The 54,256-nt window shown below is 68.0% G+C and carries 57 protein-coding genes (1 of these 57 running past the window's edge); 35 read left to right on the top strand and 22 right to left on the bottom strand.

Annotation, left to right across the window (positions count from 1 at the left end):
- From J2739_RS21265 to J2739_RS21200, 14 genes are all read left to right on the top strand, one after another.
- On the top strand, nucleotides 1-1,626 hold a 1,626-nt coding region (locus tag J2739_RS21265), incomplete at its 5' end, for an RHS repeat-associated core domain-containing protein (RefSeq protein WP_309905294.1).
- Nucleotide 1,627: 1 nt separating this feature from the next.
- A complete protein-coding gene (locus tag J2739_RS21260; RefSeq protein WP_309905292.1) occupies nucleotides 1,628-2,140 on the top strand; it encodes a hypothetical protein in 513 nt (170 codons plus the stop codon).
- Between the two features lie 199 nt (nucleotides 2,141-2,339).
- Nucleotides 2,340-4,763: a serine protease gene (locus J2739_RS21255; RefSeq protein ID WP_309905290.1), complete on the top strand. Its 2,424-nt coding sequence runs from the start codon at nucleotides 2,340-2,342 to the stop codon at nucleotides 4,761-4,763.
- A 30-nt stretch (nucleotides 4,764-4,793) separates the two neighbouring features.
- Nucleotides 4,794-5,225, top strand: coding sequence for a type II secretion system major pseudopilin GspG (gspG, locus tag J2739_RS21250; RefSeq protein WP_309905288.1), 432 nt, complete (start codon nucleotides 4,794-4,796; stop codon nucleotides 5,223-5,225).
- A gap of 12 nt (nucleotides 5,226-5,237) precedes the next feature.
- The gene (locus tag J2739_RS21245) at nucleotides 5,238-6,437 is read left to right on the top strand and encodes a type II secretion system F family protein (RefSeq protein ID WP_309905285.1); all 1,200 of its coding nucleotides are present in this window, start codon (nucleotides 5,238-5,240) and stop codon (nucleotides 6,435-6,437) included.
- Nucleotides 6,434-7,990, top strand: a complete 1,557-nt coding sequence (locus J2739_RS21240; protein WP_309905283.1) for a GspE/PulE family protein — start codon at nucleotides 6,434-6,436, stop codon at nucleotides 7,988-7,990. The genes J2739_RS21245 and J2739_RS21240 overlap by 4 nt, the downstream gene beginning before the upstream one ends.
- A 31-nt stretch (nucleotides 7,991-8,021) precedes the next feature.
- Nucleotides 8,022-8,750: a hypothetical protein gene (locus J2739_RS21235; RefSeq protein WP_309905281.1), complete on the top strand. Its 729-nt coding sequence runs from the start codon at nucleotides 8,022-8,024 to the stop codon at nucleotides 8,748-8,750.
- 44 nt (nucleotides 8,751-8,794) lie between these two features.
- Nucleotides 8,795-9,271 carry a PilN domain-containing protein gene (locus J2739_RS21230; protein WP_309905279.1) on the top strand — a complete coding sequence of 159 codons (477 nt, stop codon included), beginning with the start codon at nucleotides 8,795-8,797 and terminating at the stop codon, nucleotides 9,269-9,271.
- Nucleotides 9,256-9,867 carry a GspMb/PilO family protein gene (locus tag J2739_RS21225; protein WP_309905277.1) on the top strand — a complete coding sequence of 204 codons (612 nt, stop codon included), beginning with the start codon at nucleotides 9,256-9,258 and terminating at the stop codon, nucleotides 9,865-9,867. The genes J2739_RS21230 and J2739_RS21225 overlap by 16 nt, the downstream gene beginning before the upstream one ends.
- Nucleotides 9,864-10,355 (top strand): hypothetical protein, encoded by a 492-nt coding sequence (locus J2739_RS21220; RefSeq protein WP_309905275.1) that lies wholly within the window; start codon nucleotides 9,864-9,866, stop codon nucleotides 10,353-10,355. The genes J2739_RS21225 and J2739_RS21220 overlap by 4 nt, the downstream gene beginning before the upstream one ends.
- Complete coding sequence (locus J2739_RS21215; protein WP_309905273.1) at nucleotides 10,352-12,199, top strand: tetratricopeptide repeat protein; 1,848 nt, start codon at nucleotides 10,352-10,354, stop codon at nucleotides 12,197-12,199. The genes J2739_RS21220 and J2739_RS21215 overlap by 4 nt, the downstream gene beginning before the upstream one ends.
- Nucleotides 12,196-12,669 carry a prepilin-type N-terminal cleavage/methylation domain-containing protein gene (locus J2739_RS21210; RefSeq protein WP_309905270.1) on the top strand — a complete coding sequence of 158 codons (474 nt, stop codon included), beginning with the start codon at nucleotides 12,196-12,198 and terminating at the stop codon, nucleotides 12,667-12,669. The genes J2739_RS21215 and J2739_RS21210 overlap by 4 nt, the downstream gene beginning before the upstream one ends.
- A gap of 1 nt (nucleotide 12,670) precedes the next feature.
- Complete coding sequence (locus J2739_RS21205; RefSeq protein WP_309905268.1) at nucleotides 12,671-13,048, top strand: type II secretion system protein; 378 nt, start codon at nucleotides 12,671-12,673, stop codon at nucleotides 13,046-13,048.
- Entirely contained in the window at nucleotides 13,049-13,522 is a 474-nt protein-coding gene (locus J2739_RS21200) for a type II secretion system protein (protein WP_309905266.1), read from the top strand.
- Between the two features lie 21 nt (nucleotides 13,523-13,543).
- On the opposite strand, the gene J2739_RS21195 is transcribed toward J2739_RS21200, so the two are convergent.
- The 8 genes from J2739_RS21195 to J2739_RS21160 are packed head-to-tail and all read right to left on the bottom strand — an operon-like array spanning nucleotide 13,544 to nucleotide 22,737.
- Nucleotides 13,544-14,362, bottom strand: coding sequence for a M55 family metallopeptidase (locus tag J2739_RS21195; protein ID WP_309905264.1), 819 nt, complete (start codon nucleotides 14,360-14,362; stop codon nucleotides 13,544-13,546).
- Nucleotides 14,359-15,441, bottom strand: coding sequence for a DmpA family aminopeptidase (locus J2739_RS21190; protein WP_309905262.1), 1,083 nt, complete (start codon nucleotides 15,439-15,441; stop codon nucleotides 14,359-14,361). Before J2739_RS21190 ends, J2739_RS21195 begins: the two co-directional genes overlap by 4 nt.
- 59 nt (nucleotides 15,442-15,500) lie before the next feature.
- Nucleotides 15,501-16,418, bottom strand: coding sequence for a glutathione ABC transporter permease GsiD (gene gsiD / locus J2739_RS21185; RefSeq protein ID WP_309905260.1), 918 nt, complete (start codon nucleotides 16,416-16,418; stop codon nucleotides 15,501-15,503).
- Nucleotides 16,384-17,304: a glutathione ABC transporter permease GsiC gene (gsiC, locus tag J2739_RS21180; RefSeq protein WP_309905258.1), complete on the bottom strand. Its 921-nt coding sequence runs from the start codon at nucleotides 17,302-17,304 to the stop codon at nucleotides 16,384-16,386. The genes gsiD and gsiC overlap by 35 nt, the downstream gene beginning before the upstream one ends.
- 55 nt (nucleotides 17,305-17,359) lie before the next feature.
- Nucleotides 17,360-18,907, bottom strand: coding sequence for a glutathione ABC transporter substrate-binding protein GsiB (gene gsiB, locus J2739_RS21175; RefSeq protein ID WP_309905256.1), 1,548 nt, complete (start codon nucleotides 18,905-18,907; stop codon nucleotides 17,360-17,362).
- A gap of 22 nt (nucleotides 18,908-18,929) precedes the next feature.
- On the bottom strand, nucleotides 18,930-20,819 hold the full coding sequence (locus J2739_RS21170; RefSeq protein WP_309905255.1) for a dipeptide ABC transporter ATP-binding protein: 1,890 nt from the start codon (nucleotides 20,817-20,819) through the stop codon (nucleotides 18,930-18,932).
- On the bottom strand, nucleotides 20,816-21,784 hold the full coding sequence (locus J2739_RS21165; protein ID WP_309905252.1) for an isoaspartyl peptidase/L-asparaginase family protein: 969 nt from the start codon (nucleotides 21,782-21,784) through the stop codon (nucleotides 20,816-20,818). Before J2739_RS21165 ends, J2739_RS21170 begins: the two co-directional genes overlap by 4 nt.
- On the bottom strand, nucleotides 21,781-22,737 hold the full coding sequence (locus tag J2739_RS21160; protein WP_309905250.1) for a MurR/RpiR family transcriptional regulator: 957 nt from the start codon (nucleotides 22,735-22,737) through the stop codon (nucleotides 21,781-21,783). Before J2739_RS21160 ends, J2739_RS21165 begins: the two co-directional genes overlap by 4 nt.
- A 177-nt stretch (nucleotides 22,738-22,914) precedes the next feature.
- Here J2739_RS21160 and J2739_RS21155 point away from each other — a divergent pair, with 177 nt between their 5' ends.
- Complete coding sequence (locus J2739_RS21155; RefSeq protein WP_309905249.1) at nucleotides 22,915-23,814, top strand: DMT family transporter; 900 nt, start codon at nucleotides 22,915-22,917, stop codon at nucleotides 23,812-23,814.
- Between the two features lie 134 nt (nucleotides 23,815-23,948).
- Nucleotides 23,949-24,317 carry an HU family DNA-binding protein gene (locus J2739_RS21150; RefSeq protein WP_309905247.1) on the top strand — a complete coding sequence of 123 codons (369 nt, stop codon included), beginning with the start codon at nucleotides 23,949-23,951 and terminating at the stop codon, nucleotides 24,315-24,317.
- Nucleotides 24,318-24,419: 102 nt separating this feature from the next.
- Here the strand turns inward: J2739_RS21150 and J2739_RS21145 are convergent, their stop codons facing one another.
- Entirely contained in the window at nucleotides 24,420-25,202 is a 783-nt protein-coding gene (locus J2739_RS21145) for an IclR family transcriptional regulator domain-containing protein (RefSeq protein ID WP_309905246.1), read from the bottom strand.
- A gap of 124 nt (nucleotides 25,203-25,326) precedes the next feature.
- Between J2739_RS21145 and J2739_RS21140 the strand changes: the two genes are divergently transcribed.
- From J2739_RS21140 to pcaF, 3 genes are all read left to right on the top strand, one after another.
- The gene (locus tag J2739_RS21140; protein WP_309905244.1) at nucleotides 25,327-26,028 is read left to right on the top strand and encodes a 3-oxoacid CoA-transferase subunit A; all 702 of its coding nucleotides are present in this window, start codon (nucleotides 25,327-25,329) and stop codon (nucleotides 26,026-26,028) included.
- Complete coding sequence (locus J2739_RS21135; RefSeq protein WP_309905242.1) at nucleotides 26,025-26,681, top strand: 3-oxoacid CoA-transferase subunit B; 657 nt, start codon at nucleotides 26,025-26,027, stop codon at nucleotides 26,679-26,681. The genes J2739_RS21140 and J2739_RS21135 overlap by 4 nt, the downstream gene beginning before the upstream one ends.
- A 99-nt stretch (nucleotides 26,682-26,780) precedes the next feature.
- Nucleotides 26,781-27,986, top strand: coding sequence for a 3-oxoadipyl-CoA thiolase (pcaF, locus tag J2739_RS21130; protein ID WP_309905240.1), 1,206 nt, complete (start codon nucleotides 26,781-26,783; stop codon nucleotides 27,984-27,986).
- Nucleotides 27,987-28,045: 59 nt separating this feature from the next.
- Here pcaF and lhpI read toward each other — a convergent pair whose 3' ends face one another.
- The gene (gene lhpI, locus J2739_RS21125; protein WP_309905238.1) at nucleotides 28,046-29,014 is read right to left on the bottom strand and encodes a bifunctional Delta(1)-pyrroline-2-carboxylate/Delta(1)-piperideine-2-carboxylate reductase; all 969 of its coding nucleotides are present in this window, start codon (nucleotides 29,012-29,014) and stop codon (nucleotides 28,046-28,048) included.
- A 98-nt stretch (nucleotides 29,015-29,112) separates the two neighbouring features.
- Here lhpI and J2739_RS21120 point away from each other — a divergent pair, with 98 nt between their 5' ends.
- From J2739_RS21120 to J2739_RS21110, 3 genes are all read left to right on the top strand, one after another.
- Nucleotides 29,113-30,339, top strand: coding sequence for an RtcB family protein (locus J2739_RS21120; RefSeq protein ID WP_309905236.1), 1,227 nt, complete (start codon nucleotides 29,113-29,115; stop codon nucleotides 30,337-30,339).
- 2 nt (nucleotides 30,340-30,341) lie between these two features.
- Nucleotides 30,342-31,100 carry a sulfite exporter TauE/SafE family protein gene (locus J2739_RS21115; protein ID WP_309905235.1) on the top strand — a complete coding sequence of 253 codons (759 nt, stop codon included), beginning with the start codon at nucleotides 30,342-30,344 and terminating at the stop codon, nucleotides 31,098-31,100.
- A 102-nt stretch (nucleotides 31,101-31,202) separates the two neighbouring features.
- Nucleotides 31,203-31,409, top strand: a complete 207-nt coding sequence (locus J2739_RS21110) for a hypothetical protein (RefSeq protein WP_309905234.1) — start codon at nucleotides 31,203-31,205, stop codon at nucleotides 31,407-31,409.
- A 127-nt stretch (nucleotides 31,410-31,536) separates the two neighbouring features.
- Here the strand turns inward: J2739_RS21110 and J2739_RS21105 are convergent, their stop codons facing one another.
- The 7 genes from J2739_RS21105 to J2739_RS21075 all read right to left on the bottom strand — a co-directional run bounded on the left by J2739_RS21105 (nucleotide 31,537) and on the right by J2739_RS21075 (nucleotide 39,991).
- A complete protein-coding gene (locus J2739_RS21105; protein WP_309905232.1) occupies nucleotides 31,537-32,022 on the bottom strand; it encodes a MarR family winged helix-turn-helix transcriptional regulator in 486 nt (161 codons plus the stop codon).
- Between the two features lie 48 nt (nucleotides 32,023-32,070).
- Nucleotides 32,071-33,792: an acyl-CoA dehydrogenase family protein gene (locus tag J2739_RS21100; RefSeq protein WP_309905230.1), complete on the bottom strand. Its 1,722-nt coding sequence runs from the start codon at nucleotides 33,790-33,792 to the stop codon at nucleotides 32,071-32,073.
- Nucleotides 33,789-35,489 carry a tannase/feruloyl esterase family alpha/beta hydrolase gene (locus J2739_RS21095; protein ID WP_309905228.1) on the bottom strand — a complete coding sequence of 567 codons (1,701 nt, stop codon included), beginning with the start codon at nucleotides 35,487-35,489 and terminating at the stop codon, nucleotides 33,789-33,791. Before J2739_RS21095 ends, J2739_RS21100 begins: the two co-directional genes overlap by 4 nt.
- A gap of 2 nt (nucleotides 35,490-35,491) precedes the next feature.
- The gene (locus tag J2739_RS21090) at nucleotides 35,492-36,481 is read right to left on the bottom strand and encodes a Bug family tripartite tricarboxylate transporter substrate binding protein (RefSeq protein ID WP_309905226.1); all 990 of its coding nucleotides are present in this window, start codon (nucleotides 36,479-36,481) and stop codon (nucleotides 35,492-35,494) included.
- An 86-nt stretch (nucleotides 36,482-36,567) separates the two neighbouring features.
- Nucleotides 36,568-37,353, bottom strand: coding sequence for an SDR family NAD(P)-dependent oxidoreductase (locus J2739_RS21085; RefSeq protein WP_309905224.1), 786 nt, complete (start codon nucleotides 37,351-37,353; stop codon nucleotides 36,568-36,570).
- Nucleotides 37,350-39,218 carry a feruloyl-CoA synthase gene (locus J2739_RS21080; protein ID WP_309905222.1) on the bottom strand — a complete coding sequence of 623 codons (1,869 nt, stop codon included), beginning with the start codon at nucleotides 39,216-39,218 and terminating at the stop codon, nucleotides 37,350-37,352. The genes J2739_RS21085 and J2739_RS21080 overlap by 4 nt, the downstream gene beginning before the upstream one ends.
- Nucleotides 39,215-39,991, bottom strand: a complete 777-nt coding sequence (locus J2739_RS21075; RefSeq protein WP_309905220.1) for a crotonase/enoyl-CoA hydratase family protein — start codon at nucleotides 39,989-39,991, stop codon at nucleotides 39,215-39,217. Before J2739_RS21075 ends, J2739_RS21080 begins: the two co-directional genes overlap by 4 nt.
- A 113-nt stretch (nucleotides 39,992-40,104) precedes the next feature.
- On the opposite strand from J2739_RS21075, the gene J2739_RS21070 reads away from it, so the two are divergent.
- Nucleotides 40,105-40,971, top strand: a complete 867-nt coding sequence (locus J2739_RS21070; RefSeq protein ID WP_309905218.1) for an amidohydrolase family protein — start codon at nucleotides 40,105-40,107, stop codon at nucleotides 40,969-40,971.
- Between the two features lie 92 nt (nucleotides 40,972-41,063).
- Here J2739_RS21070 and kefC read toward each other — a convergent pair whose 3' ends face one another.
- Together kefC and kefF are read right to left on the bottom strand one after the other, a co-directional pair.
- Nucleotides 41,064-42,917 (bottom strand): glutathione-regulated potassium-efflux system protein KefC, encoded by a 1,854-nt coding sequence (gene kefC, locus J2739_RS21065; RefSeq protein WP_309905216.1) that lies wholly within the window; start codon nucleotides 42,915-42,917, stop codon nucleotides 41,064-41,066.
- A gap of 4 nt (nucleotides 42,918-42,921) precedes the next feature.
- Entirely contained in the window at nucleotides 42,922-43,563 is a 642-nt protein-coding gene (gene kefF, locus J2739_RS21060; RefSeq protein WP_309905214.1) for a glutathione-regulated potassium-efflux system oxidoreductase KefF, read from the bottom strand.
- 234 nt (nucleotides 43,564-43,797) lie between these two features.
- Between kefF and J2739_RS21055 the strand changes: the two genes are divergently transcribed.
- The gene (locus tag J2739_RS21055; RefSeq protein WP_309905212.1) at nucleotides 43,798-44,256 is read left to right on the top strand and encodes a MaoC family dehydratase; all 459 of its coding nucleotides are present in this window, start codon (nucleotides 43,798-43,800) and stop codon (nucleotides 44,254-44,256) included.
- A gap of 79 nt (nucleotides 44,257-44,335) precedes the next feature.
- On the opposite strand, the gene J2739_RS21050 is transcribed toward J2739_RS21055, so the two are convergent.
- Entirely contained in the window at nucleotides 44,336-44,797 is a 462-nt protein-coding gene (locus J2739_RS21050; RefSeq protein ID WP_309905210.1) for a tRNA (cytidine(34)-2'-O)-methyltransferase, read from the bottom strand.
- Between the two features lie 14 nt (nucleotides 44,798-44,811).
- The gene (locus tag J2739_RS21045) at nucleotides 44,812-45,534 is read right to left on the bottom strand and encodes a ComF family protein (RefSeq protein WP_309905208.1); all 723 of its coding nucleotides are present in this window, start codon (nucleotides 45,532-45,534) and stop codon (nucleotides 44,812-44,814) included.
- Nucleotides 45,535-45,556: 22 nt separating this feature from the next.
- On the opposite strand from J2739_RS21045, the gene J2739_RS21040 reads away from it, so the two are divergent.
- The 8 genes from J2739_RS21040 (at nucleotide 45,557) to J2739_RS21005 (ending at nucleotide 51,956) form a co-directional block, all read left to right on the top strand.
- Nucleotides 45,557-46,477: a methyltransferase domain-containing protein gene (locus J2739_RS21040; RefSeq protein ID WP_309905206.1), complete on the top strand. Its 921-nt coding sequence runs from the start codon at nucleotides 45,557-45,559 to the stop codon at nucleotides 46,475-46,477.
- Nucleotides 46,478-46,628: 151 nt separating this feature from the next.
- On the top strand, nucleotides 46,629-47,105 hold the full coding sequence (locus J2739_RS21035; protein WP_309905204.1) for a DUF2244 domain-containing protein: 477 nt from the start codon (nucleotides 46,629-46,631) through the stop codon (nucleotides 47,103-47,105).
- Between the two features lie 66 nt (nucleotides 47,106-47,171).
- Entirely contained in the window at nucleotides 47,172-48,350 is a 1,179-nt protein-coding gene (gene coxB, locus J2739_RS21030) for a cytochrome c oxidase subunit II (RefSeq protein WP_309905201.1), read from the top strand.
- A gap of 48 nt (nucleotides 48,351-48,398) precedes the next feature.
- Nucleotides 48,399-50,036, top strand: coding sequence for a cytochrome c oxidase subunit I (gene ctaD, locus J2739_RS21025; protein ID WP_309905198.1), 1,638 nt, complete (start codon nucleotides 48,399-48,401; stop codon nucleotides 50,034-50,036).
- Nucleotides 50,037-50,048: 12 nt separating this feature from the next.
- Nucleotides 50,049-50,159: a cytochrome oxidase small assembly protein gene (locus J2739_RS21020; protein WP_286506037.1), complete on the top strand. Its 111-nt coding sequence runs from the start codon at nucleotides 50,049-50,051 to the stop codon at nucleotides 50,157-50,159.
- Nucleotides 50,160-50,181: 22 nt separating this feature from the next.
- On the top strand, nucleotides 50,182-50,814 hold the full coding sequence (locus J2739_RS21015; protein ID WP_309905197.1) for a cytochrome c oxidase assembly protein: 633 nt from the start codon (nucleotides 50,182-50,184) through the stop codon (nucleotides 50,812-50,814).
- A complete protein-coding gene (locus J2739_RS21010) occupies nucleotides 50,811-51,026 on the top strand; it encodes a DUF2970 domain-containing protein (protein WP_405053924.1) in 216 nt (71 codons plus the stop codon). Before J2739_RS21015 ends, J2739_RS21010 begins: the two co-directional genes overlap by 4 nt.
- A gap of 48 nt (nucleotides 51,027-51,074) precedes the next feature.
- A complete protein-coding gene (locus J2739_RS21005) occupies nucleotides 51,075-51,956 on the top strand; it encodes a cytochrome c oxidase subunit 3 (RefSeq protein WP_309905195.1) in 882 nt (293 codons plus the stop codon).
- A 71-nt stretch (nucleotides 51,957-52,027) separates the two neighbouring features.
- Here the strand turns inward: J2739_RS21005 and J2739_RS21000 are convergent, their stop codons facing one another.
- Entirely contained in the window at nucleotides 52,028-52,249 is a 222-nt protein-coding gene (locus J2739_RS21000; protein ID WP_309905193.1) for a twin transmembrane helix small protein, read from the bottom strand.
- Nucleotides 52,250-52,285: 36 nt separating this feature from the next.
- Between J2739_RS21000 and J2739_RS20995 the strand changes: the two genes are divergently transcribed.
- The 3 genes in view from J2739_RS20995 to J2739_RS20985 are tightly spaced (at most 19 nt apart) and all read left to right on the top strand, a layout consistent with a single transcriptional unit that may run on beyond the window.
- Nucleotides 52,286-53,074, top strand: a complete 789-nt coding sequence (locus J2739_RS20995) for an SURF1 family protein (protein WP_309905191.1) — start codon at nucleotides 52,286-52,288, stop codon at nucleotides 53,072-53,074.
- Nucleotides 53,016-53,741, top strand: a complete 726-nt coding sequence (locus tag J2739_RS20990; RefSeq protein WP_309905189.1) for an SCO family protein — start codon at nucleotides 53,016-53,018, stop codon at nucleotides 53,739-53,741. The genes J2739_RS20995 and J2739_RS20990 overlap by 59 nt, the downstream gene beginning before the upstream one ends.
- 19 nt (nucleotides 53,742-53,760) lie before the next feature.
- On the top strand, nucleotides 53,761-54,256 hold the beginning of the coding sequence (locus tag J2739_RS20985) for a COX15/CtaA family protein (protein ID WP_309905187.1). It continues 692 nt past the right edge of the window; only the first 496 of its 1,188 coding nucleotides appear in the window; its start codon is at nucleotides 53,761-53,763; the stop codon falls past the right edge of the window.

Here is a 54,256-nt window from a genome sequence, read left to right as displayed (position 1 = left end):
GACAACGCCGCTCGGCTGAGCGCCACCACGGCCGGCGGCAAGACCTTGAGCCACAGCTACGACGCCGCGGGCAACCGCATCCGCACCACCTGGCCGGACGCCTTCTACACGACCACGAGCTACGACGCGGCCAATCGCCCGAGCGCGATCCTGGAGAACGGCAGCGTCAACCTGGCCAGCTACGCCTACGACGACCTGAGCCGGCGCACCACGGTGACGCTGGGCAACGGCACCACCATCCAGCGGACCTACGACAACCAGGGGGCGCTGGCCACCCTGAAGAACTTCCTGGCCTCACCGTCGCAGGAGGCGCAGTACAGCTACACGCGCAACCAGCTCGCAGAACTCAAGAGCATCGCCTGGACCAACAACCTGTACCAGTGGAGCGGGGCGAGCCCGGGTACGAAGAGCTACACGGCCAATGGGCTGAACCAGTACACCGCCGTGGCCGGCACAGCCCAGAGCTACGACGCCAACGGCAACCTCACGGGCGACGGCACCTGGAGCTACAGCTATGACCTGGACAACCGGCTGAAGAGCGCGAGCAAGGCGGGCACGGCAGCAACGCTGGCCTACGACGCCGAAGGAAGGCTCAGGCAAACCGCGATTGGGACGGCCACGACGAACCTGCTGTACGACGCGGCGAACCTGATCGCCGAGTACGACGCGGCGAACTCCGCCATCCAGAGGCGGTATGTGCATGGACCGGGGACCGACGAGCCCATCGTCTGGTACGAGGGTTCGGGCACCACGGCCAAGAACTGGTTCTACACGGACCACCTGGGCAGCATCGTGGCCACGGCCAATGCGACGGGCGCCTCCACCGGCATCTACAGCTATGGGCCCTATGGCGAGCCGAACACGATGAACGGCCCGAGGTTCCGGTACACCGGCCAGCAGCTCATCGGCGAGCTCGGGCTGTACTACTACAAGGCGCGCTTCTACTCGCCCGCATTGGGCAGGTTCCTGCAGACCGATCCGATTGGGTACAAGGACGACGTCAACCTGTATGCCTATGCGGGGAACAACACGCCGAACAGCGTTGATCCAAGCGGTAGATACGTAGAGGTGGCGACCTCCGGGAACAACGTCACGTTTACATATCCCGCTACTTTCATTGGAGCGGCTGCAACTCCGTCGGCAATTGCAGCATATTCGCGAGCTATTGCTTCTGCGTGGACTGGAATATTCGGCGCCTACAGCACGACGATGAATGTCACCGTCCCAACTCCGGGTGCCCCTCGAGATCAGTACAACGTTATCGAAATTGCCGATGTGGGTGCTGCAGGTCGGCCGTTTGCTAACGCCGTGGGAGGAAGTTATATAAGACTTGCACCCTTGAATTCTGATCCGAATACGAATGACTACCGCAGGTGGACCGCCGGTCACGAGGTGGGGCACACTATGGGATTGCCTGATATGTATGCAGAATCGAGCGGTCGAACGAGACCACTTCCGCAATATGAAGGCAACATAATGGCCGAGGCCAGTGGGCACCCTGAAGCTAATGATGTGAGCAATATCATCTTCTTGAACTCAATAAGATTCAATGCAGGGCATGGGAGTTTCCCTGCCCCTACAGAATTGCCGAGCTCACCCGGGTCTCTCAGATCAACCTTAAAGTGAAATGAAAAAATTGTTGCTCATCGCGTCTTGCGGCCTGCTTTTTGGATGCAGTTGGTCCGATAGATCTGCTTCTTCTGAGGTGAAAAAAGAAATGTGGTGCGCACTAAATTCCAGTGCGACTGCGGTCGGAAGTGAAGGGCCGTACGTAAAGATTGAATCTGGCGATATCCACATTGCTTCTAAAAAGCTCCAAGCTGCAACGCAACAACTTTTGAAAAGCCGCGATTTTTTGGAAATTCCGCAAGCAATGGCTAAAACACTTGCCCCCTCCCTCGGCGACCGCAAAAGAGAAGGTCTTTATTATTATTTGGTCCGAGCGGCGGCGCTTTATGATGAAAGTTCAGAATCTCTTGATGATCTGCAATTCAATGTAGTTTATTTTCCGCACACCAAGACATTGAACGTCTATTTTTTTGGACTTGGGGCTGAAGCAACTCCGAAGAATCTCGCACTTCTGATTGCCATCAAACATCACATTTCAAAGGTCAATTCGCTCTGTGAGATTGCTGCCTAAAACCCGAAACTTCGCACGGGCAAATGTGCATGTCATTCATGGGCAATAGACGTTTGTTGCCTTACTTAGGGTTGAGAAAAGCGTTGCGCTGCAATGTTCGACTGACACTTTGCAAAGCAGAGATGAGGCGGCCGCAGTAAGCGAAAATTTAACCGAATTGAGTGCGGCGTTTTCCGCCACTTCCTCGTGCGAGAGCGACTTGATTGAATTGAAAATGAATAAAGCGGGCGTGGCGCGGATCAGATTGTTCGTGGCGATTGTGACGATTGCTCGGATTGAAAAGAACATGAAAATACCTTCTTCTCTCGTCATTGCTCTCGCGGCTGCAGCGTCAGTGAGCGCAAGTGCCGCCGAGTTGAGTGCCGCATTTCGCGCAGCTTCCGACGCCGAGGTGGCGATCTCCGCGGGCGGTGCCACCAACGCCCAGGGCGTCATTATTGGTCCTCGCCAGATCGCAACGGTCTGCCACCGTCTCGCCGGAGCGAATTCGTACTCTGTGCGCTACAAGGAAGGAACGACGCTGGCCTCTCTGCTGGCTGCAGATGAAGACAGGAACGTTTGCCTGCTGCAGGCAGCCGATGCACTTCCCGACCCAGCGGAAACTTCCGACGGCACGCATTCCGTGCTGAACGGCGCTCGCGTGGTGGCATTGGAAAGGCGAGGCATGGCTGTGTCGGCCAGCAATCTCCTCGTCACTGCCCGGTCAACCGTGATAGGCGGTCAGTACATGAGGCTCGGGCCATCGTCTTCGCTCTCGGACGGTTCGGGTGTTTTTGATGCACAAGGGCGGTTGCTGGGCCTTGTGGTGATGGCGAAAGCCGGCAAGTCGCCAACGCCGATGGCATTACCGATCGAGTGGCTGACCGACGTGCAAGATCGTTTGCCCAAACCTCCGCCACGACTATCAGAAATTCCATGGACGAATCAGGCGAGATACCTTGACCATGTCGACGACCCCGCAGAGCGGCTGCAACACCATCTTCGGTGGACGCACGATCGTCCTCAAAGCGCATGGGCATGGAACAACCTCGGCAACGCTTACATCGCCAATCAGGCGCCCGAGAAGGCAGCCGAAGCCTACGAGCGCGCTGTCGCAATTGACCCTCGTTTAGCCTCCGCATGGAGCAATCTGGGCAACGCTTACGGTCTGCTTGGCAACACGAGACTCGCAATCGATTCCTACACCACCGCGACGCGCGTCGATCCCGCTTACAGCAAGGCATGGACCAACCTGGGATTGCTTTACGTCAAGGGCGGACAGAAGGATCGTGCGATCGAATCTTTCAACGCTGCGGCGCAGAGTGGCCTCGGGCCAGAAAGGGCATTGGCGCTGGCGTCATTGGGCAAGCTGCACCTGAAAGGGCCCGAAGCCATTCAGGCTTACTCGGAAGCTCTCAAAGCAGATCCTTCTTGCGTGGACGCGATGGAGGGCTTGGGCCTGGCTTGGTCGGAAGCGGGCGAGTTGGAGAAGGCCGTGGGAATGTATGAGTGGGTGATCCGGGTCGAGCCGCGTCGCATGGCCGCCTGGCACAACCTGGGTGTGGCCTATGAGCGCAACAAGCAGCCCATTCGTGCGCTGGAGGCCTATCGTGCTGCGGTCGCGTTCGCACCGGAGAATGGTCAGGCATGGGAATCGCTCGGGTCTCTTTCAGCCAAGCGCGGAGATTACAAAGCGGCCGTCGAAGCCTTCGTGAACGCCTTGAAGCGCGACCCCTCATCGGTGTCATTGCTCAACGCCTTGGGCCTCACTTATGCGGCGAACGGGCAACGGACCCAGGCCGAGACAAGTTTTCGGCAGGCGGTGGACTTGGATCCGTCGGACATGTCTTCCCTGCTCAATCTGGGCCATTTGAATCTTGTCCAAGGAAAGTACGAAGCCGCGGCACGCGCGTTCGATCGTGCATTGCAGAAAGCGCCGGGATCTGGCCGGGCACTGGGGGGTCTCGGTCAGGCCTATGCGGCCATGGGTGAACGCCAGAGGGCATTGGATATCGCCAGGCAAGCCGGAGCTGCCGCTCGCAAGGATGACAGCGCCTGGTACGAGGTCGGTCGGATTCACAGTGCCTTGGGCGAGCACGAACAGGCCATGGCCGCCTACAGGCGTGCACTTCAGCGTGCTCCTGACGACGTCACCACGCTTTATGCCTTGGGCGAAAGCCTGGCCAACGCCGGAAAAGTGGCCGAATCCCTCGATGCCTATCGTAGGGTTGTCGAGATCAGCCCACTGGATGCCGAAAAATGGATCGCGTTGGGAATACGCCTCAATGATGTCGGTCAGATTGCGCAGGCCAAGGAGGCGTTGGCGACGGCATTGAAGCTGTCCCCGAACAATCGGAGGGCCTTGATCAACATGGGCGTGTCGTTGATCCGCACCAATGATCTGGCGCGAGCTTCCGAAATTTTCGAGCGGTTGAACGTCGAGCAAGCGGACGAGCCTCTTGTCCTCGCCAATCTGGCTGTGACCCGCATTCGATCGGGTCAACGTGAAGACGCAGAAAGGCTGTACCAGCGTCTGACTGCCATCGATCCCGCGATGGCTGCTCGGCTTCACAAAGACGAATTCCAGCCCAAGGGTGCAAGCTCCACCAGTCTCGGGGAGCCTCCAAAGGCAGGGAGCCGGTGAGACATGCGCCCGCATCGATCAAGGACGATCGTGAAAGTTGTCTCCCGGACTTCCCACCTGCACAGGGCCTTCACGCTGCTCGAGCTTCTGGTCGTGCTGGTCATCATCGGCCTGCTCGCCGGCATCGTCGGCCCGCGCCTCTTCGGCAACGTCAGCAAGTCCGAGATCACCACCGCCAAGGCGCAGATCGATGTGCTCGGCAAGGCGCTCGATCAGTACCGGCTCGACGTGGGCCGCTACCCCTCCAGCCAGGAAGGCCTGGCCGCGCTGATGCGCGCAGCGCCCGGAGAATCCCGTTGGCACGGCCCCTACCTGCGCAAGGAAGTTCCGCTGGACCCCTGGGGTACGCCCTACCAGTACAAGTTTCCCGGCGCCCGCCAAGCCGATGATTTCGAGCTGTATTCGTTCGGCCCGGACAAGGCGCCCGGCGGCAGCGGCGACAACGCCGACATCGCCCACTGAGCGCAGCACGCCATGACGATCTTCAAGGTTCGGGGCCTCAGCGCCCAGGGTGAACTGCAGCTGCATCGCATCGATGCACGCACCGCTGAGGAGGCCGAACGGATCGCGGGGCAGGCCGGTCTGCACGTGATCGGCGTGTCGGGCGGCGCTTTCGCATGGCGGCCTGGATCGATGATGTCGCGCAGCGCCTTCGATCTCGCGCTCTTCGCCCACGAACTGGTCGCGCTGCTCGGCGCCGGCCTGTCGCTGATCGAAACGCTGGAAACACTCGCAGAGCGCCGGTCGCAGGACGGAAGCGCCGGCGGTGTCCTCGGCGAACTGGTGCGCAGCATGCAGGAAGGTCAGGCCTTCTCCGTCGCGTTGAGGCGCTTTCCCGCGCACTTCCCCGAGCTGTTCATCGCCTCGATCGCAGCCAGCGAGCACACCGGCGAAATGGTGCCCGCCCTCGAGCGCTACCTGCGCTACCACGCGCAGCTGGGGGCGGTGCGCCAGAAGATCGTCAGCGCTTCGCTCTACCCGGCCATGCTCTGCGTCGTGGGCATCGCGGTCGCGACCTTCCTGCTGTGCTTTCTGGTGCCGCGCTTCAGCCGCGTCTACGAGGGCATGGAAGACAAGCTGCCGCTTGCATCGCGGTGGCTCATGCATTGGGGTGCCTTCGCCAGCGAGCACGGGCTGGGTCTGCTGGTCGCAGCCGGCACGGGGCTGGTGGCGATGGCCGTGCTGGCGACCCGTCCGGCCGTGCGCACCTGGCTCGGCAGGGTGCTGCAAGACAACCGATGGCTCGGCGCGAAGGTGCGCCTGCTGCAGCTTTCGCGTTTCTACCGTTCGCTCGGCCTGTTGCTGGGCGGCGGCATTCCCCTGACCAAGGCCTTGCGGATGGCGCAGGGCCTGCTGCCTCTTTCCTTGCAGTCGGCCGCCGGCGCGGCCATCGTCGACGTCTCGCAAGGCCGCAGCCTGAGTGACAGCCTGCAGGCCAGCGCGCTGACCACGCCGGTCGCCTTGCGCCTGTTGCGCGCCGGGGAGCGCAATGGCCAGACGGCCGAGATGCTGGAGAAGGCCGCTGCCTTCCACGACACGGAGATGAATCACTGGATCGACCGCTTCACCCGGCTCTTCGAGCCGGTACTGATGCTGGTGATCGGCCTGGCGATCGGCGGCATCGTGATCCTTCTGTACTTGCCGATCTTCGAGCTGGCCGGGGCGCTGCAGTGAGCGCGGACGCATGGTTCGATGGCGCGAAGCCGAAGGCGATGAGCTTCGCGGAGCTGGCGCCGCTCACGCCCGATTTCGCGTCGCTGAGCTTCGGCGAATGCCTGGAGCGCGAATGCGTGCTGCTCGCGGACAACGATGGCACCCGCTACTTCGTGAGCAGCGAGCCGCTCGACGAAGGCCTGTGCACCTGGGCCAGCCACCGGATTCCCGGCTGCTTCGCGATCGTCCACACCCATCCGGCGGACCTGAAGGCGCTGCTCTCGCGCCTCGAGGCGCATCAGCAGGCGCTCCATCAGCTGGTGCGCCTGGAACAGGGCGCGGCCGTGCAGGCCGGCAGCGAAGAGATCTCCCCGCGGTCCATCGCGCGGGACGAAAGCCAGGTCGTCCGCCTGGTCAACTCCACGCTCTACGACGCGCACAAGAACGGCGCCAGCGACATCCATTTCGAGAACACGCCCCAAGGGCTGGTCATCAAGTACCGCATCGACGGCGTGCTGTCGCTCGCCCGCCAGCTGCCCGACCTCGCGCTGACGGAGCAGGCGATTTCGCGTCTGAAGGTGATGGCCGAGCTCGACATCGGCGAGAAGCGGATTCCGCAGGATGGGCGCTTCGCGGTGCACATCGGCGGCCGCGAGATCGACTTTCGGGTATCGGTCATGCCGGGGCTCTTCGGCGAGGACGCGGTGCTGCGCATTCTCGATCGTCAGTCGCTGACGGCCGAGCTCTCGCAGCTCAGCCTCGACCTGCTGGGCATCGACGGCGCGACGCAGCAGACCATCCGGCAACTGGCGAGCCAGCCCTACGGCATGCTGCTGGTGACGGGTCCGACCGGCTCCGGAAAGACCACCACGCTCTATGCGACGCTCTGCGAGATCAACCGGGGCGAGGACAAGATCATCACGATCGAGGACCCGGTGGAATACCAGCTGCCCGGCGTTCTGCAGATCCCGGTCAACGAGCGCAAGGGGCTCAGCTTCGCCAAGGGCCTGCGCTCGATCCTGCGCCACGACCCCGATCGCATCCTCGTGGGCGAGATCCGCGATCGCGAAACGGCAGAGATCGCCGTGCAGGCTGCATTGACGGGGCATCTCGTGTTCACGACGGTCCATGCCAACAACGTGTTCGACGTCATCAGCCGCTTCAGGCACATGGGCGTCGATGCCTACAGCTTCGTCACCGCGCTCAACGGGGTGGTGGCGCAGCGGCTGGTGCGCATGAATTGCCCGCAGTGTGCCGAGGACGTCGAGCCCGGCGAGGCGCTGCTGCGCGCCTCCGGCATCCGGCGCTCGGAGCTTGCCGAAGGCGGGCAGCGCCAGGGCAGGGGCTGCGGGCACTGCCGCGGCACCGGCTATCGCGGCCGCCGCGCATTGACCGAGCTGCTGGTGCTCGACGACGAGCTGCGCGAGCTCGTCGTTCAGCAGGCGCCGATCGCGCAGCTGAAAGCCGCCGCGCGCAGCCGCGGCATGGCGTCGATGCGCCGTGCTGCGCTCGATGCGGTCCGGCGCGGGCAGACCACCTTGCAGGAAATCAATCGTGTCACCTTTGTGGAATAGAGCCCGGTTTCGCGTGCATCTGGGCGCAAGCATGCTGGCGGCCTGCGAAGTCCGGGGCCATGGCCGCCGGCGCGTGCTGGCGCGCAAGACGCTCCTGCCGTTCGCGGCGGGCGGGCGCGCGGCGGCGCTGCAGGCGCTGCGCGAGTGGATCGCGCTTGGCCGTGGTGCGTCCATCGAATGGGTGCTGGGACCTTCGGACGTGCGCTACCTGCTCTTGCCCTGGTCGCACGCGCTCGCGGACCTCTCGCTGCGCGAGGCCGTGGCCTGCGCGCTGTTCGAACAGCGCTTCCGGGAGGAGGCGTCGGCGCATGCGGTGCGCTTCGCCAAGGCGCGCTACGGCCAACCGCAGCTCGCGGCCTTCGTTGCCCGTCCTCTCATCGCCGACATTACGGCACACGCCCGCGAGGCGCGGCTTCGGCTGCGGAGCATCGCCCCAGGCATGGCCGTCGTCTGGGCCCGCTTCGGCTCCGTCTTGACCCGGGAGCGCGGCGTGGTTCACCTGGTGGACGGCGACCGGCAGCTCGCGGTTCGGCATGAACGTGGGCAACCCCTGGACGTCGCGTTGCGCCCTTTCGATGAAGCAAGCGATGCGTCCGCGCTCGACGCGCCCTGCGAGCCCGGCGTGCGCCGCTGCTTCTCCTGCTGCATGCCTGCGGACGGCGCGGCGTTTCCGGCGCACGGTTTGAAATTGGACGATGGTCAGGGGTTCGATGCCACCGCCGACATGGCCTATGCATTCGCCCTGTGCGGAGTGTTCTGATGCCGAGGGGTCTCGACTTTGCACACCGTTCGCCGTGGTCGCCCATGACTGCGGTGCTGCTGACGCTGGGCCTGCTCGGCGGCGCCCACGGCCTGTGGCAGCGCCACGCCCTGCTGGCGAAGCGCGCGGCTGCGGTGGCGCAGCTCGAGGCCCTGCGGCGGCCTTCGACCCGCGTGCACGCGGCGGCGGGTGAAGCCATCCAGCCCGAGGCAGCGGGTGAGGCGGATCGCTTGATCGCCAGCTTGCACCGCCCCTGGGAGCCCATGCTCGATGCCCTGCAATCCACGACGACCGAGGATGTCCGGGTGACGCGCGTCCAGCCCGAATCGGATGCATTCCGGCTGCACATCACCGGCGAGGCCGACAACGGCCAGGCCTTCGTCGCATGGATGCAGCGCCTTCAGTCCGACGCGTCGTGGCGTTCCGTCCAGCCGCTGTCGGAGGCGCGGCAGGCAGAAGCCTCCGCCCCCGCCGCCAAGCCCGTGCTGTTCCAGCTCTCGCTGGAATGGCGGCAATCGTGAAGGCACCGGTGCGTCGCTTCACCGCCGCCACCCGACGCGCGGCATGGGTTGCGGGCCGTGCGCGGGCGTCGCTGCACGGGCCGATGCTGCTGGCGCTGGCGGCCCTCTGCTTCTGGCTCGGATTGGCCGGGGTCGTCAACCGCCCGCTGCGCCAGGAGATCCGCGCCTTGCAGAAGGCATCCACGGCCCTGTCGAGCCGTCTTCCGCTGCCCCTTGCCATGGCCGATCCCACGGGGCGCGAGGGCGAGGACCTGGTGCGACCGTTCCTGGCCTTCCTGCCGGACGAGAATTTGTGGAGCGAGCAATTGCAGACTTTGCATTCGCTGATCGGCCAGGCCGGCGTCGAGCTGTCGCGGGTCGAATACGGCAGCCAGCGATTCGAGCATTTGCAGGGAACGTGCCTGTCGCTTCGACTGACCTTGCAAGCCGACGCGCTGTCGTTCCGAAAGTTGCTGCACGACCTGCTCACCGCCATGCCCAATCTCGCGGTCGATCGAATTTCCACCGAGCGATCGCCCGACCGGCCCGACCGGCTGAGCATCAGGCTCGACGCCAGCCTGTACTACCGCGACCCGCGGCCGGGGGACCGTCGATGAGGCGAGCCCGGCTTGGCAAGGGGCTGCAGGCGGGATCGCTGGTCACGGCGGTGCTGACCGCGCTGGCCTTGCTGAAGCCGGAGGCGGTGGACCCCTGGCCCTCGGCGGTGGAGGGCATGATTCGCTCGAAGCCGCAGTCCGAAGCGAACACACGTCCCGCGGAGCCCTGGCTTCGCGCGATGGGCGCACTGCCCGCAGCCCTCGAGCCCGCGCCGCCTCCGCCGGCGCCGCCCCCGCCCCCGCCCGCACCTCCGCCCGACATCCTGCCGCCGCCCCAACCCGTTGCGCCGGACCCGCCCTTCACCTATCTCGGGCGCATCGACCAGGACGGCCGCACGCAGGTCTTCCTGGGGCTCGGGGCTGACCCCTACGTGGTGAAGGTGGGCGACCCGGTCGATGCGCAATGGAAGGTCGAGAAGGCCGATGCGGCCCAGCTCGAGCTGCGCTATCTCCCCTTGAACGAGACCCGAATCGTCCCCTTGCAATGAAATCGATCAGAAGAAGTGCCCTGCGCGCATCGGGCCGGAGCGCTGCTGCCTGCCTGTTGTCGGTCATGCTGCTCTCCGGCTGCGCCACGTACTGGCAGGCGCAGCAGGCGGACCGGCTGCTCGCCGAAGGCCGCACCGACGCCGCCTTGGCCGTGCTCGCCGCGCTGGCCAAGGAGGACCCGGCGCAATACCGCCTTCGGTACGTGCAGGTGCGCGACGGGGCACTGCGCGACCTGCTGGCAAGTGCCAGGCAGCTTGCGTCGCAGGGCAAGTCGGCGGAGGCCGAAGACGCCTACCGCGCCATGCTGCGGATCGACCCGCAGAACGAGCTCGCGTTGTCCGGCGTGGCCACGCTGGCGCGTGCGACGGTCGAAGCCGAGCACATCGCGCAGGCGAACGCCGCACTGAAGAACGGCGACACCGACGCCGCGTTCGATGCGCTGCAGGCCGTGCTCTCCGCGAACCCCGGGCATGCCGAGGCGCAGCGCCTGCAGCAGGGCATCGAGCTGCAAAGGAATCGGGGCCTGGCGGCCGAGCCCGTCCTGGCCGAGGCGCTGCGCAAGCCCGTGACGCTGGAGCTTCGCGACGTCGCAATCCAGACCGTGCTGGAAATCCTCTCCCGCACCTCGAACGTCAACTTCATCCTCGACAAGGACATCAAGAACGACATCAGGACCACCATCTTCGCCAGGAACACCTCGGTCGCCGATGCGCTCGGCCTGGTGCTGCGCACGAACCAGCTCGCGCGCAAGGTGCTCAACGAATCGACCTTGCTGATCTACGCCGACACGGAGGACAAGCGCAGGCACTACGAGGAGCTGGTGATCCGCACCTTCCGCCTGAAGAACGCCGACCCGCGCAAGATGCAGGACCTGGTCAAGACGCTCATTGCGCCGAAGTCCATGGTGGTGGACGACCGGCTCAAGATGATGATCGTTCGCGACAACCTCGACGTCATCGCCGCGACGGAACGGCTCGTGGCCGCCTACGACGTCGCCGACCCCGAAGTGCTGCTGGAGGTGGAGATCCTGGAGATCAACGCCAACGGCCTGCTCAATGCCGGCATCCAGTATCCGACCCGGCTCGCGGCCGGGGTGCTGGGAAGCGCCGGCGTGCCGGGCCAGCTCACCGTGGACGAATTGCGGGGCCTGGGCCGCAACAGCTTCCAGCTCTTTCTTCCCGATCCGCTGCTGGTGCTGAACCTGAAGCAGACGGGCGAGGACAGCAAGACGCTGGCCAACCCGCGCATCCGCGTCAGCAACCGGCAGAAGGCCAAGGTGCTGATCGGCGACAAGGTGCCCGTCATCACCACCACCGTGAACCAGAGCTCCAGCGCCTCGACGGAATCGATCAGCTATCTCGACGTCGGGCTCAAGCTGGAAGTCACGCCCGAGATCCATGTCGACAACGAAGTCACCATCGCCATCGACCTCGAGGTGAGCAGCGTGGTCAAGGAGATCCGCTCGACCACCGGCCTGCTGGCCTACCAGATCGGGACGCGCAACGCCAACACGGTGCTGCGCCTGCGCGACGGAGAGACGCAGGTGCTGGCCGGCTTGATCAAGGACGAGCAGAGCAACAGTTCGGCCGGCATTCCGGGACTGGGGGAGGTGCCCGCCGTCGGCCGCCTGTTCTCCAACCAGACCCAGACCAAGGGCCGTTCGGAGATCGTGCTGCTCATCACGCCCCGGATCGTTCGCGCCATGCCGACGCCCTCGGCGCATGTGCTCGAATTTCCGTCCGGCACTGTCGACAATGCCTCGGTCCGGCCGATGCGCCTGACGCCCGGCGGCCAGTACGCCGGCAAGCCCGAGCCTTCTCTTGCGGCGGAGGCGGCCCCATGAAGCCCAGCCGCGGATTCACCCTCGTCGAGATGATGGTGACGGTCACGCTGGTCGGCATCCTCGCGTCCGTCGTCGTGCCGCTGACCGAGATGGCCGTCCGGCGCGCGAAGGAACAGGAACTGCGCATCGCATTGCGCGAGATCCGCACGGCCATCGACGCCTACAAGCGCGCGGGCGACGAAGGACGCATTCATCGCTCCGCCACCACCACCGGCTATCCGCCCACGCTGGCGGCGCTGGTCGAGGGCGCGGTCGATCTCCGGGACCCGGGCCGCCGCAAGATCTTCTTCCTGCGCCGGGTGCCGCGCGATCCCATGAATGCCGACCCCGGTCTGGCCCCGGAAGCCACCTGGGGCAAGCGCGCCTATGCGAGCGAAGCCGATCGTCCCAGGGAGGGCGACGACGTGTACGACGTCTACTCGCTGAGCGGCAGGCCTGGCTCTAACGGCCGCCCGTACCAGGAGTGGTGAGATGCGACGAGCCCGGGCATTCACGCTGATCGAACTGCTGGTCGTGATGGCCATCGTGTCGGCGCTCCTCACGATCGCGGTGCCGCGCTACCTGCGGCAGGCCGATCGCGCCAAGGAGGCCGCCCTGCGGGAGAACCTCGGCGCGATGCGGCTCGCGCTCGATCAGTTCTACAGCGACCGTGGCAGCTATCCGGAGCGCCTGGACGAGCTCGTCGCGCAGCGCTACCTGCGCGCGATGCCCCTGGACCCGGTCACCGAGCGAAGGGACTCGTGGGTCCCGCTGCTGCGCGACGAAGAAGGAGGCCGCAAGGTGATCCACGACGTCCACAGCGGCGCCCCGGGAAACGCCGCGGACGGCACGCCGTTCAGGGCCTGGTAGGTGGCGGTGGCGCGCCGCCGGCATCAGCGGGGCATCGGGTACCTCACCCTGCTGCTGCTCGTGTTCCTGCTGTCCCTCGGCGCCGGCAAGGCGATGGAGGTCCACGCGACCCGCGTGCAGAGGGAGCGCGAGGCCGAACTGGTTGACGTCGGGTCGCGCTACCGCGAAGCGATCAAGAGCTACTACCTCAGCGCGCCGGACGGCCAGCGCAAGTACCCGAGCCGCCTGGAAGATCTGCTGAAGGACTCGCGCCACCTGGTGGTCCGGCGATACCTCCGGCGGCTCGATCCCGATCCGATGACCTCGCAGCCGTTCACACCCTTGATGGCGCCGCAGGGCGGCATCTGGGGCGTGGCAAGCCGATCACCGAAGGCGCCGCTGCGCCTGCGCAGACCCGATGGCGTGATCGCGAACGGGGCTGCGCCGCGAAGCTATGGCGACTGGCGCTTCGTCTACGACGGCAGCGACCGATGAACGATCGCCGCGGCCGGCGGATCAGCGCAGCATTGCCGACATCGCCGAGCAGCAGTTGAGCATGCGCACCGCCGCTTCCACCGAGGGCGCGGCGAAGCGAAGCTCGGTCGGCGCGCTGCGCTCGAAGGCGGGCCACTGGCAGAACAGGTCGGCAAGGGCGGGCGACTGCGTGCGCAGGGTGACGGCCAGCGGCTTGGCGAGCAGCAGCGGGCGGGCCCTTCCCTGCGCGGCCAGCGCCACGGCCACGCCTTCGCGGATGGTCGCGCAGGATTGCGCCGGCGACAGCGAAACGCCGCTGGTCTGCCCGGTCGCGCGCTTGGTCTGCACGAAGACGGCGTGCGGGAAGAGCGCACGGTTCTCCGCGATGAAGACGTCGTCGCCGCTCGCCATCAGCACCGGCACGCCGTACTCGCCGGCCAACGCGCCGTAGAGGCCGGCTTCGCCCAGCGCCTGGCCGCCGATCTCCACGCCCGCGAAGGCGAAGCTGTTGATGGTGTGGGCCAGGATGCCCGAGCCGCCGGCGCGCGAGTGGTAGCCGACCATGCACACGCCGTCCACGCCGAGCTCCACGCCGGCCACCATGCTCAGGTAGCGCGGCTTGCCCTGGATCACCTGCGCGCGCGCATCGAGCAGGTCCGGCGGCATGTTGCGAAAGTCGCCGTGCGAATCGTTCACCCACACCTCGGTGGCCCCGCCGTCGAAGGCCCCCGCGATGGCGGCGTTGGCCTCGTCGGTCATCAGCCGGCGTGCGCGCTCGTATTCGGGGTTGCCGGCGCGCACCTGCTGCGAATGGAACACGCCGGCCACGCCTTCGATGTCGACGGAGATCAGGATTTTCATGGGTGCGGATCGAGGGGGTGGGCGAAGGTGTCGGAAGGCCAGTCGCGCAGCAGTTCGCTCAGCGCCGGGCGCCTGTGGCCGTGGCGCCCGGTGATCGACTCGGCGCGCCACAGCGCATGCAGGATGGCTTGCTCCACGCTGTCGGCCGCGGCCCGGAACAGGCCGTCCAGCAGCGCGTCGTGCAGCAGGGCGACCGCCGGCATCGGCTGCTCGCTTCGCAGGGGCAGCGTGTAGGCGGTGGAAAAGGCGAGGGCGATGTCGCCGCTGCCGTGGCCGAACACCGAGCCGGTGCGCGCCAGGCCGGCGCCTGCGCGCAGCGCCAGGCGGCGCAGCTGGCGCGCGTCCAGCGGCGCGTCGGTGGCGATGAGCATGATGATCGAGCCCTTCTCGGGCTCGGCCGCCGGCGCCGCGCCGGCCAGTTGGGCCTCCAGCCGAGGGCCGACCGCGCGGCCCGCGATCACCAGGTGGGGCAGCAGGCCGTAGTTGGCCAGCACCAGCGCGCCCACCGTGTGCCGCCCCGCGCCCGGCCTCGGCACGCGCCGCGAGGCCGTGCCGATCCCGCCCTTGAGCGCGAAGCTGGACATGCCGCGCCCCGCGCCGACCGAGCCCTGCGCCACCTCGCCGCTCGCCGCGGCGCAGGCCTGCCGGTAGTGGTGTCCGCGCACGGCCATGCGCTGCATGTCGTTGAGGAAGCCGTCGTTGCACTCGAAGACCAGCGGATTGACGCTGGGCAGGCCGCGCCCGCATTCGGGGTTCATGGCGATGCAGTCGCGGATCTGGGCCTCGGCCACGGCCGGCACCGAGAAGGTGTTGGTCAGCGCAATCGGCGTTTCGAGCACGCCGAGCTCTTCGACCTGCACCAGCCCCACGCTCTTGCCGAAGCCATTGAGCACCGCCGCGCCCGCGGGCACGCGCTGCAGGAAGGGATCGCCCGCGTGCGGATGCACCACCGTCACCCCGGTCTGAACCTCCGCTTCGTCGAGCGTGCAATGCCCGACCGTGACGCCGGCCACGTCGGTGATGGCGTCGCGCTCGCCCGAGGGCAGGGCGCCGATGTGTGGAACGGCTGGGGAGGGCATCGGCTCACCCGGTCAACCTGGACGCAGAAGACCTCGCGTACGGATGTCCGCGACCCATGTCAAAGCCGATCGATCTTGGGGTCCAGCGCATCGCGCAGCCCATCCCCCAGCAGGTTGAAAGCCAGCACCGTGAAGAAGATCGCCAACGAGGGAAACAGCGCCACGTGCGGCGCATTGACCATGTCCGCGCGCGCCTCGTTCAGCATCGCGCCCCATTCCGGCGTCGGCGGCTGTGCGCCCATGCCGAGGAAGCTGAGGCTGGCGGCCGTGATGATGGAGGTGCCCAGGCGCATCGTGAAGTACACGACGATCGAGGAGATGGTGCCCGGCAGGATGTGCCGCAGCAGGATGGTGAGGTCGCTCGCGCCGATGCTGCGCGTGGCCTCGATGTAGGTGAGGTTCTTCAGCGCCAGCGTGTTGCCGCGCACCAGCCGCGCGAAGGCCGGCACGCTGAACACCGAGACCGCCACCACCACGTTGGTCATGCTGCTGCCGAGGATGGCCACCACCCCCAGCGCCAGCAGGATGCCGGGAAAGGCGAACAGCACGTCCGAGATGCGCATCACGATGCGGTCCCACCAGCCGCCGTAGTAGCCGGCCAGCAGGCCCAGGGCGGTGCCGACGATGGCGCCGATCACGACCGAGAAGAAGCCGGCCGCGAGCGAGATGCGCGCGCCCATCAGGATGCGGCTGAAGATGTCGCGCCCGAGCGGGTCGACGCCGAACCAGTGCGCGGCCGAGGGGCCGGTGTTGATCTTGTCGTAGTCGAAGAAGTTCTCGGCGTCGTACGGCGCGAGCCAGGGCGCGAGGATGGCCACGGCCACCAGCAGCAGCACGAAGACGGCGGCGCCCATCGCCACGTGCTGCATGCGGAACTTGCGCCAGAACTCCGTCCACGGCGTGCGCACCCGGCCTTGGGCGACGACGGCCAAGGCGGGCGCCTCACTTGTAGCGGATGGTGGGGTTGATATAGCCATAGAGCACGTCGACCACGAGATTGATCAGGATGAATTCGAGCGAGAAGAGCAGCACCAGCGTCTGGATGATCGGGTAGTCGCGCATGTCGACCGCGTCGACCAGCAGGCGCCCGAGGCCGGGCCAGTTGAACACCGCCTCCACCACGATCGAGCCGCCGAGCAGGAAGCCGAACTGCAGGCCCATCATGGTGACCACCGGGATCAACGCATTGCGCAGGCAGTGCTTCAGGACGACCCACTTCTCCGACACGCCCTTGGCGCGTGCGGTGCGCACGAAGTCTTCCTGGATCACCTCGATGAAGGACGCCCGTGTGAAGCGCGCCATCACCGCCGCCACCGCGGCGCCCAGCGTCAGCGAGGGCAAGAGGTAGTGCCGCCACGAATCGGCGCCGACCGTCGGCAGCCAGCCGAGCTGGACCGAGAAGATCTGCATCAGCAGCATGCCGAGCGCGAAGGCCGGAAAGGAAATGCCCGAGACGGCCAGCGTCATGCCGAGCCGGTCGGGCCACTGGTTGCGGAACACGGCAGACGTGATGCCGATGGCCATGCCGAACACCACGGCCCAGGCCATGCTGGTGATCGTCAGCAGCAGCGTGGGCATGAAGCGCTCGGCGATCTCGGTGGATACCGGCCGCTTGGACCGCAGCGAATGGCCGAAGTCGCCCTGCAGCATGTTCGTGAAGAAGTTCAGGAACTGCTGCGGCATCGGCTTGTCCAGGCCGAGGTCCGCGCGCACCAGGGCCACGGTCTCGGGGCTGGCATCCGGCCCGGCCGCCAGGCGCGCCGGATCGCCGGGCAGCATGTGGACGAACAGGAACACCAGCACCGCCACGATCAGCAGTGTCGGCAGCAGGCCCAGCAGGCGCTTGAGGACGTACTGTGTCATGCACGTGTCATTTCAGTGCGCCACCGATCTTCCCGCGGCTCACAACGAGAGTGCGTCATTTCAGCTCGACTTCGTCGAAGTTGAAGCTGCCGTCGGGGATGACGTAGAAGCCGCTCAGGTTGCGCGCGCGCACCGACAGCAGCTGCTCGGTCACGAGGAAGGCCCAGGGCGCATCGTCCCAGATGCGCTTCTGCGCGTCGCCGTAGATCTTGGCCTTGGCAGCAGCATCGGTGGTGACCAGCGCCTTCTTGATGTCGGCATCGACCTCGTCGTTCTTGTAGTACGCGGTGTTGAAGAGGCGCGGCGGGAAGGACTCCGACGCCAGCAGCGGACGCATCGCCCAATCCGCTTCGCCGGTGGAGGAAGACCAGCCCACGTAGTACATGCGCACCGGCGCAGTCGCCGGGTCCTGCGCGCTCTCGACGCGCTCGACGCGCTGGCCGGCCTCCAGGGCCTGCACCTGCACCTTGACGCCGACCTGCGCCAACTGCTGCTGCACGAACTGGATCACCTTTTGCGCCGTGGTGTAGTTGTAGGCCGACCAGAGCGTGCTCTCGAAGCCGTTCGGGTAGCCGGCTTCCTTCAGCAGCGCGCGCGCCTTCGCCGGGTCGTAGGGCCAGGGGCCGAGCTTCACCGCACCGTCGATGCCCTTGGGCAGCACGCCCTCCGCGGGAATGGCGTAGCCGGAGAAGGCCACCTTGGCGAGCGCCTCCTTGTTGATCGCGTAGTTGATGGCTTGCCGCACCTTCGGGTTGTCGAAGGGCTTCTGCTGCACGTTCATCGAGATGTAGCGCTGGATGATCGAGGGCGCGCTGGTCACCTCGAGGCTGGGCTTGCCCTTCAGGGTCTCTGCCGCTTCGGGCGGCATCGGGAAGGCGAAGTGCGCCTCGTTGGTCTGCATCATCGCAGCGCGCGTGTTGTTGTCGACCACCGGGCGGAAGGTGATGGTGTCGATCTTCGGGTAGCCCTTTTTCCAGTAGCCGTCGAACTTGGCCACCTTCAGGTAGTCCGTGGCCTTCCACTCCACGAACTTGAAGGGGCCGGTGCCCACCGGGTTCTGCGCGATGCCCTTGCTGCCGTACTTGGCGAGCGCGGCCGGCGAGATGATCACGGCCGACGGATGCGCCAGGTTGTTGATGAAGGGCGAGAACGGCTCGGCCAGCGTGAAGCGCACCGTGGTCGGATCGATCACCTCGGTCTTGGCGATGTTCTTGTAGAGGTTGTAGCGCTTGAGCTTGTTGTCCGGGTTGGTCACGCGGTCGAAGTTCGCCTTCACAGCCTCGGCGTTGAAGGGCGTGCCGTCGTGGAACTGCACGCCGGTGCGCAGCTTGACGGTGTAGACCAGGCCGTCCTTGCTGACGGTGTGGCCCGTGGCCAGCACGGGCACCATCTTCATGTCCTTGTCGAAGCCGTACAGCCCTTGGTAGAAGGACTTGGCCACCGCCTGCGAGAGCGTGTCGTTGGCGTCGTAGGGGTCGGTCGTCGTGAAGCCCGACTGCACGGCCACGACGATGTCCTTGGCGGCGTGCGCCGAGAGCGCGAAGCCACCCAGGCCGGCGACGGCGAGCGCGGCGGCGATGCGGGAGAGATGCTGCTTGTCCATGCTGGAACTCCTTCTTGGTCGATCAGTTGATTGGGTGTTGCGCGACGAAGTGGCCGGGGCCCACCTCGACGAGCGGCTTGAGCTCGGGCTCGTAGCCCGCGGGATGAACGGGACTCGGGATCTCGCCGTGCAGCAGCGGCCGGGCGCGATTGCGGCGCGCCGGATCGGCCACCGGCACCGCCGCCATCAGCTTGCGCGTGTAGGCATGCTGCGGGTTCTCGAAGATGGCGCGCCGCGGGCCGATCTCGACGATCTGGCCCAGGTACATCACGGCCACGCGGTGGCTGATGCGCTCCACCACCGCCATGTCGTGCGAAATGAACAGGAAGGCCACGCCCAGCTCGCGCTGCAGGTCGAGCATGAGGTTGACGATCTGGGCCTGGATCGACACGTCGAGCGCCGACACCGACTCGTCGGCCACCACCACCTTGGGGTCGAGCGCCAGTGCGCGGGCGATCGCGATGCGCTGGCGCTGGCCGCCGGAGAATTCGTGCGGATAGCGCTGCGCGTAGTCGGCCGGCAGGCCCACCTTTTCGAGCAGCCACCGCACCCGCTCCTGCGCCTGGGCGCCGCTGGCGACGCGGTGCACCAGCAAGGGCTCCATGATCGAGAAGCCCACCGTGAGGCGCGGGTCCAGCGAGGCGAAAGGGTCCTGGAAGATGAACTGGATGTCGCGCCGCAGCGCCTGCAACTGGCCCTGCGGCAGCGCCAGGACGTTGCGGCCCTTGAACTCGATCTCGCCGCCCTGGCTGTCGACCAGGCGCAGCAGCGAGCGGCCGGTGGTGGACTTGCCGCAGCCCGACTCGCCCACCAGCGCCAGTGTCTCGCCGGCATGCAGGTCGAAGCTGATGCCTTCCACCGCATGCACCCGCCGCGTGACACGGCCGAACAGGCCGCTCTTGAGATCGAAGCGCGTCACCAGGTCCTTCACGCGCAGGATCGGCGGGGTGTCGCGGCGCACCGTGTCCTGCGGGCTGCGGTCGCTCGTGCGGATGCCGGCCGCATCGACCTGCAGCAGCTCGAAGCGCGCGGGCAGCTCGGTTCCGCGCATGGCGCCCAGTTGCGGCACGGCCGAGAGGAGCGCGCGCGTGTAGGGGTGCTGCGGGGCCTTGAACACCTGCTCCGAAGGGCCGGCCTCGGCCTTGTCGCCGCGGTACATCACGAGCACGCGGTCGGCCACCTCGGCCACCACGCCCATGTCGTGGGTGATGAAGACCACGCCCATGTGCATCTCGGACTGCAGCTCGCGGATGAGCTGCAGGATCTGGGCCTGGATGGTGACGTCCAGCGCGGTGGTGGGCTCGTCGGCGATCAGCAGCGAGGGCCGGCAGGACAGCGCCATCGCGATCATCACGCGCTGGCGCATGCCGCCCGAGAGCTGGTGCGGGTAGCGCTGCAGCACGCTGCGCGCTTCGGGAATGCGCACCAGCTCCAGCATGCGCAGCGCCTCGGCGCGCGCCGCCGCGCGGTCCTTGTCCTGGTGGATGGCGATGGCCTCCGCGATCTGGTCGCCGGCGGTGAACACCGGGTTGAGCGACGTCATCGGCTCCTGGAAGATCATCGCGATGTCGGCGCCGCGGATGCCGCGCATGGTGGCATCCGAGGCCTTCGCCAGATCGAGCACGCGGCCATCGCGGCGCCTGAAAGCCATGCGGCCATCGAGGATGCGGCCGCCGCCGTACTCGACCAGCCGCATCAGCGCCAGCGAGGTGACGGACTTGCCCGAGCCCGACTCGCCGACGATGGCCAGCGTTTCGCCGCGGTCCACGTGCAGCGAGAGCTTGCGCACCGCATCGACGGTGCGCTCGGACGTGGCGAAGCGCACGGTGAGGCCATCGACCTCGAGCACGCGCTGCTCGGGCAACTGCAGCGCGGCGCCGCCGGCGGGAGAGGTGTGAAGAACCGCGCTCATCGGTGAATGGCCGTCTTCGGCGCATCGGTGCCGCGTGCATGCCCGCGGTACATGCCTTCGGTGTTGAAGGGCATGCAGACGTTGCCCAGCCGATCGATCGCGATCAGCCCGCCGCTGCCGCCGATCGCCGGCAGCGACTGCATCACCACGGCCTGCGCCGCCTGCGCCAGCGACTGGCCCGCATAGCGCATGCGCGCGCAGACATCGTAGGCCGCGGCCGTGCGGATGAACATCTCGCCGCTGCCGGTGCAGGACACGGCGGCGCGCTTGTCGTCGGCATAGGTGCCGGCGCCGATCAGCGGCGAATCGCCGATGCGGCCGACGCGCTTGTTGGTCATGCCGCCGGTGGAGGTGGCGGCCGCGAGATGGCCTTCGTGGTCCAGGGCCACCGCGCCGACGGTGCCGAACTTGCGGCCCTCGTCCAGCGGTGCGCCGGACGCCCCCGTCGACGATGCCGCGCCGTCATGGTCGAGCACCACGCGCCCCGCAGCCTGCGCGCGGTGCAGCTGCGAGCGCCGCGCCTCGGTCGAGAAGTAGGCGGGCTCCACCATCTCCAGCCCGCGCTCGCGCGCGAAGGCCTCGGCGCCGGCGCCGGCCAGCAGCACGTGGGCGCCTTCTTCCATCACCGCCCGGGCGGCACGCACCGGGTGGCGGATGTGGCTCACGCCGGCCACCGCGCCGGCGCGCAGGTCGGCGCCGTTCATCACGGCGGCGTCGAGCTCGTGCGTCTCGGCCTGCGTGAAGACCGCGCCATGGCCGGCGTTGAAGAGCGGGCAGTCTTCCAGCATCTCCACCGCGAGGCACACGGCATCGAGCGCGCGGGCGCCCTTCAGCAGCAGCGCCTGGCCGGCCTGCAGGATGTCGCGCAGCGCCTCGTGGTAGGGCTGGGCGGCGCCGGCAGTCAGCGCCGCAGCGCTGATGGTGCCGGCGCCGCCGTGGATGGCAATGACGGGCATCGTTCTCATCGGGTCTTCTTCTTTCCGGCCGGTGCGCGCGGCGCCGGCCCTTGCTTGATCTTCGGCGTGCTCGCGGCCCGCAGGTCCTGCGCGCCGTGCAGCCACGGCATCACGGCATGCACCACCTTGCTCGCGGCCTGGTAGGCGTGCGGGGCGCGCAGGGCCACGGCGCTGGTCAGGGCTTCGATGAGCGCGAGCACGCTGGTCTCGCAATTGGGACGATAGCGGGTTTCGGTCTGCGCATAGAGAACCACGTCGGCCAGCGGCGCGATCGGCGAGCTGGGCCGGTCGGTCAACGCCAGGACGCCGATTCGCTGGGCGCGCGCGAGCTCGGTCAGGGCGACGGTGTCGGTCAGGTAACGCGGGAAGGTCAGCGCCACCAGCAGGTCCTGCGGTCCGCCGCGCGACAGTGCGCGTGCGCCGTGCGTGACGCCGCTGACCGACGACAGCAAGCGCACGTCGCCGCAGTAGGCATCCAGCCCATGGTGCAGCAGCCCGGCCAGCCAGGCGCTGGCGCCGAAGCCGGCGATGAAGACGGTGCGGGCCCCGAGCACGCGCGCCACAGCGGCTTCGCAGGAGGCGGGGTCCAGTGCCTGGCGCGTCGCCCCGATGTTGCCCTGGCTTTCCTGCAGCGCCATCGCGAACACCTCGGCCACGGTCGAGGGACGGGCCAGGTTGCCGCGCAGCTGCTCCACCGGGGCCACCAGCGGCTCGAAGCCGCGCACCAGCTCGGCGCGGAAGCTCGCGTAGCCGTCGAAGCCCAGCGCGCGGGCGAAGCGGTTGGCGGTGGCCACTGACACGCCGACGATGGCGGCCAGTTCGTCGATCGGCAGCGTGGCGACCTGCAGCGGGCGTTCGAGCACGTAATCGGCGACCTGCCGGTGCGAGCGCGTCAGCTGCGGCAGCGCCTGGGCGATGCGCTGCGGGACGGTGGTGGTGGCGACTGCGGTCAGGGCCGGCATGCGTTCTGGACTCGCTCCTCTCCGGTGCGAGCGATGTAAAGAAAATTACAAAATGGTGCAGAGAAAGAAAATTTTCAATCATTGCCATCCGAATAGCAAGCGGCGGGCCAGAGGGTTGTCCCGGGGGGCTGAGGTCACAATAGCGGACTCACACCCCGACCGAAGCGCCACCCCCGCATGAACAAGAAAATTGCCGGCACGCTCCAGATGATGGCGGCCATGCTGATCTCCGGAACCATCGGCTGGTTCGTCGTCTACTCCGGGCAGCCGGTCATCCAGTTGCTGTTCTGGCGCTGCGTCTTCGGGGCGGCGACGCTGCTGGTGGTCTGCGCCTTCACGGGGTCGCTGCGCGGCAGGCTCACGCTCGGGCAGGTCGGCTGGGCCGCCATCGGCGGCGTGGCCATCGTGCTCAACTGGCTCCTGATCTTCGCCTCCTTCTCGCGCGCCTCGATCTCCGTGGCCATCGCCGTCTACAACACACAGCCCTTCATGCTGATCGGCCTCGGCGCGCTCTTCTTCGCCGAGCGCATCACGGCCGCCAAGCTCGGCTGGCTCGGCATTGCGTTCGCGGGCGTGCTGCTCATCGTGGAGGCCCGGCCGTCCGCGGCCGCCTATGCCGGTCCGGACTCCGCCTATATCGCCGGGGTCCTGATGGCCCTCGGCGCGGCGTTCTTCTACGCCATCGCCGCGATCGTGACCAAGAAGCTCGGCGACACGCCGCCGCACCTCATCGCGTTGATCCATGTCTGCGTCGGCATCCTCATGATCGCGCCCTTCGCGGACCTGACGAACCTCCCCTCCGGCTACCGGGTCTGGGGCGATTTCCTGGTGATGGGCGCGGTCTACACCGGCCTGGTGTTCGCGCTCCTTTACGGCGCGATCCAGAAGCTGCCGACGCATTCGGTGGGTGTGCTGTCCTTCCTCTACCCGATCGTCGCGATGGTGGTGGACTTCGTCGCCTTCGATCACCGGCTCAAGCCGCTGCAGCTCGTCGGGTCAGCGGCCATCCTGGTTGCCGCTGCCGGGATGACGCTCGGATGGTCCCTGCAGCGGGCCAAGGCTTTCCCGCAGGCCTGAGCGATCCACTTCGTCGGCGGCGGCTGAACCTTCCCGCGAGGCCCGTGCCGCGGAGCCCAGTACACTCCGCCCGCCCCGGCATCGGCCGGGGCCGCTGCAGGCAACGCGGCGTGTCCCAAATCAAGGAACTTTGAATGAACCGAATCGAACTGGTCGAGAAGATCGCCACCGCCCACACCCTGAGCAAGGCCGAAGCCGCGCGCGTCCTCGAAACAGTCACCAGCGCCATCGTCAACGCAGTGAAGAAGGACGACCCGGTCCAGCTCGTCGGCTTCGGCACCTTCAAGCAGGTCGCCCGCGCCGCGCGCTCCGGCTTCAACCCCCAGGCAGGCACGAAGATCAAGATCGCCGCCACCAAGGTGCCGAAGTTCGTGCCCGGCGCCGCCTTCAAGGCCGCCATCGATCCGAAGGCCGCCAAGCGCAAGGCCGAGAAGGCGGCGGCCAAGCCCGCCGTGAAGAAGGCTGCTGCTGCGCCGAAGAAGGCCGCGGCCAAGAAGAAGTAAGAGTAAGCCCAGGCGAGCGCCTGCTCTGCACGAGGGCAGGGGCGCCGGATCGAAGCCGCCCACGGGCGGCTTTCTTGTTTGGCGATGCGTTCGCCGCAGGACTCAGAGCAGGCGCGAGATGTCCTGCGCCGCCCCGACCAGCGCCGGCAGCATCGTCTCCTGCATCACCTTGGCGCTGGTGCGGTTGGCCTGTCCGCTGATGTTGAGCGCGGCCACCATGCGGCCGGCGCGGTCCACGATCGGCGCGGCGATGGAGATCAGGCCTTCCTCGAGCTCCTGGTTGACCAGGCACCAGCGCTGGCGCCTCGCCTGCAGCACCCTGGCGACGATCGCGTCGATGTCGGTGAGCGTGTGGCGCGTGAGCGGCTCGATGCTCGAAGCCGCAAGCCGCGCTCGCAGCGCATCGTCGTCCAGGTCGGCCAGCAGCAGCCGGCCCATGGAGGTGCACCACGCCGGCAGGCGCGAGCCCACCCCCAGGCTGATGCGCATGATCTTGTGGATGGGCACGCGCAGCACATAGACGATGTCGGTGTCGTCCAGCACCGCGGCCGAGCAGGATTCCTGCACTCGCTGCACCAGTGCCTCCATCACCGGTTCGGCGCGGTTCCAGATCGGCATCGACGACAGGTAGGCGAAGCCCAGGTCGAGGATGCGCGGCGTGAGCGCGAACAGCTTGCCGTCGAAGTCCACATAGCCCAGCGTCTGCAGCGTGAGCAGGATGCGCCGCGCCCCGGCGCGGGTGAGCCCGGTCGCGGCCGCGACTTCGCTGAGCGTCTGGCGCGGCGCGCGCTCGCTGAAGGAGCGGATGACCTGCAGCCCGCGTGCGAAGGACTGGACGTAGCGGTCCCCGGGCGTGGGGGCAGTGGATTCTTTTTGGGTTGCCATGCGAAGCGATCTTCTTTAGAATTCATTATACGAACACATGTTCGATATACGAACAACCGGGAACATTGTGCTCCACGCCTGAAGCCGAGGCCTTCGGCTTTTCCCTTACTCCGGAGACAGATTCATGATCAACAAGATCGCCGGCTCGATCGCCGATGCCATGGCCGGCATCCCCGACGGCGCCACGGTCCTCATCGGCGGCTTCGGCACGGCCGGCATCCCCAACGAGCTCATCGACGGCCTCATCGAGCAAGGCGCCAAGGAGCTCACGGTCGTCAACAACAACGCCGGCAATGGCGACACCGGCTTGGCTGCGCTGCTCAAGGCCGGGCGGGTGCGCAAGATCATCTGCAGCTTCCCGCGCCAAGCCGACAGCTACGTGTTCGACGAGCTCTACCGTTCCGGCAAGCTGGAGCTCGAACTGGTGCCGCAGGGCAACCTGGCCGAGCGCATCCGCGCGGCCGGCGCGGGCGTCGGTGCCTTCTTCTGCCCGACGGGCTATGGCACGCAACTGGCCGGCGAGCGCGAGACGCGCGTCATCGACGGCAAGCCCTACGTGCTGGAGTACCCGATCCGCGGCGACGTGGCGCTGGTCAAGGCCGAGCAGGGCGACCGCTGGGGCAACCTCACCTACCGCAAGGCGGCGCGCAACTTCGGCCCGGTGATGGCCATGGCCTCCGAACGCACCATCGCCACCGTGCACGAGATCGTCGAGCTGGGCGCGATGGATCCCGAGACCATCGTCACCCCCGGCATCTTCGTCAGCAAGATCGTCAAGATCGACCGCGTGGCAACGCAAGCCGGCGGCTTCAAGAAGGCAGCATGACCATGAGCACCAGCCATTACCAGCGCCGCACCAAGGACCAGCTTGCCGCCCGGGTCGCGCAGGACATCTTCGACGGCGCCGTCGTCAACCTCGGCATCGGCCAGCCCACGCTGGTGGCCAACCACCTGCCGGCGGGGCGCGAAGTCATCCTGCACAGCGAGAACGGCATCCTCGGCATGGGCCCGGCGCCGGCCGCCGGGCAGGAGGACTACGACCTCATCAACGCCGGCAAGCAGCCGGTCACATTGCTGCCGGGCGGCGCCTACTTCCACCATGCCGACAGCTTCGCGATGATGCGCGGCGGCCACCTGGACATCTGCGTGCTGGGCGCCTTCCAGGTCTCGGCCACCGGCGACCTCGCCAACTGGAGCACGGGCGAGGAGGGTGCCATCCCCGCCGTCGGGGGCGCGATGGACCTGGCCATCGGCGCCAAGCAGACCTGGGTCATGATGGACTTGCTCACCAAGAAGGGCGAGAGCAAGATCGTCGCGCAGTGCACCTATCCGCTGACCGGCATCGGCTGCGTGAAGCGCGTGTACTCCGACCTCGCCACGCTCGAATGCACGCCTGCGGGGCTCAAGCTCATCGACAAGGTCGAGGGGCTCGCGCATGCAGAGCTCGAGAAGCTGGTCGGGTTGCCGATCGCTGCGTAAAAAGGCGGACCGCCCGAAGGCGGAAGGCGCTTCTGCGAAACCTCTGCGATCTCTGCCGTCGGCTTTCCGTATCGACTTCCTTCCTGAGAGACACACACCATGACCACCCAAGCCTTCATCTGCGACGCCGTTCGCACCCCCTTCGGCCGCTACGGCGGCTCGCTTTCCGGCGTGCGCGCCGATGACCTGGGCGCCGTGCCGCTCAAGGCACTCATGGAGCGCAACAAGAACGTCGACTGGCAGGCCGTGGCCGACGTGCTCTACGGCTGCGCCAACCAGGCCGGCGAGGACAACCGCAACGTCGCGCGCATGTCGGCGCTGCTGGCCGGGCTTCCCCTCGAAGTCGGCGGCGGCACCATCAACCGCCTGTGCGGCTCGGGCCTGGACGCCGTGGGCAGCGCGGCGCGCGCCATCAAGGCCGGCGAGGCCGGGCTCATGATTGCCGGCGGCGTCGAGAGCATGAGCCGTGCGCCCTTCGTGATGCCCAAGGCCGAGAGCGCCTTCAGCCGCAGCAACGCGGTCTACGACACCACCATCGGCTGGCGCTTCGTCAACAAGCTCATGAAGGCGCAGTACGGCGTCGATTCGATGCCGGAGACCGCGGAGAACGTCGCCACCGACCACAAGATCGAGCGCGAGGCGCAGGACAAGATGGCGCTGGCCTCGCAGCAGCGCGCCGTGGCGGCGCAGAAGTCGGGCTTCTTCGATGCCGAGATCGTGCCGGTGACGGTGCCGCAGAAGAAGGGCGACGCGATCGTCGTGAACAAGGACGAGCATCCGCGCGACACCAGCCTGGAGGCGCTCGCCAAGCTCAAGGGCGTGGTGCGCCCCGACGGCACGGTGACCGCCGGCAACGCCAGCGGCGTGAACGACGGTGCCTGCGCGCTGCTGCTGGCCGACGAGGCGAGTGCGGCCAGGCACGGCCTGACGCCGCGCGCCCGCGTGGTCGGCATGGCCACCGCCGGCGTGCCGCCGCGCGTGATGGGCATCGGCCCGGCGCCGGCCACCGAGAAGGTGCTGAAGCTCACCGGCCTGAAGCTGGAGCAGATCGACGTGATCGAGCTCAACGAAGCCTTCGCCGCGCAAGGCCTCGCGGTGCTGCGCCTGCTGGGCCTGAAGGACGACGACGCACGCGTCAACATCAACGGTGGCGCGATCGCGCTGGGGCATCCGCTGGGCGCCAGCGGCGCGCGGTTGGCGACCACCGCGGTCAACCAGCTGCACAAGGGCGGCGGGCGCTATGCGCTGTGCACCATGTGCATCGGCGTGGGCCAGGGCATCGCGGTCATCCTCGAACGCGTCTGAAGGAATGCGCCGCGGCGCAGGCCGCTGCGAGTCGCCCGCTCGGCGCTTCGGCGAGGTGATCAGGCAGGCGAAGCGTTGGTTGGAGCGAGCGTGCCCTGATCCGCGGCCTGCCACACCAGCGTGGCGGCCGCGAGATCCTCGAGTGCGCTGCCGACGGCCTTGAAGACGGTGCGCCCGGTGGCGTTCGCGCGCCCCGCATGGCGGCCCTTGCACAGGTCGGCGAGCGTGGCCTGTACCGCATCGGGCGCCAGCGTGCCGGCCGCGATCGCATCGAGCAGATCGCCGGCCTTCAGCAAGGCCTCGCCGGTATCCACGAAAGTCTGCGCGCCGGCAAAGCAAGCCGCGTCGGCCTCGCGCATCTGCGGCGTGAAGCTGCCGATCAGGTCGAGGTGCGAACCCGGCGCGAGCCACTCGCCCCTCACCAGCGGCGAGGTTGCGAGCGTCGCGCAGCTCACGATGTCGGCGCTGCGCACGGCGGTTTCCAGCACGGGCACGGCGCGCGCATTCCAGCCTTCGCCGCGCCATTGCGCCGCCAGGGCCTCCGCGCCTTCGGGACGGTGATTCCAGACCCACACCTCCTCGATTCGGCGTGCGCGGGCATGGGCGGCCGGCAGCAGCCGCGCGACGCGGCCAGTGCCCAGCACGAGCAGTCGACGTGCATCCCTTCGCGCAAGAAAAGATGCGCCCAGCGCCGAGGCCGCCGCCGTGCGGTGCGCGGTGATCTCGTTGCCGTCCATCATCGCGAGCGGCACGCCGGTGTGCGCGTCGTAGAGGACGTAGGTCGCGTGCAGCCCCGGCAGGCCGCGCGCGCCGTTGCCGGGAAAGATGTTGATGGTCTTGATGCCGAGGAAGCCCGCCTCGCTCCAGGCCGGCATGATCAGCACCGTGCCGCGGTCGCTGCCCGCCTCGACGGCGTGCACGTGGCGCGGCGGGACGGTGGCCTCCCCCGCGAACGCCGCCTGCAATGCGGGAATCAGTTGCGCGAAATCCAGGGCGCCACGGGTGGCGTCGGCGTCGAAATGCTGCATGGCAGGTCCTCGGGCGGGATGACAATGGGCGCCATTGGAGCCCGTACGTGTGAGTCGGGGAGGGTACAGCCGGCCCCCGACCGAAGGGACGAAATGCCATGCAAGAAGAGAACTACGAAGTACACCCGGTCGAGCGCGGCGTGCCGGTGAAGATGTGGACCCGCGGCGTGCCGGTCGAGGACGAGGCGCGCAAGCAACTGGAGAACGCGGCCCGCCTGCCCATCGTGTTCAGGCACATCGCGGCCATGCCCGACGTGCACTACGGCATCGGCGCGACGGTCGGCTCGGTCATCCCGACCTTCAGGGCCATCATCCCGGCCGCGGTCGGCGTGGACATCGGCTGCGGAATGATGGCCTGCAAGACCACGCTGCATGCCAACGACCTGCCCGACAACCTGGGCCCGCTGCGCTCGGCGATCGAGAAGGCCGTGCCGCACGGCAGCAACCCCAGGCGCATGGGCCGCGACAAGGGCGCCTGGGAAACGCCGCCCGCCGAGACCGATGCCGCCTGGGCCGGCCTGGTCGACGAGTTCGAGGCGATCTGCGAAAGCTATCCGCGCCTGAAGAACACCAACAACCACAAGCACCTGGGAACGCTGGGCACGGGCAACCACTTCATCGAGGTCTGCCTCGACGAAGCGGGGTCGGTGTGGTTCATGCTGCATTCGGGTTCGCGCGGCGTGGGCAATGCCATCGGCACCCACTTCATCGAGCTCGCGAAGAAAGACGCCGAGCAGCACCAGCGCAACCTGCCCGACCAGGACCTGGCCTACTTCGAGGAAGGTGCCCGCTACTTCGGCGACTACGTGCGCGCCGTCGGCTGGGCCCAGCGCTTCGCGCTCGCCAACCGCGAGGTGATGATGCGGCGCGTGGTCGCGGCCGCGCGCAAGGTGATCGGCAAGGCCTTCGAGTCGCAGGTGGAAGCGGTGAACTGCCACCACAACTACGTGCAGCGCGAGACGCACTTCGGCCAGGAGGTGCTGGTGACCCGCAAGGGCGCGGTGAGCGCGAAGGCCGGCGAGCTGGGGATCATCCCCGGCAGCATGGGCGCCAAGAGCTACATCGTGCGCGGCAAGGGCAACCCGGAAAGCTTCATGAGCTGCAGCCACGGCGCCGGCCGCACGATGAGCCGCACCAGGGCCAAGAAGCTCTACACCGTGGCGGACCAGATCGCCGCAACCCGCGGCGTCGAATGCCGCAAGGACGCCGACGTGATCGACGAGATCCCGATGGCCTACAAGGACATCGACGCGGTGATGGAAGCGCAGAAGGACCTGGTGGAGGTGGTGTACACGCTCAAGCAGGTGGTGTGCGTGAAAGGTTAGGGATGGACCTCCCCATCATCAACGACTGGCATTTCTATGCGGTCGCGGTTCCCGCCGTGCTCATGCTCGGCGTCAGCAAGAGCGGATTCGGTGCCGGCTTCGGCTCGCTCGCGGTGCCCCTGCTGGCCCTGGCGGTCACGGTGCCGCAAGCGGCGGCGATCCTGATGCCGGTGCTGCTGCTGATGGACCTGCTGGGCATCGCCGCCTTCCGCCGCGACTTCGATCGGTCGCTGCTGTATTTCCTGATTCCCTTCGGCCTGGTGGGCACGTTGATCGGCACGGTACTGTTCCGGGTGTTGCCCCCGCACACGGTGGCGGGCGTCGTCGGCGTCTTCACGCTGCTGTTCCTCGCGCAGCGGCTGCTCTTCCCGCCGCGTTCCGACGCGCCGCCGCCCTCGAAAACCACCGGTGCCGTCTTGACGGCCATCGGCGGCTTCACCAGCTTCATCGCGCACGCCGGCGGTCCGCCCGTCAATGCCTACGTGATTCCGCTGCGGCTGACGCCGGTGGCGTATACGGCGACGCTCGCCTATTTCTTCTTCGTGGTGAACCTGAGCAAGTGGCTTCCCTATGCCTGGCTCGGCCTGCTCGACTGGCGCAACATGGCGACCTCGCTGGTGCTGCTGCCGATCGCGCCGCTGGGCGTGTGGCTCGGCATCCGGATTGCGCGGCGCATCGATGCGGCCTGGTTCTATCGCTTCGTGTATCTCGGCATGCTGCTGACAGGGCTCAAGCTGAGTTGGGACGGCTTCTCGGCATGACGAACAGGCCTTCCGACATAGGCCTGATTGAGGATGTAATGCAAAGCTCTACGATTGCCGCGTCGTCCTCGCGTGTGCAAAATTTCACGTATGTCCGAATCGATGACGACGCCTGCCAAGCTCGAGGATTCCGAGCTGCAAAGCCTGGCTGCCGAATGGCGCATCCGCGCCATGCAGGGCGACCAGCTGGCGCATCGCATGGCGCAGGCGCTCGAGGCCGAACAGCGCCGCCGCATTCGCGACACGGGCCTGCAACCCCTGCCACCGGCACGTTCCTCCGCCTCGGCGCCCTGGTGGAAATTCTGGTGAGCCCGTCGCGTACGTTGTCCTGACGGCCGATCGAGCTTCCGATCGCGGCGCTCGCCGGGTGCGGGAGTTGGCCGGGCCCTTCCGGCGCGCCCGGCTTTCCGCGCCGGAACGCATCCCGCCCGGCTCTTCAGTGGTAGATCTTCTGCAGCAGCCGGATCAGCGTCTCGCGCTCGCGCGCCGTGAGCTTGGCGCTGGCTTCCGCTTCCAGCTCGACCACCGTGCGCTCGGCCTCGTGCACCAGCGACTCGCCGGCCGGCGTCAGGTACAGGCCGATGGCGCGGCCGTCGTAGGGGTGGGGGCGCCGTTCGATCAGGCCGCGGCTGTCCATCGCGGAGATCAGGCTGACCAGGTTGGGCGGCAGGATGTCCAGGGTGGCGCAGAGCTGGCGCGAGGTGGCGCCGGGGTTGTGCGCGAGCAGCGACAGCACTGAAAAGTCCACCTGCTTGAGGCCGTAGACCGCCATGCGCTCCGCGAACACCGTGCTCACCGTCAGCCAGGCGCGGCGGGCGTTGTACCCGACCAGGGCCTCGAGAACCCGGGTGTCGAGCCGGTCCGGGCGCGACGGCGGGACGGAAACTGCGGGAACGGCGGCTTTCTTGCGCGGGGCTGGCATGGGCCAGAGCCTAACTGCGTTTGCACGGCGGGCGTAGGGGCGTGCCCCCTACGTGGCCGGTGAGATGACCGCCTCGCAGGCGCGCTTGACCATGCCGAGCCGCATCTCGAACTCCGGCAGCACGAAGCGGCGAAAGGCCTCCGCGGGCGCCGTCCAGCGCGAGGTCTGGGGCGCGGCATGCCCGATGCGCGCCCAGGCCCAGGCCAGCAGGGCGATCGCCACCACCCGCAGGTAGTCGTCGGCCACCTCGTACGCGAGCGCGGGATCGCGCTGCGCCGCCAGGGCGACCGTGGTGCCGACGTAGCGCAGCTGCGCGAAGCGGCGCTGCACCTCGGCGTCGAACTCGCGCGCGGCATCGAGCTCGTCGCGCAGCTCGATCAGCAGGCTCGCCATGCCGGCGCCGCCATCGGGCAGCAGCTTGCGCACCACCAGGTCGATGGCCTGGATTTCGTTGGTGCCCTCGTAGATCATGGTCACGCGGGCATCGCGCAGCACCTGCTCGATGCCCCATTCGCGCACGTAGCCGTGGCCGCCGAAGACCTGCAGGCAGGCGCTGGCGCCTTCGAAGGACTGTTGCGTGCAGGCGGCCTTCAGCACCGGCGTGACGAGCGCGCACGCGCGCTCGGCGCGCTCGCGGCGCGCGGGGTCGGCGTCGTGGCGCGCGATGTCCAGCTGCAGCGCGGTGCGGTAGGCCAGCAGGCGCGCGCCGTCGACCCAGGCGCGCTGTGTCTCGAGCATGCGGCGTACCGCCGGGTGCTCGGCGATCAGGTCGGCAGCCTCGGGGCCGCGGCTGGCCGGGGCGGGGCCCGGGGCCCGCATCTGGCGGCGCTCGCGGGCATAGGCGTCGGCCTTCTGCCAGGCGGCGTCGAGCAGGCCGATGCCCTGCAGCGCCACGTGCAGGCGCGCGGCGTTCATCATCACGAACATCGCGGCCAGGCCGCGATTCGCCTCGCCGACCAGCCAGCCGGTGGCGTCGTCGAAGCGCATCACACAGGTGGGGCTGCCGTGCAGGCCCATCTTTTCCTCGATGCGCTCGCAGTGCACCGCGTTGCGCAGGCCGTCCGGCAGCTGCTTGGGCACCAGCACCAGCGACAGGCCCTTGGGGCCGGCGGGCGCGTCGGGCAGCCGGCACAGCACCAGGTGCACGATGTTCGGCGTCAGGTCGTGCTCGCCGCCGGAGATGAAGATCTTGCCGCCGCTGACCCGGAAGCTGCCGTCGGGCTGGGGCACGGCGCGCGTGCGGACCTGGCCCAGGTCGCTGCCGGCATGGGCTTCGGTCAGGCACATGGTGGCCAGCCACTCGCCGCTCGCGATCTTCGGCAGGTAACGTGCCTTGAGGGCCTCGCTGCCGTGGTGCCTGAGGCACTCGTAGGCGCCGTGGAGCAGGCCGGGCGCCATCGTGAGGCCGTGGTTGGCGGCACTCAGCCATTCGAAGAGGATGGCTTCGAGCACCGCCGGCAGGCCCTGCCCGCCGTCTTCCGGCGCCGCGGAGAGCGCGAGCCAGCCGCCTTCGACCAGGCCCGCGTAGGCCTCCCGGAATCCGGGCGGCACGTGCACCTCGCCGTCTTCGAAGCGGCAGCCCGTCTCGTCGCCCGTGCGATTCAGCGGCGCGATCGCCTCGGCCACGAACTTGCCGGCCTCCTCGAGCACCTGGGCCTGCAAGGCATCGTCGAATTCGGCGAAGGGGCGGAGTTCGCGCAGGCGCGGCGTGGCGCCGAGCACGGCCTCGAGCAGGAAGCGCTGGTCGTCGGCATGGGGCTGGTAGTTCATCGGCAGGTGAAGCTGGAAGCGGCCTCCGGATCGCCGCCGGTGTAGGCCGCGACGCGCGGATAGGGGCACAGCAGGCGGGTGCGGCGCGGCGACCAGTCGGCCGGCACCTCGGCGTTGACGACGCCGGGGCCCGGCCCGCGTGCACTGGCGGTGATGGACTGCGGTGCCCGGCCCTGCTCGACCCAGTCGACCAGGGCGCTCAGCATGTCGAACTGGTCGGTGGCGGGGCCGCCGGCGCAATGGTTCATGCCGGGCACGGGGAAGTAGCGCGCGAAGGAGGCCGCATCGCCGGCGTGGGTCGACTGCAGGCGCTCGTACCAGGCGGCCGTGTCGTCGGCGGAGAACACCGGATCGCTGGTGCCGTGGTAGACGATCATCTTCGCGCCGCGGTCGTGCAGGGCGTCGAGCCTGGCCGCATCGGGCGGTGCCATGAAGCCCATGGCAGAGGTGCGGAACGGGCCGCCGGTGGCGTCGATCAGCGGCGCATCGCGGTCCATGTCGAAGCCCAGCGCGAAGGGCAGGCCGGCGGGCCGATCCGCCAGCGGCGGCGTGCTGAAGATGAAGGCCACGGCGCCGGCGTCGCGCGTCGCCGGGCTGGCGAACTTCCATTCGCGCCAGTTGCTGCCGGAGATGCCGGCGTCGAAGGGGAAGCTGCTGTAGATCGGCTTGCCGCTGCTGTTGCGTGCGCCCGCGAACACGTTGGCGAGGGCGCTCTTCTGCGCCGGCGCGAGGCAAGTGCCATCGCGCGAGCCGGTGCAGGTGGGCACGTCGCTGTCGAGCCTGAAGCGCGCCTGGCAGGCCTTCAGGTCCGACACGATGCCGTCGGCCAGCCCGTCCAGCGCGTCGCAGCGCGCGAGCACGCGCCTGGCCACCAGCTGCAGCTCGGCCGGCGTGAAGGCGCTCTGCAGGTCGGGCTGGCCGCCCGGCGTGGTGGCGCTCGCCGCCTTCGCATACTGCTGGGCGCCGTAGAGCTGCGCCACCGCGGCCTTGGGCAGCTGGAAGCCGGGGTCTCCGGCGAGGACGCCGTCGTACTGCGCCGCCGAGCGGGCGGCGGCCACCATGGCGTGCCGGCCGCCGTTGGAGCAGCCGCCGATGTAGGAGCGGTCGGGTCCGCGGCCATAGGCCTGCGCGATGAGGTGCTTGGCCATCGGCGTGAGCTGCGCGACGGCGTTGTAGCCATAGTCGAGCCGCGCCTGCGGATCGAGGCCGAAGCGGGGGCCCATCGCGCCGGGATGGCCCGCATCGGCACTGATGACGGCAAAGCCCATTTCCAGCGCACTGCGCACCGGCCCGCCGCCGCCGATGCCGCCCAGGGCGGGCACCACCACGCCGTCCAGGCCGCCATTGGCCTGGTAGAAGAAGCGGCCGTTCCAGGCGCGCGGTAGGCGCATCTCGAAGCCGATGGCATAGCGCTGGCCGTCGACCGGACTCACGCGCTCGTTCATGCGGCCCTGCACCAGGCAATGGGCTGGGGCGGGCAGGCTCGTGCTGCCGATCGTCACCGGCCCGGCCGCGACCTCGGCCACCTGGGTGTAGACCGTGTCCGGCCGCGCGGCCCGGGCGGCCAGGTCGGTGCAGGACAGCAGCGAGCCGGGCTGCGCCGCCGAAAGCCGGGGCGCAGGGGCGCCGGGCCCCGCACCGCTGCAAGCCGCCAGCGCCGCGGCCAGGCCGAGTGCGCTGAAACGCAGCCGCGCCATGGTCAGGACTCGGCGGTGAAGCCGATCTGCTTGACCAGCGGGCCCCAGCGCTCGTATTCCGCCTTCTGATCGGCCGCCATCTCCTGCGGCGTGCTGCCGTGCGCCACCAGGCCGACCAGCGCCAGGGCGTCGATCACCGACTTGTCCTTCAGCGCGGCGTTGATCGCCGCATTGGCGGCGGCGATGGTGGCGGGCGGCGTCTTGGCCGGCGCATAGAAGCCGAACCACTCTTCGGAGGTCACGTCGGGGTAGCCCAGCTCGGTGAAGGTGGGCACGTCCGGCAGGTAGGGCGAACGCTTCTTGCCGGAGGTGGCCAGCACGCGCACGCGGCCGGCCTTCATGTACTGCAGGTAGTCGCCGCTGGGATTCATGGCAGCGGAAATCTGGCCGCCCACCAGGTCGGTGATGCTGGGCACGGTGCCGCGGTAGGGCACGTGCTTGAGCTCCACCCCCGAGCGCAGCCCCAGCAGCGCGCCCAGCAGGTGCGGCATGGAGCCGGCGCCCGGCGAGCCGTAGCTGGCCTGCGCCGGATTGGCCTTGGCCCAGGCCAGGAAGTCCTTCAAGGTCTTCACCTCGGCCGGCACTGCCGGGCCCACCGCCAGGCCGTGGAACATGATGGCGCCGATGGACACCGGCGTGACTTCCTCGGGCTTGTAGCTGAGCTTGGGATAGATGTAGGGATAGACCGAGAGCGCCGACACGGGCGCCAGCGTGAGCACCGAGCCGTCGGCCGGCGAGCTCTTCAGCGTCTCGATGGCGATGCGGCCGCCCGCGCCGGGCTTGTTCTCCACGAAGCCCGGGTTCTTGCTGTAGGGTGTGCCGCCCAGCTTCTCCGCCACGCGGCGGGCCACGCTGTCGCCGGCGCTGCCGGCGGGAAAGCCGTACAGGATCTTGACCTGGTCCAGCGCCTGGGCGAGGGCCGAGAGCGGCGACAGGGAACCCAGGACGGCGGCGCTGCCCAGGGCTTGCATGAAATGGCGGCGGTGTTGCATGGCGATGTCTCCTTGATGAAATCGGAATTCGGGCTGCCGGACGCGACGGACGCCCTTCGCGTCCCCTGCGTACCCCGGTTGGATGTTCAGCGCGGCGCCATGCGCAGCGCACCGTCGAGGCGGATCACCTCGCCGTTCAGGTGGCCGTTGGTCACGAAGTGGCAGGCCAGTTCGGCGAACTCCGAGGGCTTGCCCAGGCGCGGCGGGAAGGGGATCGAGGCGGCCAGCGATTGCTGGACGGCCTCCGGCAGCTCCTTCAGCAGCGGCGTGGCGAACAGGCCCGGCGCGATGGTGCAGACCCGGATGCCGTGCTGCGCCAGGTCGCGCGCCATCGGCAGCGTCATGCCCACCAGGCCGCCCTTCGAGGCGCTGTAGGCCTGCTGGCCGACCTGGCCGTCGAAGGCCGCGACCGAGGCGGTGAACATCATCACGCCCCGCTCCCCGCCTTCCAGCGGATCGAGCTTCGCGCAGCGCGCCGCGAAGAGCCGGCTGATGTTGTAGGCGCCGATCAGGTTGACGTTGACCACACGCACGAAGTCTTCCAGCGGCGCCGCGTTGCCGTCCTTGCCGACGATGCGCTTGGCGCTGCCGATGCCGGCGACGTTCATCAGGATGCGCGCGGCGCCGTGGGCCGCGGCGGCCTTGTCCAGCGCGGCGTTCACGCTGTCCGGGTTGGTGATGTCGCAGGGGCAGGCCACCGCGCAGCCGGCGCTGAATTCCTCGCCGAGCTTGGCCGCGACTGTCTCGGCCAGCGCGGCGTTGACATCCAGCACGGCCACCCTGGCACCCAGGCGCGCGAGCTCGCGCGCCGTCGCCTCGCCCAGGCCCGATGCGCCGCCGGTGACCAGTGCGGCTTGTCCTTCGATCTTCATGGCGTGTCTCCTTGGGGTTTGAGCGTGAAAGGCAGGCTGCCGGCGTGGAAGGCCTCGACGGTGTCCGCGCGGTGCTTGAGCACGGCGCGCTGGTTGATGGAGCCCTTGTCGGTGACCTCGCCGCGGTCGATCGAGGGCGGCTCGTGCTCCAGGTGCAGGCGTGCGATGCGGTTCGCGCTGCCGGTAGCGGACTTGGCGAGCGCGTCCAGCACGCGCTGGAAGTGGGCCTGCACCGGCGCGCTCTGCACCACCTCGCGCATGCCGGCATCGGCGGCGAGGCCGGCCAGCTCGCGGACCTTCTGGGTCGGGAAGATCAGCGCGCCGACCTCCTTGAGGTTGAGTCCGGTCAGCACCGCATCCTGCACATAGGGCGCACCGGCCGCGATGATCTTCGCGCGCAGCGGACCCACGCTCACGAAGGTGCCGGTGGCGAGCTTGAAGTCTTCCGCGATGCGGCCGTCGAAGCGCAGGCCGCGGTGAATGTTGCTTTCGTCGATCCAGGCCACCGCGTCGCCGGTGCGGAAGAAGCCCTCCTCGTCGAAGGCCTCGGCCGTGGCCTCGGGTGCGCGCCAGTACCCTGGCGTGATGTTGGGGCCGCGGTAGCGCACCTCGGTCTTGCCATCGATGTCCACCAGCTTGATCTCGATGCCCGGCGCCGGCAGGCCCAGGTCGCCCGACTTGACCTCGGGGCCGGTGACGTAGAGGGCGAAGGGCCCCGACTCCGTCATGCCCAGGCCGGTGCCCATCACGATGCGCTCGCCGACCTCGGCCTCCTGCGTGCGGTGCAGGCTGTCCCACACCGGCTGCGCCAGCGCGGCGCCCGAGTAGAAGAACATCTTCACGCGCGACAGCAGGTTGCTGCGCAGCACCGCGTCGCTTTCCATGGCGTGCGCGATGGCCTCGAAGCCGGTCGGCACATTGAAGTAGATGGTGGGCGCGATCTCGCGCAGGTTGCGCAGGGTCTCGGCCATGCCGCCATGCGTGGGCTTGCCGTCGTCGATGTAGAGCGTGCCGCCGTTGTCCAGCACGATGCCTACGTTGTGGTTGCCGCCGAAGGTGTGGTTCCAGGGCAGCCAATCGACCAGCACCGGCGGCTCCTCGCCCAGGGCCGGGATCGACTGGCGCAGCTGCTGCTGGTTGGCGCACCACATGCGATGCGTGTTGATCACCGCCTTGGGCAGCTTGGTCGAGCCCGAGGTGAAGAGGAACTTGGTGATGGTGTCGGGGCCGGTGGCCTGCATCGCCGCGTCGATGGCGGGCGTGGCCGGGGTGGCGGCCAGCTGCGCGAGGGGGGTGGCGGGGCGGCCCGCGATCTCGCCCTCGCCGAATACCAGCTCGATGTCGGCACGGACGGTGGCCGTGATGGCGCGCTCGAAGCGCTGGGCATCGGCCGCGAACACCAGGCCGGGCGTCAGCGTGTCCAGCACATGGCGCAGCTTGTCGAAGTCCTGGCTCACCAGCGAGTAGGGCGGCGAGACCGGGCAGTACGGCACGCCGGCGTAGAGGCAGCCCAGGGCCATGAGCGCATGCTCGATGCCGTTCTCGCTGAGGATCGCGACCGGGCGCTCGGCGCCCAGGCCGCGCTCGAGCAGGGCTTCGCCGATGCTGCGGGCCTGGCGGTGCGCCTGCGCGTAGCTCACGCGGATCCAGTCGCCGGTGCCGCCGCCGGGCAGGCGCTCGCGGCGGGCGATGAAGGTGCGGTCGGGCGCGGCCTCGGCCCAGTGGCGCAGGCGGTCGGTCATGCGCTCGGCATAGGGCGCGAGCGTGGCTTCGGCCCGCAGGTAGCGCGTGCCGGGCGCACCCTCGGCCAGGACGGCCCGCGTCACGCCGAAGGCGAGGGGGCGATAGCGCACGGGGCTGTTCATTCCTTCGTCACCTTGTTGGCGCGGCCTTCGAGGAAGGCGCGCACGCGCTCCTTGGCCTCAGGCGCGCTTTGCACGATGCCGGAGATCAGCGCCTCGGTGAAGAAGCCGTGGTCGGCCGGCTGCTCGCTGATGCGCGGCAGCGCATGCATCAGCGCGTAGTTGGTCAGGGGCGCGTTGCCGGCCACCCGCTGGGCGAGCTCGAGTGCCTTCTCGAAGGAGCGGCCCTCGGCGACCAGGTACTGCGCGAAGCCGGCGCGTTCGCCGGCCTCGGCGTCGTAGACGCGGCCGGTCATCATCATGTCCATCATGCGCGCAGTGCCGATCAGCTTCGGGATGCGCACCGAGCCGCCGCCCCCGACGAAGATGCCGCGCGAGCCTTCGGGCAGCGCGTAGAAGGTGGTGGCATCGGCCACGCGGATATGGCAGGCGCTCGCCAGCTCCAGCCCGCCGCCCACCACCGCGCCGTGCAGCGCCGCGATCACGGGGACAGGGCCGCTTTGCAAGGCATCGAGCGCCGCATGCCAGAGGCGCGAATGCTGCAGGCCCTGGCCGGCGTCGCGCTCCTTCAGCTCGGAGAGATCGAGGCCGGCACAGAAATGCGGACCGTCGCCGTCGATCACCGCGGCACGCACGGTCGAAGGCAGGTTCTGGAAGGTGTCGCGCAGGGCGAGGATGAGCGAATCCGACAGCGCATTGCGCTTGGCGGCCCGCGTCAGCCGCACGATCGCGATCTGGTCGCGGATTTCGAGTTGAAGGTCTGTGGCAGTGGTCATGGTTGCGCTCCCGATCATGATCGATTATGGTTATGGAAAATAACTATTTCAAGCCGAGTAGACGGGCTCGGGCCCCGGATTTACCCTTAGTCGCTAGCCGCTGGAGACACCCCATGGACCACCGCAACCTGATCGCGATCGACACCCACACCCACGCCGAAGTGAGCTGCTGGAATCCCTTCGACAACTACGGCGAGGAATACGACCGCGCGGCCGACAAGTATTTCAGGTCGAGCCGGCGCCCGACCATCCAGGAAAGCATCGACTACTACCGTGAACGCAAGATCGGGCTGGTGATGTTCATGGTCGATGCGGAGTCGAACCTGGGCCGGCGCCGCATCCCGAACGAGGAGATCGCCGAGGCGGCACAGAAGAACAGCGACATCATGATCGCCTTCGCCAGCATCGATCCGCACAAGGGAAAGATGGGCGCGCGCGAGGCGAGGCGGCTGATCGAGGAGCACGGCGTCAAGGGCTTCAAGTTCCACCCGACGGTGCAGGGCTACCACCCTTACGACAAGATGGCCTGGCCGATCTACGAGGTGATCGCCGAGCATGGCCTGCCGGCCGTGTTCCATACCGGCCACAGCGGCATCGGCTCGGGCATGCGTTGTGGTGGCGGGCTGCGGCTCGAATACAGCAATCCGATGCACCTGGACGACGTGGCGATCGACTTTCCCGACATGCAGATCGTCATGGCCCATCCCAGCTTCCCCTGGCAGGACGAGGCGCTGAGCGTGGCCACGCACAAGCCCAACGTCTGGATCGACCTGTCGGGCTGGAGCCCGAAGTATTTCCCGAAGCAACTGGTGCAGTACGCCAACACGCTGCTGAAGGACCGCATCCTGTTCGGCAGCGACTACCCGCTGATCACGCCCGACCGCTGGATGAAGGACTTCGAGGAGGCCGGTTTCAAGCCCGAGGTGATGCCGGGCATCCTCAAGGGCAATGCGGTGCGGCTGCTGAAGCTGGAGGGTTGAGCCGGGACGCGGGATCGGACATCCGTCCGCAGAGGACGCGAAGGTTTGGCGAAGGGCGTGCGCTGCGTCGGGCTGTCCGCTTCAGCAGTTGATCATTCAGCGATGCTCCGCTCTTCCTCCGCCGCCAGATTCCAGTCCTGCCCGGCGCGCTGCTTGCGCTCCTCGCGCTCGCGTGCCATCTGCTCCTGGAACTGCTGCCGCCCTTCCTTGGCGGCCGCGATCAGCTTGGCGCGATCCTTGTAGTGCGGATAGAGCTCGTGCATGAGCTCGATGTTGCGGCGGCGGAAGCGCATCGTGGCTTCGCGCGCCTCGTGCGGAGGCCAGCCCAGGCCTTCCAGGACCGAGCGGGCGCTGCGCAGCGAGGACTCGAAGAGCTCGCGCTCGATGAACTCCACCTTGCGGTCCAGCAGCTGGTAGAGATGGCCCACGTTGCGTGCACGGGCGATGATGCGCGCGTTGGGAAAATGCTCGCGCACCATGTCGACGATGGCGAGTGACTGCTCCACGCCGTCGACGGCCACCACAAGCACCTTGGCGGTGCCGGCGCCCGCGGTGCGCAGCAGGTCCAGCCGCGTGGCGTCGCCGTAGAAGACGCGGAAGCCGAACTCGCGCAGGCTCTCGATGGTGTCGGGGTCGTGGTCCAGGATGGTCAGGGCCAGGCCCTGGGCCTTGAGCATGCGCCCGAGGATCTGGCCGTAGCGGCCGAAGCCGCAGATCAGCACCTTGGCGTCCTGCTGCTCGGAGATCTCCTCCATCGTGACCGGCTGGCCCGCGCTGTAGCGCGGCAGCACCCATTTGTCGAGCGCCACCAGCAGCAGCGGCGACAGCAGCATCGACAGCGCCACCGCGCCGATCAGGAAGGAGGCCACGCCGGCCGGCAGCACCTGCGGCCCGGCTGACTGGAACACGACGAAGGCGAACTCGCCGCCCTGCGCCAGCAGCAGCGTGAACACCGGCCGCTGCTGGTAGGGCAGGCCCATCAGCTTCGCCAGCGCAAGGATCACCACCGCCTTCAGCAGCATGAAGCCGAGCACGACCAGCGCCATCAGTCCCGGGCGGGCCAACAGCACGCCGAAGTCGATGCTCATGCCGACCGCGATGAAGAACAGGCCCAGCAGCAGGCCCTTGAAGGGCTCGATGTCGGTCTCGAGCTCGCGGCGAAATTCGCTCTCGGCCAGCAGCACGCCGGCGAGGAAGGCGCCCAGCGCCATCGACAGTCCGACGACCTGCATCAGCGCGGCGATCGCCACCACCAGCAGCAGCGAGGCGGCGGTGAAGATCTCGGGCGTGTTGCTGCGCGCGATCCAGCGCAGCAGGGGGCGCAGCACCAGGCGGCCGCCCAGCACGATGCCGCCGACCACCGCGACGATCTTCAGCCCCTCCAGCGCGCGGGCGGCGCCGGTGAGGGTGGGGCCGGTGTCGGAGCCCGCGGCCAGCAGGGGCAGGAGCGCGAGGATCGGGATCGCCGCCACGTCCTGGAACAGCAGGATCGAGAAGCCGGCCTGGCCGCTCGGCGTGGGCAACAGGTTGCGCTCGCCCAGCACCTGCAGCGCAATGGCGGTGGAGGACAGCGCCAGGCCCAGCGCCGCGACCAGGGCCACGCGCCAGCTCGCGCCACCGGCCCAGCCGGCCAGGAAGAGAACGACCGCGCAGCCGAGCACTTGCGCCGAGCCCCAGCCGAAGATCGGCCGGCGTAGGCTCCACAGGCGCTTGGGCTCCAGCTCGAGGCCGACCAGGAACAGCATCAGCACCACGCCGAACTCGGCGAAGTGCAGGATGTCCGCGACATTGGTCACCAGCCCCAGGCCCCAGGGACCGATGACGATGCCGGCCGCGAGGTAGCCGATGATCGAGCCCAGGCCGAGCGCCTTCGACAGCGGCACCACCAGCACGGCGGCGCCCAGGTAAATCAGGGAATTGACGAGCCAGGCGGGTGCGTGTTCCATGCGCTCAGGCCTCGGTGTGTTCGTGCGGCCGGTCGGTGGCCGGGACCTCGCAGCTCGCGCATTCGGCGAGATCCTCCAGCTCCGGCCAGTCGGGGTAGGTCGACAGGCGCTGGCGGAAGACGTCGACGTGCGCCGCCAGCGCCTCGGGGCTGGCGCTGCGCGCGCCGTGGAACACGAGCGGCGGCAGGAAGCGCATGCCGCACAGGGCCGCGGTCTGCTCGTACGGTGGCAGGAAGGCGTCGAAGAAGTAGCGGTTGTAGCTCTGCGGGTGGTAGCTGCGCTCGGGCCCGCCGGTGGTGGCGACCAACCAGCAGTCCTTGCCCTGCAGCGCCGTACCGCCGCCGTAGGCCCAGCCGTAGCTCAGCACCTCGTCGAGCCAGAGCTTTTGCAAGGCCGGCATCGAGTACCACTGGATCGGGTGCAGCAGCACCAGCAGCTGGGCGTGCGCCAGGCGGGCCTGCTCGGCCTGCACGTCGATCGCGTAGTCGGGATAGCTGGAATAGAGGTCGTTGACCTCGACCCTGGGCACGCTGCGCGCCGCCTGCATCAGCTGCCAGTTGACGCGCGAATCGCGCCAGTGGGGATGGGCGGCGAGCAGGTAGATCCCGCCCGCGGGATGGCCCGGGCCTGTGGTTGTCGTGGTCATGGTCCGCGAACATAGCGCAACTCGGACGGCCGGCGGCGCGGCGACGATGGCGCCTGTCTCTTCAGCGTGGAAGGCGCCTGTGATGCCGGTGGTCCTGGTCGCCAATCCCGGCCGAGCGCGACCTGGCGCAGTGGGAGCCGATCCGCGAAGGCTCGATGCCTCGGCGCTCGCTCTGCCCTTCGAACTGTCACACCAGCTACAGCGGCGACGGCCCCGGCCCGATAAAGTGAAAGCATGAAGAAGACATTCCAGACCCTTCAGGATCTCGCCGCCTGCGTCGGCCAGGAAGTCGCGGTGAGCGACTGGATCACCATCACGCAGGCGCAGGTCGACCAGTTCGCCGAGGCCACCGGCGACCACCAGTGGATTCATGTGGACGTGGAGCGCGCCAAGGCCGGTCCCTTCGGCGGGCCCATCGCGCATGGCTTCCTAACCCTGTCGCTGTTGCCGCGCTTCTACGAGACCTCCTTCGAGGTGATCGAGTCGCGCATGGGCGTGAATTATGGGCTGAACCGCGTGCGCTTCATGACGCCGGTGCCGGTCGGGGGCCGGCTGCGCGGGCGCATGAAGCTGCTGAGCTGCGAGCCGATCGATGGGGAGGGCGTCCAGATGGTCTGGGAAACCACCATCGAGCTCGAGGGCGCGCCCAAGCCGGCCTGCGTCGCCGAATCGGTGGTGCGCCGCTTCCGCTGACGCCGCGCGCACGCGCGCTCTCCTCGATTTTTCGCCGGTCGCTCGCCGGGCGCCGCAGCCCCGGCCGCAGCGCGTCCTCTCAGGCGAACCCGTTCTGCCGCCAGGCCTCGAACACCGTCACCGCCACCGCGTTCGACAGGTTCAGGCTGCGCTGGCCTTCGCGCATCGGCAGCCGCAGTCGCTGCGAAGGGGGAAAGCGCTCGCGCAGCTCCGGTGCCAGGCCGCGCGTCTCCGAGCCGAAGACCAACCAGTCGCCCGGGCGGAAATCGACCGCGTGGACGGTGCGCGTGCCCCGCGTCGTGAGGGCGAACAGGCGCTCGGGCGAGGGGCGCTCGGCCGCCAGCAGCGCGTCCCAGCCGGCATGGCGCCGGACCTCGGCGTACTCGTGGTAGTCGAGCCCCGCGCGCCGCAGCAGCCGGTCGTCCATCGAGAAGCCGAGCGGCTCCACCAGGTGCAGGGTGCAGCCGGTGTTGGCGGCCAGCCGGATCACGTTGCCGGTGTTGGGGGGGATTTCGGGTTCGACCAGGACGATGTGGAACATGGGACCGATTGTCTTCACGCGGGCGGATCGGTCCGTGCCAGCACCAGCGCGGTGATGTGCGCGGCCCCGCCGGTGCGCAGCACCTGCGCCGCCGAGAACAGCGAGGCGCCGCTGGTCATCACGTCGTCCACCAGCACGATGCGGCGCCCCCGCACCGCCTCTGCGCGCAGCGGTTCGAGCGCGAAGGCGCCGCGCAGGTTGCGCAACCGCTCGGCGCGGGCGAGCCCGCTTTGCGCCGGCGTTTCCCGGGTGCGCAGCAGCAGGCGGGCATCGGTTTTCTGCGGGGCGAGCCGGCGCGCCAGCTCGTGCGCCTGGTTGAAGCCGCGTTCCCGCAGCCGGCCCGGCGCCAGCGGCATCGGCAAGACCAGGTCGGATTGCTCCAGGGCCGGCTCGACCCACGGCGCGCTGCGCAGCAGGGTCGCCAGCGGCGCGGCCCAGCCCGCGCGGCCCCGGAACTTGAACTGCGCGATGCAGTCCGGCCAGGGCCAGACATAGGCGCAGGCCGCCAGGCAGGCATCCAGCGGCGGCGGATGGGCGAGGCACTCGCCGCAACGAGCCACCTCGTGCGGCACGGGCAGCGCACAGCCGAGGCAGCGCGCCGCAGGCGGCGCGAAGCGCGTCACGCAGGCGTCGCATACCGGCCGCGAGGGCCAGGCGCGGCACACGGCGCACTGGCTCGGCACGCGTGCGAGCAAGGAAGACAACAGGGAAGGGCGGCGGCGCCAGGGGTTGGACATGCCTCAATATACTGAGCGCCCCATGGCCACCGATCCCCCCCAGCGACCGCCGACCATCGATGCGGCGGCGGCCGCACGGTGGGGCCGGCTCGTGCCCGCGGCCGGCAGCTCGCCCTGGCTGCACGAGGAGATCGGCCGGCGCATGGAGGACCGGCTGCAGTGGATCAAGACCCAGCCACGCCATTGGGCCGACTGGTCGCCGCTGCGCGGTGGCCTGGAGGCGCATGCCCTGCTCGCGCGCCGCTACCGCGATGCCGTCGCCTTCGTGGTCGAGCCGGAGCCGGCGCTGCTCGCGCCCACCCGCGAGGCGCTCGCGGCGCCCTGGTGGAGCGCGCGGCGCTGGCAGGGCGCCCGGCGCAGCTTCGATGCACCGCCCGAGGAGGGCGTGGATCTGCTGTGGGCCAACATGGCGCTGCACATGGCGGCGGACCCGCAGGCACTGATCGCGCGCTGGCACCGGCTGGTGGCGACCGACGGCTTCCTGATGTTCTCCTGTTTCGGCCCCGACACGGTGCGCGAGCTGCGCGTGCTGCACGAGCGCCAGGGCTGGCCGCCGGCCAGCCACGAGTTCACCGACATGCACGACTGGGGCGACATGCTGGTGCACGCCGGCTTCGCGGAGCCGGTGATGGACATGGAGCGCATCGTGCTGACCTGGCCCAGCGCCGAGGCCGCGCTGGCCGAGCTGCGCACGCTGGGGCGCAACCTTCACCGGGCGCGCTTCCCCGCGCTGCGCGGCCGGGCCTGGCACCGGGCCCTGCGCCGCGCGCTGCCCGACGTGGCGCTTTCTGCGGAAGGGGCGGGCCGGATCGCACTGACTTTCGAGATCATCTACGGCCATGCCTTCAAGCCGGCGCCGCGCGTGGCCCTGGCTGCCGAAAGCGCGGTTTCGCTGCGCGAGATGCGTTCGATGCTCCAGCGCGGCGGGCGCCCCGGAGCGTGAGTGGCCACGGCGCGGACGCCGTCGAAGGGGCCATTCGGATCACCGCTACAATCCGCCGTTGCGTGAACTCCGGGTATTGTCCCGTGATCGAGGCCTGTCGGACATGGGTTTGACGGCGATCGACGCACCGATTTGCTGAACTCGCTCGCCCGTGTCGAATTCCGTGTTTCGTTTTGCCACTGTTTCAGGCCAGAGCATCCACTGGTTCCTGAAGCGCAACTGCTCGGTCACGCCGAGCCAGCTCGGCTGGCTCTACGCCTCCTTGTGCGTGATCTCGCTGGGCATCGGAACCGTCTTCTGGCTGCATGGCGCGCCGCTGGTGCTGCCCTTCGCCTGGCTCGAGCTGGGCGCCGTCGGCTTCGCCTTCCTGCTCTATGCGCGCCACGCCGCCGATGGCGAGCGTATCGCGCTGCAGGGCGGGCGTCTGGTGGTCGAGCTCGAGAACGGTGGGCATTACGAGCGCACCGAATTCTTGCCGCACCAGGTGCGGGTCGAGCCGCAGCTCAGCGACCGGTCGCTGATCGAGGTCTCGGGACAGGGTCGTTCGGTCAGGGTGGGGCGCTATGTGCGTCCGGAGCTGCGCGCGGCGCTGGCGCGCGAGATCCGCATGGCATTGCGCGGCGCCTGAAGCGCGGCGCGCAGTGCGGCACCGTGGAGACAGGTGGGTTACTTGAAAATTGAAGAAGTGAACACGATGAAGAGCAATTGGTGCAACAAGAAATGGCCGGCGAATCTGCTGCTGGCGGCCGGCGCGGTGTGGGGCAGCGCGGCGCACGCAGTCAACGATCTGGCCGGCGGCCCGTCGGTGCGTCAGCTGAACCTGCCGGTGGGCGTCACCAAGATCGCGGAGGAGCAGCACTTCCTGCACACCGTGATGCTGATCCTGTGCACGGTGATCTTCATCGCCGTCTTCGCGGTCATGTTCTATTCGATCTGGAAGCACCGCAAGTCGGTGGGCCACAAGGCGGCCAACTTCCATGAATCGGTGGTGGTGGAGGTCATCTGGACCATCGTGCCCTTCGTCATCGTGATCCTGATGGCGCTGCCGGCGACGAAGGTGCTGGTGGCCCAGAAGGACACCACCAACGCGGACCTCACGATCAAGACCACCGGCTACCAGTGGAAGTGGGGCTACGACTACCTCAAGGGAGAGGGCGAAGGCCTGGCCTTCATCTCCACGCTGGACAGCTCGCACCGCGCCCTGTCGGACGCCGGCGCCAAGGGCGATGTGCCCGACGACTATCTGCTGAAGGTCGACAACCCGATGGTGGTGCCGGTCGACACCAAGGTGCGCATCATCACCACCGCCAACGACGTGATTCACGCCTTCGCCGTGCCGCAACTGGGCGTCAAGCAGGACGCCATTCCCGGCTTCGTGCGCGATACCTGGTTCCGTGCCGAGAAGGTGGGCGACTACTACGGCCAGTGCCAGGAGCTCTGCGGCAAGGAGCACGCCTACATGCCGATCCATGTGAAGGTCGTCTCGAAGGGCGACTACACCGCCTGGGTCGATGGCAAGCGCAAGGAGGCTGCGGCCAAGCAGGACGATCCGACCAAGGTCTGGACTCTTCCCGAAATCCTGGCGCGCGGCGAAAAGGTCTATGCGGCCAACTGCGCGGCCTGCCACCAGGCCAACGGCAAGGGCGCGGGCCCGATCAAGCCGCTGGACGGCTCGGCGGTCGTGCTCGACGCCGACCACAACAAGCAGATCCACGTGGTCCTGAACGGCCAGAACAACGGCGCCATGCCTTCCTGGAAGCAGCTGAGCGATACCGACATCGCGGCCGTGGTGAGCTTCACCAAGAACAGCTGGTCGAACAAGACGGGCCAGCTGGTGCAGCCGGCCGAGGTGCTGGCGCAGCGCGGCAAGTAAGTCGACGCCGCCCCACGCCACGACGAAGAGTTTGCAAGGAATACCACAATGAGCGCAGTCATCGATCCTCACGGCCACGCACACGGCCACGGCGACCATGCCCACGGCGAACATCACGGCGCGCCTGCCGGCTGGCGGCGCTGGGTGTTCGCTACCAACCACAAGGACATCGGCACCCTGTACCTGCTGTTCTCCTTCACCATGCTGATGGTGGGCGGCGTGCTCGCGCTGCTGATCCGTGCCGAGCTGTTCCAGCCCGGCTTGCAGGTGGTCAATCCGGAGCTGTTCAACCAGTTCACGACCATGCACGGCCTGATCATGGTGTTCGGCGCGATCATGCCGGCGTTCGTCGGCTTCGCGAACTGGATGATCCCGTTGCAGATCGGCGCCTCCGACATGGCCTTCGCGCGGATGAACAACTTCAGCTTCTGGCTGCTGATCCCCGCAGCCCTGATGCTGGTGGGCTCGTTCTTCATGCCCGGCGGCGCGCCCGCGGCCGGGTGGACGCTCTACGCGCCGCTGACGCTGCAGATGGGCCCCTCGATGGACGCCGGCATTTTCGCGATGCACATCATGGGCGCTTCGTCCATCATGGGCTCGATCAACATCATCGTGACCATCCTCAACATGCGCGCCCCCGGCATGACGCTGATGAAGATGCCGATGTTCTGCTGGACCTGGCTCATCACCGCCTACCTGCTCATCGCCGTGATGCCCGTGCTCGCCGGCGCCATCACCATGACGCTGACCGACCGCCACTTCGGCACCAGCTTCTTCAGCCCCGCCGGCGGCGGCGACCCGGTGATGTACCAGCACATCTTCTGGTTCTTCGGCCACCCCGAGGTCTACATCATGATCCTGCCGGCCTTCGGCATCATCAGCCAGATCGTGCCGGCCTTCTCGCGCAAGCGCCTGTTCGGCTACGCCTCGATGGTGTACGCGACCTCCTCGATCGCGATCCTGTCCTTCATCGTGTGGGCGCACCACATGTTCACCACCGGGATGCCGCTGACGGGCCAGCTCTTCTTCATGTACGCGACCATGCTGATCGCAGTACCGACGGCGGTGAAGATCTTCAACTGGATCGCCACCATGTGGCAGGGCTCGATGACCTTCGAGACGCCGATGCTCTTCGCGGTGGGCTTCATCTTCGTGTTCACCATGGGCGGCTTCACGGGCCTGATCCTGGCGATCGCGCCGATCGACACCCAGCTGCAGGACACCTACTACGTCGTCGCCCACTTCCACTACGTGCTGGTGGCCGGCTCGCTCTACGCGATGTTCGCGGGCTACTATTACTGGGCGCCCAAGTGGACCGGCGTGATGTACAACGAGACGCGCGGCAAGATCCACTTCTGGTGGTCGCTGATCTCATTCAACGTCACCTTCTTCCCGATGCACTTCCTGGGCCTGGCCGGTATGCCGCGCCGCTATGCCGACTACCCGATGCAGTTCGCCGACTTCAACGCGGTGGCTTCGGTGGGCGCCTTCGCGTTCGGTCTGGCGCAGGTCTACTTCTTCTTGTTCGTCGTGCTGCCGACGATGATGGGCAAGGGCGAGAAGGCCTCGCAGAAGCCCTGGGAAGCCGCCGAGGGCCTGGAATGGGAAGTGCCGTCGCCCGCGCCGTTCCACACCTTCGAGAACCCGCCCAAGCTGAACGCCGCCGCCAACAAGGTGATCGGCTGAGAGATGCACGCGATGACGCCTGAACAGAAGAGGAACAACCGCCGCATGGGGCTCACGCTGGCCTCCATCGCGCTGCTGTTCTTCATCGGCTTCATCGTCCGCATGGTCTGGATCGGGCACTGAGCCCGCACGAGGCGAAGCGAAGATGGGCATCGGTCAACGCATCCGTCGCGAGAACGTCCGCATGGTGGGCAAGCTCGCCGTGGTGGCGGCCGGCATGTTCGCTTTCGGCTATGCGCTGGTGCCGCTGTACCGCGCCATCTGCGAGATGACCGGCATCAACATCCTGGCGCGCTCCGAGCTCGAGGTGCCGGGCGGTGCCAGCGGCGGCAAGAACGTGCGGCTGCCCGACAACACGCAGGTCGACACCAGCCGCACCATCACCGTCGAGTTCGACGCCAACGTGCGCGGTCTCTGGGATTTCAAGCCGGCGCAGCGCTCGATGCAGGTCCATCCGGGCCAGCTCAACACGGTGATGTACGAGTTCCAGAACGTGCAGAACCGCCGCATGGCTGCGCAGGCCATCCCGAGCTATGCGCCGCAACAGGCCGCGCCTTATTTCAACAAGCTCGAGTGCTTCTGCTTCAACCAGTACACGCTCGACCCGGGCGAGAAGAAGCAGTGGCCGGTGGCCTTCGTGATCGATCCGAAGATCTCGAAGGACGTCAAGACGATCACGTTGTCGTATACCTTTTTCGAAGTCGGCGGCAAGACGCCGGCCGCGCCCGTGGCCGCCAACACCGCCATGCCCGCGCCTGCCGCGGAGCCGCGCTCATGATCATGGCCCAGACGCCGCCGCCCAAGAAAGGCTCCCTGTGGCGCACCGCCAGGGCGGTGGCCTGGGGTTTCTTCGGCGTGCGCAAGAACAGCGACTACCAGGAAGACATCGCCAAGCTCACGCCGCTGCACATCGTGGCCGTCGGCCTGGTGGCCGCCATCCTCTTCGTGGTCGGCCTGATCGTGCTGGTGAAGTTCGTCGTCGCGCCCTGACAGAGACGCCCACAGATTTGAATCGAGAGAAGAGAACCAGGACCTGATATGAGTTCAAGCACCCACGGCACCACGCCCTACTACTTCGTGCCTTCGCCGTCGCCGTATCCGGTCATGGCGTCGATCGGCCTGCTCTTCGTGATCTTCGGCGCTGCCCAGTGGATCAACGGCCACCAGTGGGGCGCCTGGTCGCTGCTGGCGGGCATGGTGCTGTGGCTGGCCACGCTCTTCGTCTGGTTCCGCCGCGCGATCGGCGAGAGCGAGAGCGGCCAGTACGGCCACAAGGTGGACCTCTCCTTCCGCTGGAGCATGAGCTGGTTCATCTTCTCCGAGGTGATGTTCTTCGGCGCCTTCTTCACCGCCCTGTGGTGGGCCCGCACCCACGCGCTGCCCTCGCTCGGCAGCCTGGACAACGCGCTGCTCTGGCCGGACTTCAAGGCTGTGTGGCCGACGCTGGCCGCCGGCGCCACCGGCTCGCCGGCGGATACCGTCGAGCCCTTCCAGACGGTCGGGCCGTTCTGGCTGCCGACCATCAACACCGCGCTGCTGCTGAGCTCGGGCGTCACGCTGACCATCGCCCACCACGCGCTGCGCGCCAACCACCGCGCCCAGGCCATCCGCTTCATGTGGCTCACCGTGTTGCTGGGCGCGACCTTCCTGGGCGTGCAGGGCTACGAATACCATCATCTCTACACCGAGCTGAACCTCAAGCTCAGCTCCGGCGCTTACGGCTCCACCTTCTTCATGCTGACCGGCTTCCACGGCCTGCATGTGTTCATCGGCATGCTGATGCTGCTGTTCATCACGTTGCGGCTGCGCGCAGGCCATTTCACGCCGGAGCGCCACTTCGGTTTCGAGGGTGCGGCCTGGTATTGGCACTTCGTCGACGTGGTGTGGCTCGGCTTGTACACCCTGGTCTACTGGCTTTGAGCATTCCGGACGGCACAAAGAAAAAGCGCCGTAAGGCGCTTTTTTCATGGGGGCTGTGGAACGAGCACGACCTACTTGCCGAGGGGCAGCCCTCCCGGCTGGATGTAGCCGAGCTTCCACGCCAGCAGCAGGCAGAGGAACAAAAGCACCGAGAGCCCAATCCGAACGGTGAGGGCGCGCGCCATCCCGCCGCTCTTGACGCGGCCCTCGCGTCCGTCCCTGAGCATGAAGAACAGCGCGACGCCGAGGCTCGCCAGGATGCCGATGAAGGCCAGGGCGACAAGGTATTTCATGATCCCGATTATCGGCCGCACCGGCCGGCCCATGGCATGAACGATGACCCGGCACCGGCGGTGCAGCCCGCGCGCGGCGGACGTTTCTGGCTGATGACCGCAGTGGCCGTGGGCATGCTCGCAGCCACGGTGTCCTTGGGGCGCTGGCAGCTGTCTCGCGCCGCGCAGAAGGAGGCGCTGCAAGCGGAGATCGAGGCGCAGAAAACCTTGCCGCCGCTCGACCAGCAGGAATTCCTCGCGCTGGACCCGGCGACTTCCGCCATGCACCGGCCGGTGCGGCTGCACGGGCTCTGGCTGACGCCGCACACGGTCTATCTCGACAACCGCCAGATGCACGGCCTGCCCGGCTTCTACGTGCTGACACCCTTTGCCATCGAAGGCAGCAACCAGACCGTGCTGGTGCAGCGCGGCTGGGTGCAGCGCAACTTCACCGACCGCGCGCAGCTCGCGCCGATCGAGACGCCGCGCGGGCTGGTCGAACTGGTCGCCCGGATCGCGCCGCCGCCGGCGCACCTGCTCGAGCTGGCAAAGGAGAGCCCGCCGTCCGCCGCGGCGCCGGGGTCTTCGCCCATCCGGCAGAATCTGGATCTCGAAGCGTTCCGCGCGCAGACCGGGCTGCCCCTGCGCACCGATGTCTCGCTGCTGCAGACCGGCCCGGCCTCCGAGGGCTTGCAGCGCGACTGGCCGGTCCCCGCGCTGGGCATCGAAAAGCACTACGGCTATGCGTTCCAGTGGTTCGGGCTCGCCGCCCTCGTCGTCATCCTCTATGTCTGGTTTCAATTCATCGCCCCCTACCGCCGCGCGCGCCGCGTCCGCCGTGGTTGACGAGCCGCTCGGGTTGACGGTGCACTCGATGCCTTCGCCGCGCCAGGCGCTGGATGGCGTCGAAGGCCGGCGCACCTTGCGCGGGCGCTGGAAGATGATCCTGGTCATGCTGTGCTGCGCGGCGCCGGTGATCGCCTCGTACTTCACCTACTACGTGATCCGGCCGGAGGGGCGTCGCGTCTACGGCGAACTGATCGAGCCGCAGCGCACCATGCCCGAGCTGCTCGCGACCACGCGTGCCGGTGCGCCGGTGCGGCTTTCCACACTGAAAGGCCAATGGCTGCTGGTCGCGGTGGCCGACGCCGGCTGCGATGCCCTGTGCGAGCAGCAGCTCTACCTGCAGCGCCAGCTGCGCGAAAGCCTGGGCCGCGAGAAGGATCGGCTCGACCGGGTCTGGCTGGTGAGCGATACGGCGCCGGTGCCGGCGCGGCTGGACAAGGGGCTGGAAGGCGCGACCGTCCTGCGCGTGCCGGCGGCGCAACTGGCGCAGTGGCTGGCTCCCGAAGCCGGCCATGCGCTGGCGGAGCATTTCTACGTGGTCGATCCAATGGGCAACTGGATGATGCGCTTCCCCTCCCGCATGGACACTGCCGGCGCGACCCGCGCCAAGCGGGATCTCGAGCGCCTCCTGCGCGCCTCGGCCTCCTGGGACGAGCCCGGCCGCTAGCCGCACCGGCCCGCACTGCATGGACACGAACTCGCTCTACGACCTCACCCCCATCGCCTGGCTGATGGCGGTGGGCGTGCTGCTGGCCCTCGGACCGCTGTTCTGGGTCTGGCGGCGCGGCGTCGGTCATGGCGCGGCCCGGCGCCTGCACGTGCTGACCGTGCTCACGCTGTTCCTGACCTTCGACCTCACGCTGTTCGGCGCCTTCACGCGCCTGACCGATTCCGGCCTGGGCTGTCCCGACTGGCCCGGCTGCTACGGCAACGCAAGCCCCGTCGGTGCGCGCCACGACATCGCGATGGCGCAGGCTGCGCAGCCCACCGGTCCGGTTACGCATGGCAAGGCCTGGGTGGAGATGGTGCATCGCTACCTGGCCACGGGCGTCGGCTTCCTGATCCTCGTGCTCGCCGTGGCCACCTGGGTGGCGCGGCGCAACCAGCACAATCCGGAACATGCACGCGAACGCCCGTTGAGCGCCTGGTGGCCGGTCGCCACCCTGGCGTGGGTCTGCCTGC

The sequence above is a fragment of the Variovorax soli genome (assembly GCF_031454625.1).
In the GTDB taxonomy this organism is placed as follows: Bacteria; Pseudomonadota; Gammaproteobacteria; order Burkholderiales; family Burkholderiaceae_C; genus Variovorax; species Variovorax soli_A.
This window is presented reverse-complemented; position numbering and strand designations above follow the sequence as displayed.

Coding starts and splice junctions, on each gene's coding strand:
- J2739_RS21260 (WP_309905292.1), top strand. CDS start 1,628: ATGAAAAAATTGTTGCTCATCGCGTCTTGCGGCCTGCTTTTTGGATGC.
- J2739_RS21245 (WP_309905285.1), top strand. CDS start 5,238: ATGACGATCTTCAAGGTTCGGGGCCTCAGCGCCCAGGGTGAACTGCAG.
- J2739_RS21235 (WP_309905281.1), top strand. CDS start 8,022: ATGCTGGCGGCCTGCGAAGTCCGGGGCCATGGCCGCCGGCGCGTGCTG.
- J2739_RS21230 (WP_309905279.1), top strand. CDS start 8,795: ATGACTGCGGTGCTGCTGACGCTGGGCCTGCTCGGCGGCGCCCACGGC.
- J2739_RS21225 (WP_309905277.1), top strand. CDS start 9,256: ATGGCGGCAATCGTGAAGGCACCGGTGCGTCGCTTCACCGCCGCCACC.
- J2739_RS21220 (WP_309905275.1), top strand. CDS start 9,864: ATGAGGCGAGCCCGGCTTGGCAAGGGGCTGCAGGCGGGATCGCTGGTC.
- J2739_RS21215 (WP_309905273.1), top strand. CDS start 10,352: ATGAAATCGATCAGAAGAAGTGCCCTGCGCGCATCGGGCCGGAGCGCT.
- J2739_RS21210 (WP_309905270.1), top strand. CDS start 12,196: ATGAAGCCCAGCCGCGGATTCACCCTCGTCGAGATGATGGTGACGGTC.
- J2739_RS21205 (WP_309905268.1), top strand. CDS start 12,671: ATGCGACGAGCCCGGGCATTCACGCTGATCGAACTGCTGGTCGTGATG.
- J2739_RS21195 (WP_309905264.1), bottom strand. CDS start 14,362: ATGAAAATCCTGATCTCCGTCGACATCGAAGGCGTGGCCGGCGTGTTC.
- J2739_RS21190 (WP_309905262.1), bottom strand. CDS start 15,441: ATGCCCTCCCCAGCCGTTCCACACATCGGCGCCCTGCCCTCGGGCGAG.
- gsiD (WP_309905260.1), bottom strand. CDS start 16,418: ATGGCTATATCAACCCCACCATCCGCTACAAGTGAGGCGCCCGCCTTG.
- gsiC (WP_309905258.1), bottom strand. CDS start 17,304: ATGACACAGTACGTCCTCAAGCGCCTGCTGGGCCTGCTGCCGACACTG.
- gsiB (WP_309905256.1), bottom strand. CDS start 18,907: ATGGACAAGCAGCATCTCTCCCGCATCGCCGCCGCGCTCGCCGTCGCC.
- J2739_RS21170 (WP_309905255.1), bottom strand. CDS start 20,819: ATGAGCGCGGTTCTTCACACCTCTCCCGCCGGCGGCGCCGCGCTGCAG.
- J2739_RS21165 (WP_309905252.1), bottom strand. CDS start 21,784: ATGAGAACGATGCCCGTCATTGCCATCCACGGCGGCGCCGGCACCATC.
- J2739_RS21160 (WP_309905250.1), bottom strand. CDS start 22,737: ATGCCGGCCCTGACCGCAGTCGCCACCACCACCGTCCCGCAGCGCATC.
- J2739_RS21155 (WP_309905249.1), top strand. CDS start 22,915: ATGAACAAGAAAATTGCCGGCACGCTCCAGATGATGGCGGCCATGCTG.
- J2739_RS21150 (WP_309905247.1), top strand. CDS start 23,949: ATGAACCGAATCGAACTGGTCGAGAAGATCGCCACCGCCCACACCCTG.
- J2739_RS21145 (WP_309905246.1), bottom strand. CDS start 25,202: ATGGCAACCCAAAAAGAATCCACTGCCCCCACGCCCGGGGACCGCTAC.
- J2739_RS21140 (WP_309905244.1), top strand. CDS start 25,327: ATGATCAACAAGATCGCCGGCTCGATCGCCGATGCCATGGCCGGCATC.
- J2739_RS21135 (WP_309905242.1), top strand. CDS start 26,025: ATGACCATGAGCACCAGCCATTACCAGCGCCGCACCAAGGACCAGCTT.
- pcaF (WP_309905240.1), top strand. CDS start 26,781: ATGACCACCCAAGCCTTCATCTGCGACGCCGTTCGCACCCCCTTCGGC.
- lhpI (WP_309905238.1), bottom strand. CDS start 29,014: ATGCAGCATTTCGACGCCGACGCCACCCGTGGCGCCCTGGATTTCGCG.
- J2739_RS21120 (WP_309905236.1), top strand. CDS start 29,113: ATGCAAGAAGAGAACTACGAAGTACACCCGGTCGAGCGCGGCGTGCCG.
- J2739_RS21115 (WP_309905235.1), top strand. CDS start 30,342: ATGGACCTCCCCATCATCAACGACTGGCATTTCTATGCGGTCGCGGTT.
- J2739_RS21110 (WP_309905234.1), top strand. CDS start 31,203: ATGACGACGCCTGCCAAGCTCGAGGATTCCGAGCTGCAAAGCCTGGCT.
- J2739_RS21105 (WP_309905232.1), bottom strand. CDS start 32,022: ATGCCAGCCCCGCGCAAGAAAGCCGCCGTTCCCGCAGTTTCCGTCCCG.
- J2739_RS21100 (WP_309905230.1), bottom strand. CDS start 33,792: ATGAACTACCAGCCCCATGCCGACGACCAGCGCTTCCTGCTCGAGGCC.
- J2739_RS21095 (WP_309905228.1), bottom strand. CDS start 35,489: ATGGCGCGGCTGCGTTTCAGCGCACTCGGCCTGGCCGCGGCGCTGGCG.
- J2739_RS21090 (WP_309905226.1), bottom strand. CDS start 36,481: ATGCAACACCGCCGCCATTTCATGCAAGCCCTGGGCAGCGCCGCCGTC.
- J2739_RS21085 (WP_309905224.1), bottom strand. CDS start 37,353: ATGAAGATCGAAGGACAAGCCGCACTGGTCACCGGCGGCGCATCGGGC.
- J2739_RS21080 (WP_309905222.1), bottom strand. CDS start 39,218: ATGAACAGCCCCGTGCGCTATCGCCCCCTCGCCTTCGGCGTGACGCGG.
- J2739_RS21075 (WP_309905220.1), bottom strand. CDS start 39,991: ATGACCACTGCCACAGACCTTCAACTCGAAATCCGCGACCAGATCGCG.
- J2739_RS21070 (WP_309905218.1), top strand. CDS start 40,105: ATGGACCACCGCAACCTGATCGCGATCGACACCCACACCCACGCCGAA.
- kefC (WP_309905216.1), bottom strand. CDS start 42,917: ATGGAACACGCACCCGCCTGGCTCGTCAATTCCCTGATTTACCTGGGC.
- kefF (WP_309905214.1), bottom strand. CDS start 43,563: ATGACCACGACAACCACAGGCCCGGGCCATCCCGCGGGCGGGATCTAC.
- J2739_RS21055 (WP_309905212.1), top strand. CDS start 43,798: ATGAAGAAGACATTCCAGACCCTTCAGGATCTCGCCGCCTGCGTCGGC.
- J2739_RS21050 (WP_309905210.1), bottom strand. CDS start 44,797: ATGTTCCACATCGTCCTGGTCGAACCCGAAATCCCCCCCAACACCGGC.
- J2739_RS21045 (WP_309905208.1), bottom strand. CDS start 45,534: ATGTCCAACCCCTGGCGCCGCCGCCCTTCCCTGTTGTCTTCCTTGCTC.
- J2739_RS21040 (WP_309905206.1), top strand. CDS start 45,557: ATGGCCACCGATCCCCCCCAGCGACCGCCGACCATCGATGCGGCGGCG.
- coxB (WP_309905201.1), top strand. CDS start 47,172: ATGAAGAGCAATTGGTGCAACAAGAAATGGCCGGCGAATCTGCTGCTG.
- ctaD (WP_309905198.1), top strand. CDS start 48,399: ATGAGCGCAGTCATCGATCCTCACGGCCACGCACACGGCCACGGCGAC.
- J2739_RS21020 (WP_286506037.1), top strand. CDS start 50,049: ATGACGCCTGAACAGAAGAGGAACAACCGCCGCATGGGGCTCACGCTG.
- J2739_RS21015 (WP_309905197.1), top strand. CDS start 50,182: ATGGGCATCGGTCAACGCATCCGTCGCGAGAACGTCCGCATGGTGGGC.
- J2739_RS21010 (WP_405053924.1), top strand. CDS start 50,811: ATGATCATGGCCCAGACGCCGCCGCCCAAGAAAGGCTCCCTGTGGCGC.
- J2739_RS21005 (WP_309905195.1), top strand. CDS start 51,075: ATGAGTTCAAGCACCCACGGCACCACGCCCTACTACTTCGTGCCTTCG.
- J2739_RS21000 (WP_309905193.1), bottom strand. CDS start 52,249: ATGAAATACCTTGTCGCCCTGGCCTTCATCGGCATCCTGGCGAGCCTC.
- J2739_RS20995 (WP_309905191.1), top strand. CDS start 52,286: ATGAACGATGACCCGGCACCGGCGGTGCAGCCCGCGCGCGGCGGACGT.
- J2739_RS20990 (WP_309905189.1), top strand. CDS start 53,016: ATGTCTGGTTTCAATTCATCGCCCCCTACCGCCGCGCGCGCCGCGTCC.